The organism is Fructilactobacillus florum 8D (assembly GCF_000512295.1).
GTDB classification, from domain to species: Bacteria; Bacillota; Bacilli; order Lactobacillales; family Lactobacillaceae; genus Fructilactobacillus; species Fructilactobacillus florum.
The window spans coordinates 1-57,671 of record NZ_ALXG01000038.1; the positions used below are offsets into that span (position 1 = coordinate 1).

Below are 57,671 nucleotides of genomic sequence, written 5' to 3' on the forward strand. Positions count from 1 at the left end.
TTTACCTAATTCATCTTTGTAATAAACTCGTACCATCCACGATCCATGATGTTTTACAATCGCCACAATTTAGTTCTCAATCTGTTTTCAGGTATAAAGTGTTAATATGAAAACTTTATTGGTTTGTTTTTTATAGACTCTCATCACATTGTGGGTCTCTTTTTTATTCATCATAAAACCCTAATAACAGAATCGAACTGATGAATTGCTACCAAGCATAGGGTAGGGTAATAATGTCATTTGTTTCAAATTAATTCTATAAGATTTGTTTTATCGAATGATTCTAATTTTATTTTTGAGCTAGCAAATAATAATTCTGATGATTTTCCACGTTTTTTATTATTTGCAGAATAATTAATTAAATATCTATATTTTTTATTAGCCTTTGAATAAATATTATAAATATTTTCATTATCATCATATGTTGTAATCCAATATGCATTATCATTACTTAATATTAATTTTGCTAATTTTTCATGTTTTTCTTTTTTAAAAAAAGACATATATAAATTTTTACCTTGAGAAAAATAGGGTGGATCAAAAAAAATAAACGTATTATCTAAATTACAGTTTTTATATATAAGAGGTATCATTTTTTCTGCATCTAATCTTGTTAATTTTATTTTTGATTTTAATCTACTAATTGTTTTTATTTTTTCTATAAGTGTAGATTTATTAAATCTTGCATATAATTTAAGTTTGCCTTGACTCTTTCCACCGATAGGGCCACCATTGATTATTCCACTGATATTCATTCTATTTAGCAATAGCGTTGAAAAAGCATTATCAATCGAATTTTGATGATTTTTGTTATTTTTGTGTATTTCTTTAATTTCATTCCAATAATCTAAATTATATTCATCTGAATAGTCACTACCATTAACATAGTCAAATGGAACGCTTTCAATCATTTTTATTAATTCATTTGGATGGTTTATAATTGAATACCACACTGAATAAATTGATTTATCGTAGTCATTTATCCAAATGTTATCAACTTCATTATCAACTAATAGTTTTATAGCCAAGCCTGCTCCGCCAGCAAATGGTTCAATATATGTTCCATTTATATTGTTAATATGATATTTGCTAAAATAAAAAACAAAGGAGTTGAAAATATACTATAAGTAAGTGCGATGCAATTAACTCATATTTTAAAAATTCTGGTATAGATTGATTGATATCTCCGAATTGAAGCAAATCGATTTTATCCGGAGTAATTATGTTGATCAGTTCTAGTAAACTTTTCGAGGAAAATTTACAAGTCTATTTACTCTTTTTCTATATAACTTTTCCAGATCGCTTCTTCAGTACTATTATTTCAGTGGTTAAGCGCCTAATGATCGGATTAAAATAGTCTTTGCAAATCTTTGCACGACGTTCTTGATAATAAATTCCAACAACAGTTGACCAAGGGCAGTCAAATTAAACTATATTATCTATAAATGTAGCAATATATGTTGCCATAAGTTTTGGATGGAGCCATTGTAAAAAATGATGTCCATTTAAAATTATTTCAGATGAATTAACGTTTTTATTAAAATATGGGTTACCATATTTTTTGTATGAATTTAAATTTAAAGTAGATAAAAAAGTCAGTGTCGGAATTTTGTCACTAATAGATGACGATAACGTTTTATTTATGGTGTTATGGGCTTCTTGTAATTCATTTATTTCAAATTCATTTCCAGAAATGTTTCTATAAAGAACTATCGCTTCTGATTTTATATTTGAAGGTAGGGATGGATTTATATCTGTATCCATATGCTGATTATTATTTTTACTTTCTAGAGCTTCGGTCAGGTTTTTTTGAATTTGATCCTCATATTTTTTCATAATTTTGGGAGATGTTGGATCTATTCCGATAAAACCAGCTACGTTGATATTATTCAATATATTTAAAGAGTATATTCCACTAAAACTATGTGCGACTATGAAAATTTTTTTAAGATTAAAACATCCAATAAATTCATTCATTTCTGTTGAATAGTTTTCTAGGGTTCTTTTATTATTATTTGGATAGCCACTAAATCCGCTTCCTAATTGGTCTACGCTGATGAGATTGATTTTTTCAGTATTTATGTATTTAAATAGATTGAAATAATCAAAGTAGGAACTATTGATGCCCATTGCTGCCCAAAAGAAAATAGTTGGATTTTTACGATCGAAATTTTCATTTATGAAGTAATTAAAGGTTCCATTCTTAGTTTTCATTTTTTTGTTCAACATAAAAATAGCCTCTATATGATTGTTTTCGAAAATGATGCTGGCTTTTTTATTATAATATTTATGATGAAAACAATTCAATAAATAAAATGGAATATTATGATAATTGAAATTGAAGTCTTTGAAAATGGTGTCAAATTAGTTAAACAATGTAAAAATATTTTTGCTGATAATCCTTAATTTACGGGATATTGTAGATTAACCGGCAACCAATGTGAGCAGTTGTTCCGATCAAGGCAAACAAATTTTTTAATTATTTATATCTATATCGATCAGTTAAAAAGATCGTTTAGTTTTTATAATGCTTGCCAGTTAGAAATAACTGAAACTGAAAAATCCAATGAAACCAAGCATCAGACCTATGCCATAACTCCCTATTAAATAGATAAATAGTTGTCGATAAGCATGATTAGACCACAAATTAGCTAATTCGCTGTTAAAAGTTGAGTAAGTAGTAAAGCCGCCAATAAATCCTAACAGCAGGTTTGTACCGCCACTTACTACTGCCACTGGGGCTAGCATTCCAGCAATAAAACAGCCAATCATGTTTACCAGAAAAGTTCCGAGCCGTCCGTGATTGCTTTGTTTGAAGTGATTCGTGATTGAAAAGCGCAGAATTGCGCCGACCCCGGTTCCACCGAGAAAAAATAGAATATTTCCCATTAGTTCCACATCCTTTTGGCCAGAATATGTGAAAATTGGTCACCAACGACAGCTACCAACAGCCCTAAAATAATACTGAAAGAAAGATAAAGCGTGAAACCGCTATAATTGTGAACCTCAAGCAATTTCAAACTGTCGAGAATTATTCCAGAAAAGGTGGTAAAGGAGCCAATCAAACCGGTTCCAATCACCTGATTCCACCGTGCTGATAAGCCTAATCGCTGGCAACCATAGTTTGTCCAAATTGGTAGAAGAAATGCTCCCGTTAAGTTGATTAAGAGAGTGGCAATTGGAAATTGATGATAGTTGATCAACTGAGTGATTTCTAGTCTTGCTAGTCCTCCAAGGAGACCAGCCCCAAATACAAATCGAGTTCCCATAACAAATCCTTTCGAGGTTAGTTAAACTATAATTGGCACATTGTAGACCATATTTTCAATTGTAAACAATCTATTTCTTTTTTTACAGTAGGATGCTTGCTAATTTTTCAAGCAAAAAAAGATCTGTTCTCAATGTTTCTAGAACAGATCTTTGTGTGCGCTAGCTATCCTTGCTGGGGGCTTTTCCAACCATTAACGACTAATTCAAGAAAACCTAGTAAAAGGCCACTAGGTGGGAAAATAAAGATGCCAAGGACCATGATTATGGAAGTAATGGGGAACCATTTACTACGAAGAAAACGATAAATAAACATGTTTTTAATTTTGGCAGCTTCTTGATAATTTTCAGTTTGGAGCTGATCAGCAATCGTTTTAGATAGCAAGAAAAAGGCAAGACTCCATGAGATAAAGATGATCAGATAAAACAATTCGGGACCAGTTGAATTCATAAAACGGCCAACCCAAGCAGCAGCCACTGGAATTAGGGACATTGTAAATAGCCAAAGATTATTTACCCAGAAAATTTTTTTGTTAACTTTTTTAACTAAAGAAAACATGTAGTGATGGTTATACCAGGCAACCCCGATAAAAATCACACTAACAGCATATGCTGTTAGGTAGGGGAGGTCATGCAAAATTTCGCTTAGCCGAGGTGTATCCGGAACTTTAATTTCCAGAACCATAATGGTTAAAATAATTGCTACAATTGCATCGGTTAAATTTTCAACACGGGTTTTATTCATAATGATGCTCCTTGATATGCTTAGCGTTCATCATAAGGATTAATTCTGATTTGATCAGAGATTAATCCTAGAAAGGTCAATGCCATCCCCATGGGGGGATAAATAAAAATTACCATAAAATTAACTACTGCAGCGATAAAAAACCATTTACTGGTGAAAAATCGGTAGACAAACATCCCCTTAATTTTTTGCCCGGTAACTAATTTTTCCCGTTCAAGCTGCACAACAATTGCTCGGCTTAGGATTGCATATGAAAGACTCCAAGCGAAAAATATTAAGAAAAAGAATATTTCAGGTCCAACTGAATCGATGAACTTTCCTGCCCAGGCGGCTGCCACTGGGATCAAGGACATCCAGAAAATCCACAAATTATTAAGCCAATAAATTTTACGATTAATGGTTTTTATTTGAGCAAACATGTAATTGTGATTGTACCAAGCATCACCCATCAGGATAAAACTGACGATATAGGCGATTAGATAAGGGAAATCACTAATGATGGCAGTGAGGGAGGCAGTGTTCGGAACTTTAATTTCTAAGACCATGATGGTAATGATAATACCAACAATTGCATCAGTTAGATTTTCTACTCTTGCTTTGTTCATAACTTCTCATACTCCTTTGCTAACAATTTAATTATTTTGATCATTTATAATTAATCTTAACGTATTATTTTATAATGTTGTGACTTAAAATGAGCTATAAAGCTTAAAAAATAATGTTTTGATACTGACATTTTAAATTACTGTTATCAGGGGTTTTGCGAGAATCAAGCTCCTCTGAGATTGTGATAAATGTTACAAACTTTGGAATTTGTAACAGTATTTCACAAAAAAATAAAATATTTTTATATTACATGATAATTAATATAAACAGCCGTTAAAGTCCGATATTTCTAGTTTGAAAAATCGCGTAAATAGCAATTATTATCTTTGTTCAAAAGAAAAAGCACTTATTGAAAATAAGTGCTTGGACTGAAAATTGCTAGGGATAATTCACAACAAATGCCGTAATAGCAAGGTTCAGCGTCCGCAAAAAATGCCCCGGGCGAGATTCGAACTCGCACTCGATAAAATCAAACAGCGACCTGAACGCTGCGCGTCTGCCAGTTCCGCCACCGGGGCGTATGAGTCTAATTATATAATATTTCGTGGTTTAATTGCAAGGATAAGTTGTAGTTGAGTAACATCATCTTTATTTTCTAATCTAGCAGTGTATTTCAAAAAATTTGCCATTTGTAAAAGTCATTGGTTCATAACAAATATGATAAGATATACAAAACTCGTTGGAAGTCGAGTTTTTGATAGCTATTTTGTTGTAAGTTATGTTGGAAAGAGGGTTTTAAAATGGATGGAATCATTAAATTCGATGAGCAACTTTGTTTCGGGATTTACAATGCCAACAAAAAGTTCAATCGTTTTTACCAAGATGTGCTGTCTCAGTATGGCCTTACTTATCCACAATACTTTGTATTATTAGTATTATGGGAGCATGCACCAATTACGGTACGCGAACTTGGTTCATACGTGAACCTGGATAGTGGAACCTTAACACCACTATTAAAACGTTTGGAAAGTAAGGGCTGGATTACGAAGTCTCGTTCTAAAAAAGATGAACGAGTTGTTAACATTAGTTTGACCGAGCACGGTGAAGCGATGCATCAAGAAATTTCCGATCATGTGCAAACTTGTTTTGAAATTTTGGGTATGAGTAAAACTGAAATGATTGCCGCGTTGAAAGTGATCGATAAGGTTAGCAGCAAACTTGATGAAGTTGATACGCAAGCATTAAAAGTTGCAAAATAACTTGGAAGAACCGATGCGAATCGGTTCTTTTTTTGTGCATTATAACGCGATTTGATAGAATGAAAGAGAATTTAAAAGCGGGGTAGCGGTAAGCGTACTTCCGCAAATAAAAGCATAATGAGGATTTTATTGTGACACTTTCAATGGAGCAACTGCAAATTATCTTAAATGAACATCACATCTTACGATCAATCCAAGAAAAACAGCCCCTTGTTTTTCAGCATGTTAGCTATGATTCACGTCGAGTCCAGCCTGACACGCTGTTTTTTTGTAAGGGTGATTTTAAAAATAGTTACGTTACCATGGCGCTTGCTAGGGGAGCTACGGCGATTGTAACGGAACAACCGGTTGATCTGGAACAGCAGGCTTGTCAGATTATCGTAACGGATGTGCAAAAGGCAATGTCACTATTAGCAGCGGCTTTTTTTGACTATCCTCAAAATCATTTGAAAATTGTGGCAATTACTGGAACAAAGGGGAAAACCACGACTGCCTACTTTTTATATCAGGCACTTCAGCAACCAACGGCCAAAAAGACGGCCTTATTTTCAACAGTTAATACCGTTCTTGGGTCTGAACCACAGCAGATATTCAAATCACAGCTGACAACCCCGGAATCACTAGATTTATTTGCACAGATGCAACAGGCCGTTGCAAACGGGATGCGTTACTTAATAATGGAGGTTTCCTCGCAGGCGTATCTGAAGCAGCGCGTCTATGGTCTTAAATACGATGTTGGTTCATTTTTGAATATTTCTCCTGATCACATTGGAACGAATGAACATCCCACCTTCGCAAATTATCTTCATTGTAAAGAGCAGCTGCTAATTAATTCCAAACGGGTGATCATTAACGCAGAAACTGCACATGTGGCTGAGATATATGATGCTGCCAAAGCTACGACGGATCCTGATCAAATTTATTTGTTTGCAAGAAGTAGCGCTAAGCTTCAATTAAAGCAAATGGTTGACTTTACGTTTGACAGCACGGCTGATTCGCTTAGTGAAAATCAAATCACGCTGAATGCCCTTAGCGAAAAAGCTCAGGCTTTAGGGATTGCTGGTGCTTACACATTAGGAATCACGGGAGATTACAATGAGGCCAATGCAGTAGATGCCATTATTTCAGGTGGAATATTAGGATTTCAGCATGACCAGTTAGCCGCTGGGATTGCCACAACCAAAATTCCAGGTCGCATGGAAGCATATCAAAGCGCGACCCATGGAACAGTTTATGTGGACTATGCTCATAATTATGCGAGTACAAAGGCTGTTCTGCGCTTCTTAAAAGACCATCATCCAGCTGGGAAAGTAATTGTGGTTTTGGGAAGTCCTGGTAACAAGGGAATCGATCGCCGAGCTGGATTTGGTCAGGCACTAAGTGAGGAAGCAGACGAGGTTTATCTGACCACTGACGATCCTGCTTTTGAAGACCCGGAACAAATTGCCCATGAAATTGATCACCATATTGATCATCAGCGGGTGCAGGTTCATTTTGAAATGGATCGAATCCAGGCAATCCAGACAGCAATTGAACAAGCTGGCCCTGATGATCTAGTGGCAGTTCTTGGCAAAGGACAAGATCCCTATCAAAAAATCAAGGGGGTTGACACTCCCTATCCGACGGATTCCTCAGTAGTCAAAAAACAGCTTCAACTTGACTAACCGCGCTGCTTAAACTCAATGATGATAATTAGAAAGTGAATGATAGCTATGCAGAATACAGCCCCAAAATTTACGCCAATTCTCTTTGGCAGTGACTTCAATGTTTATGGAATGGCCCGTTCTTTTTATGAAATTAACCAGCAACCAGTACGGGCACTGGCAGAAGTTCAACTGGCTCCAACTCGTTATTCCAAAATCGTTAACGTGGAATTGATTCCTAATTTTAGTGAAGATCCGGTTTGGATTGCTGAACTTCGTAAACTAAAAGAAGAATATCGTAACCACCCAGAACCAGTTATCTTAATCGCCTGTAGTGATGGCTATTCTGAGCTGATTTCTAAACATAAAGCGGAACTAAAAGATGTCTTTGTTTGTCCAAATGTTGATTTTGACTTAGCAAATCAGCTGAATACTAAGGAAAATTTTTATCAGCTTTGTGATCAATACGAGCTACCTTATCCCAAGACGAGACTGATTTCTAAAATTGATTATCAAAACGGTACGTACACCCAACCGGATACTTATCCGGTTGCTTTGAAACCGGCCAACAGCATTGAATGGGTTGATATCCACTTTGAAGGACGCAAAAAAGTTTTCATTATTCGGAGTGCCGCTGAATTTAATGAGGTGATCAAAAAGATCTACACCAATGGCTATACTTCGGATATGATCTTGCAGGACTTCATTCCAGGTGATGATAGCAACATGCGGGTGGTGAATGCATATGTTGATAAGCAACACCATGTTAAGATGATGTGCTTGGGTCATCCGTTACTAGAAGATCCCGCTCCCGGTGCGATTGGAAACTATGTTGCAATTTTGCCAGAATACGATGAAAAGATTTATCAGCAACTGCAGAATTTTTTGGAGCAGATTAACTATACTGGTTTTGCTGATTTTGATTTAAAGTGGGATGTTCGTGACCACAGCTTTAAGCTGTTTGAGATTAATTTACGGCAGGGACGGAGCAGCTTTTATGTAACCTTAGCAGGTTATAACCTGGCTCAGTGGTTAGTTGACGACTATGTCAATGACAATTTAGCGAAACGAGAGCCGGTGTTCGGCAATCAAGATGATCAGCATCGCCAACTTTGGTTGGGCGTTCCACCAGCAACTTTCAAAAAATTTGCTAAGGCAAATGCAGATAAAGCTGTCGCAGAAAAGTTGTTAGCTACCGGTCGGTTTGGAACAACTTTTTGGTATAAAAAAGACCGCAACCCAATGCGGTGGTTATTGTTTAAATGGATGAACCATAATTATAAAAAAGATTTTGCAACATACTTTGCACGAGAAAAGGGTGACAACTGATGAAAGATTTTTTTACAATTATCGGTGGCATGGGAACGGAAGCAACGGAATCCTACCTGCATCTGTTGAATCAACGTACTCCGGCACATCGAGATCAGGATTATTTGAACTACATTTTGGTAAATCACGCTACGGTTCCTGATCGCACGGACTACATCATGGATCATACTCAGCCCAGTCCATTGCCTCCCTTGGCGACTGATATTAAACAGCAAAGCTTGCTGAATCCGGCTTTTTTTGCGCTACCTTGCAATACGGCGCATTATTTTTATCAGGATTTGCAGGAATTAACGACGGTTCCGATTCTGCACATGCCCCGATTAGCAGTTGCAAGCATTAAAACTAAGTTTCCCAGTGCTCGTCGCATTGGTTTAGTAGCAACACAAGGTACGCTGCATGATCGAATCTATGAAAAAGAGCTCGTACAAGCGGGGTATCAGTTTGTTATGCCCAGTCCTGAAGTCGCACATGATACCATGGAATTAATCTATGCTGGGGTTAAGGAACAAAATCAGGTTGATCCCAATCTATACCATAAGATTTTGCGACAAATGATCGTTACACAGCACTGTGATGTAGTTGTGTTAGGTTGTACGGAACTTTCCGTTGCTGATCAGCGGGTTGGCAATGGCGGTTATCCCGTAATCGATGCCCAAAGTGAGCTCGTAGATGAAACGCTACGGCGAGCGCTGCAATTACGAACTCAGCAAGCTTGATTTTAATGAAGTAAGAGAAGCCAGCCCCACGAAGCAATCATTAACATGATGGTAATGATTGGAATTATTCGATCGCCAGTTCCTTGAATTTTTCGTTGGTAAGCAATGTCAACAAATGAAATGGTACAGATTACTAGTAAGAAGTTGACCGTTGCCAATACGGGTTGAGTAGTGAAACAACGAATCGTGAGTATTACCTCTAGACTTAAGACCACTAAGTACGAAATTCTAGAATAGATTAGAGCTTTCACAATTTTTTTATCTTGTTGGTTTGTGATACCAACTAAAAAGGCGACTGCCAATAAAAACCAGCTCAAGCGCAGGATGTTAACTAACATAGTGATTCCTCCTGTTCAAAGTTTAGCATATTTTTTGAGAAATGATTGCTGGCTATTGAAATTCGTGGTACAATGTTATTCGTACTGCGGGTGTAGTTTAGTGGTAAAATTTAAGCTTCCCAAGCTTACGTCGCGGGTTCGATTCCCGTCACCCGCTTTGGGAAGCGCCTGATGATAAGAGAGTAGTATTATTAATGATTAACCAGTGAGTCTAGGGTGGTGTGAGCTAGGCAAATCATGATAAGAAGGCGTACTTTTTAGGGCAAACTGAATAATTCAAAGTGGGAACTAACCAATTAGAGTGGTACCGCGGGTTTGCTCGTCTCTTACATTATTTTAATGTAGGAGATTTTTTATTTAGGAGGTAATTTAACATGGATTATAAACAATTGGTGGCAACGGCGGTAGCGGATGCTACTGACGGGCAGGTTACTGCAAGTGATATTTACGAAAAAATTGAAGTACCAAAAACATCCCAAAATGGTGATTTAGCCTTTCCAACCTTTATACTAGCTAAACAGCTACATGCTGCTCCGCAACAAATTGCTAAGAAGTTGGTGGAAAAGATTGATACGACGAACTTTTCCAAAGTTGTTGTAGTCGGACCTTACTTGAACTTCTTTTTGGATCAGCAACAAGTGGCACAACAAGTTCTTGGAGAAGTGCTCGTTGAAAAAAATCATTATGGTGATAATGAAGATGGTCACGACCAAACAGTGACGATTGATATGTCGTCGCCAAACATTGCTAAGCCAATGTCAATGGGACATTTGCGTTCTACCGTTATTGGGAATTCAATTGCCAAACTGCTGAGTAAAAACGGCTATCGACCCATCAAGGACAATCATCTTGGCGACTGGGGAACGCAGTTTGGAAAGTTGATTACAGCCTACCTAAAATGGGGAAACGAAGATGATGTTAAACGAGACCCCATTCATTACTTAGTCCAGTACTATATTCGGTTTCATCATGAAGATGAACAAGATCCAACTCTGGATGAAGAGGCACGAGAATGGTTTAAAAAGTTAGAAGATGGTGATCCAGAAGCGGTTCAACTATGGAAATGGTTTCGCGAAGTTTCCTTGCAGGCCTTTAACCAGACGTATCAAAAGTTAGGTGTTAGTTTTGATACCTATAATGGAGAATCATTTTACAATGATGCTCTGCAAGGAGTAGTTGATACCTTACGAAAAGACGGTTTACTGGAAAAATCCCAGGGAGCTTCGGTGGTTGATTTAAGCAGTGATAATTTAAATCCAGCCCTAATCCTCAAGTCGGACGGAGCCTCGCTTTATATCACTCGCGACATTGCTACGGCGATTTATCGGGATCAGACTTACCATCCAGTAATGAATTTATATGTGGTCGGTTCGGAACAGACTTACTATTTCAAACAACTCAAAGCCGTTCTTAAGAAAATGGGACTAAAATCTGCTGCTGGTCTCCATCATATTCCGTTTGGATTGATTACTGTCAATGGGAAAAAATTATCAACTCGTCATGGAAACATCGTGCTACTCAATGAAGTTTTAGCAGAATCGATTAAACTAGCGCAAGCACAGATTGCTGCCAAAAACCCGGATTTAAAGAATAAGGAACAAGTAGCAGAAGAAGTCGGGGTTGGCGCCGTTATCTTTGGTGATTTAAAAAATGAACGAATTGATCCGATTGATTTTAATTTGCAAGAACAGCTAAAATTTGAGGGAGAAACTGGTCCATACGTACAATATGCCCATGCTAGGGCAGAAAGTGTTTTGAAAAAGGCTCATCAGCCACTCCCTACCAAAATCACTCAATTAACGATGACTGATGATGCGTGGACCATCATTAAAATGCTACAGAATTTTCCAGCAACAGTTCGCCGTGCTAATCGTGAATTTGAACCGTCAATGATTGCTAAATATGCGCTCCGCTTGGCAAAAGCGTTCAATAAGTACTATGCCCATACCAAGATATTGACGGATGATGACCAACTTAATGACCGGCTAGCCTTGGTTCAAGCGGTCTCCTTAGTCTTAAAAGAAGCCCTCCGTTTGTTAGGAGTTCAAGCTCCAGACGAAATGTAACTTTAACAACGATGATGGATTTTCCACCATCGTTGTTTTTGTTTTGCTGCGTTTTAACTGTTTATTATGGTACAATACGGACTAATTTCAAACAGGAGAAAAAAATATGCAAGAACAACAGTCGAGTTCATTCTTTAAAACTGCTTGGCAACGGAGCTGGCGGTTTTTTCGGAAATACTGGAAACGTTTCCAAATTACACGGTGGCTGATTGTCATGGTGTTGTTTTTCACCTTAGTATCAGTTACTTATTTGACGGTAATTGCGAAGACTTCCCATGTCCGCAGTCTACAATCCAATCTCTCACGTTCTACGGTTATTTACGATCAAAATCATGATGAAGCTGGGAAACTATATGCCCAAAAGGGTTCCTACGTTTCCATGCAGCAAATTTCACCCCACTTGCCGGCGGCAATCCTCTCGACCGAGGATCGTAATTTTTATCACGAACACGGTTTTTCCGTCAAAGGTTACGGCCGAGCAATTTTTCAAGCCATCGGTAATAAACTGATGGGAAGAAATCAAATTAGTGGTGGGGGAAGTACCATTTCACAACAACTAGCTAAAAACACCTTTTTATCGCAACAGCAGACCCTGTCGCGGAAGTTTAAAGAGTTGTTTATTTCGATTGAGATTGAAAATGTGTACTCCAAAGAGCAGATTTTAACGATGTATATGAACAATGCCTATTTTGGAAATGGGATTTATGGAGTTCAAGATGCTTCTCGGAAATATTTTGGCAAAAATGCTTCGGAACTCCCAGTACAAGATGCAGCAGTATTAGCAGGAATGTTGCAAAACCCTAGTAATAATCCGATTGATCATCCCGCAGCAGCCAAGCAACGACGAAATCTAGTGCTTGAATTGATGGGAGCAAATAAAAAATTAACGAAGGCACAGGTAAAACATTACCAATCCTTACCGTTGGGGACGAAGGATACCTTTGAAAATAAAAATGGGTATAAATATCCTTATTATTTTGATGCCGTGATTAACGAAGCGATTAATCAATACGGAATTAGTGAAAAAGCAATTATGAATAACGGCTATAAGATTTATACAAATCTAAATCAGCAGCAACAAGCTAGTTTTCAAACTGATTTTAAAAATCCTAATCTTTTCCCACAAAATGCAGCAGATGGAACAAAAGTGCAAGCTGCTAGTATCGCTTTGAATCCGAAAAATGGTGGTGTGCAAGCAGTGGTGGGGGGTCGTAACAATGATGTCTTTCGAGGCTTTAACCGAGCGACTGACATTAAACGCCAGCCAGGGTCAACAATGAAGCCGTTGGCGGTTTATACTCCGGCGCTCGAACATGGCTTTTCCTATGATTCAAAGTTAGTTGATAAAAAACAGTCTTATGGTAAAAATAATTATTCGCCAAATAATTATAATAACCAGTATGAGGGTGAGGTTCCGATGTATCGGGCGTTGGCGGAAAGTCGAAATGCCCCAGCAGTTTGGACTTTGAACAAGATTGGGGTTCAAAATGGATTTGATTCGGTTCAAAAGTTTGGGTTGCCAGTTACAAAAAAGGATGACAACTTAGCACTAGCACTAGGGGGGCTTTCAACAGGAGTTTCGCCTCAGCAAATGGCAGGAGCATACACCGCATTTGCTAACCAAGGACAAGTTTCAAAACCATTTTATATTACCAAAATCGTTGATTCGACTGGCAAAACAGTGGCAACTAATTCTGGCAATACGACGCAGATCATGTCGGCAGCGACTGCTAAAGAGATGACCAGTATGATGCTGGGGGTCTTTGACTACGGCACCGGGGCAACGGCTAAGCCAGCAGGCTATCAAGTTGCTGGTAAAACTGGTAGTACTGAAGCAGACAGTAGTCAAGATGCTGATGCGACTAGAGATAAATGGATTATCGGCTACACGCCTGACGTGGTGGTAGCTACCTGGGAGGGCTTTGATAATACTAATGCCGACCATCACTTGGAAAATCTAAGTGGGACGGGGGTAAATTCGCTGTTTAAGCAACAGATGCAGCAAATTTTACCACTGACCGATCAATCAAACTTTAATACGGAGGATGCTCAGCAACGCGCTGAACAAAAACAAAAACGACAAAAACAATCATTCTCAGGAAGTGACTTAACTCATAAAGCTGAGGATGTTACTAAGGATATAGAAAAGCGGGCTGCTGGAGTCGCTCAGGATTTTTACGAGCGGGCGCGGAGTTTTCTAGGGAAATAGCTAAAAATATGTTAAAATTGAGCCAACCTTAATCTTGGAGGATTAAAAAATGTCAGATCATAAAATTATTGAACAAGCCCAAAAAATGCAAGAAACAATTGTTAGCTCAGAACAGTTTGCGAATCTGAAAAGTGCCTTTGCAGACTTAAAAAAGGAAAAAGAAGCTTACCAAGTCTTTACGGACTTTCAAGCTAATCAAAACGAATTACGTCAAAAGCAAATGAACGGTCAGGAAATCACTCAAGATGATATGAAACATGCGCAGGGGCTGGCTGATAAAATGAATCAGTTGCCTGCCATTAAGCAGTTGATGGAACGCGAAAAAGCTATGGGTAAGTTGATTGACGAAGCCAATGCTGTTATCACCGAACCGCTACGCAAGCTTTATCAAGAATAGTTGCTGAAGAACAGGAGCGCTGCGGCGCTCCTGTTCTGTTTTATGGGAGTTTAATTATGAAATTTATTCATACGGCTGATCTTCATTTAGATACGCCTTATCAAGGCTTGCAGGGAGCAGGCACCCCGCAAGAACTATGGAAAAAACTACGGCAGGGTCCATATGACTCTTTTCATCAATTAGTAAATGATGCCCTTGAACAACAAATTGATTTTATGCTGATTGTTGGCGACATTTTCGACAGTCAGCATCAAAGTGTTACAGCTTTAAATGCCTTTACAACCGAAATGGAGCGGTTACAGGACGCTCAGATTCCGGTTTATTTATCGTTTGGTAATCATGATTTTCAAGCTGATGATGGGCGAGGACTTCATTTGCCTGCTAATGTTCATATTTTCCCCCAAGAACCGACCACACTAACCCTGACGCTGGCAGATGGTAAAACTGTTGCGATTACGGGGTTTAGTTACAGAAACCGAGCAGTTACAACTGACAAAGCTGCTGCTTTTCCCTACCGGGGTACAGCTGACTATCAGATTGGGATGATTCATGGGGCAGAAAAAACGGGCGTGAATAATAATTATGCCCCGTTTACTGTGAATGAATTGTTAGAAAAAAATTATGATTACTGGGCGTTGGGTCATATTCATAAGAGAATGGAACTATGTGCATCGCCATTAATTGAGTATCCCGGGAATATTCAAGGTCGGCATAAAAATGAAACAGGGGAAAAAGGCTACTTACAGGTTGATGATAGCGCCGGTCATCTTAGCAAAAGCTTTCACGAAACTTCCCCAATTATTTTTTCTTCGTTGTCATTTTCACTAGCAGCCGGAATGCAGGAGTCGGAGTTGCTGAATGGTTTGGAGCAGCTGCTTGCAAGTCAGCACTATCAAAAGCTACATTTAATAAATATAGTTTGTCGTGCAACAGAACCAGTTTTGAATCAAGCACTCGAGCAAAATATTTTAACGGGAATTAGTCTGGCTCATTTGCAAGATCTCCTTCAGGAACAGAATTTATCCGAGTGGGTGTATGAGCTTTCGTTAGTGGAGGAAACCAGTCTGAACTTTACTAATCTTGATCAAGAATACTGGGAAGCAACTGCCCCTGAAATTTTTAGTAGTGAGCATGTGCTTGCCCTTGGTAAAAAATTATTTGAAAAAGGCTTTTTGTTTAATGAATTTCAAAATGAGGTGGCGTACACGGCTTTGCAGCGAGATAGTGAACTACTATTAAGAGCAGCAACGCAGAGGAAGGAAGATCTTAATGAAGATTAAACAAATTGAGATTGATAACTACGGTAAATTTCACCATTTTTCGTTGGAGTTGCAAAACTTGCAGGCACTGTACGGGCGAAATGAAGCTGGTAAAAGTACAATGGTCAGTTTCATCTTGGATATGTTGTTTGGGTTTGAGAAACGTAGCACTAGTCATCCTTACGGGCCTAAAGATAAAAGTAAAATGAGTGGGGGACTCACGATTGAGCAGCAGGGACAAGTTTTTCATTTACATCGGGTAGATGCAAAAAATGGTGGAGATTTAACCATTACCGATGCAGCAGGTAAGGACCAATCGGCGGATTTACTAAAAAAATGGTTAGGTCCAATTGATCGTAAAACCTACCAAAATTTATTTTATTTCAGCTTTCCAGATTTGGGGGCAGTGGCTAACCTATCTAAGCAAAAGTTAAATCAATTGATCAATCGGGTTGGTGTAGTTGGCGTAGACGAGTGGTTGGAATTAGCCGAAAAGTTGGAGAAAGAAGCGAAACAACTTTATGCACCGCGGGGTCGAACTCGAAAATTAAACCAACTGTTACAGGAGCATGAAAAGTTAACGAAAAAGGCTCAAACTTCTCAAACGGACTATCCCAAATACTTAGAAAACCAGCAACAAGAACAGGTAATTGCAACTAAACGAGCTGAAAATCAAAAAGCATTGACAAAAGTTGCCGCTGATCTGCCTAAATTAGAAGATGAGCAACGCCTCTGGAATAAATATCAGCAGCTCCAAGCGCTACGACAACAAAAATTAACGGGAAGTGCAGGATTTGAACCAGCTGATTTAGAGGCTAGTAACAAGCTCCAAAGTTCCTTAGAAATTGCTTCTCAGAACTTAGAAGAACAACAAAAACAGGTAAACTCCTATCAAAAACAAGCACCGCAACAACCGGAGTGGTATCAATTCTATATTGAACATAAGCGCCAAATTGAGCAACTAGCTCCCCAAGTTGAGTCGGCCGCAGAACAGCAGCGCCAACTCAACCAAATTACGACCGAGCTACAGAATGATGAAGAACAATTAACGACAATTACTCAAGCAGCTGGGGGACCACAAAGTAAGCCCTTTGATCAAACTACTAATCAAAAAACCGCCGAATTGTTGCAAAAGCAACAAGCTTTACAGCAACAGGAACTCCAATTGTCACAAACTCCTTCCCAAAATCCTAACACGAAGCCGACTCCTTCATGGGAATGGTTTGGAATCGCTGGAGGGCTTTTATTGATACTTGGTGCTATTTTCTTGGGAGGGGTTGGACTGGTCATTGGAGGACTATTAGGATTAGCTCTGCTAGGAATTAGTTGTTATCAATTGTTCGGCCAGCAGCAAAAACAGGGGTCAGCATCATCGACTTTTCCAAGTGCGACGGAATTACAGACCCAATCAGCTCAGGTTGAGCAAGAGCTGACGGCGATTGGACGCCAATTTAACATTAGTCAGGTACCAATGGCACAGTGGACAAATGTATTACAGGCCAAAATTAATCAACGAGATTTACAGAAAGCAGCATTTCAAAAAAAGCAGGCGACACAGCAGCATTTGCAAACAGCGCTTACTCAGATGCTCTCTGCTTGGCAGTTTGCTGCACAACCTTTTGGCTTGCAGGCAAACGCTCCCGCCACACAAATCCAGCAATTGCAACGAATTTTGGCTGAAGCACAAGATTGTGCTCAGAAACAGTCAAATTATCAACAACGACTGCAGGAGCTTCAACAGGCTGCCACCACTGCTTTGCAGAAAGTTGAACAGCTCCAACGTAGTCAACAGCAATTTTGGCAACAACGGCAAGTAGATGGTCGGCATAGTTTTGAACAAAAATACAAGGAACAGCAACAATTGAAACAAAAAAGAATGGAACAGGCTGAGTTAGAACAAGTACTTACGCCCACAGTGCTAGCGAGCTTGAAGCAATACCAGGATGAATCAGCTTTGCAACAAAAAATTAGCAAGTTACGGCAGCAGCGCACGGAGTTGAGTACCACCGGGACTCAATTGGCGCAGGAACAGGCACAATTACAAAGAGAGTTGCAACTACAGGCGAAAGATGGAACCTTTGCTGAGATTCGTCAGCAACTAGCTAATCTTGAAACTGAAATAATTCAGCAGACTAAAATTTACTTTTTGAATCAATTGAGTCACGATTGGATTGAAGCAGTTTTAAATCAGGCTAACCATGGGCGCTTCCCGCAAGTTCAAGCACAGGCACAAAAATATTTTGCTATTTTGACTGATCAGCATTATCAAAAGATTAGTTATAAAAATAAAATGGAAGTTGTTACAAACGACGGATTCCGGTTTAAAGTGAGTGAACTATCACGAGGAACCACGCAACAACTATATCTTTCACTGGTGTTGGCTTTTACTAGCTCATTTAGCGACCAATATCCAATGCCAATTATGGTTGATGATGGCTTTGCTGAATTTGACTGCGTACGAACCAAACACGCACTGGAATTGTTGAAAGATCTAAGTAAAAGAACGCAGGTAATTTATTTCACGGCTGACGAACGTATTTTACAAGACGACTTAATGCCCGCCACGCAAACGTTATTAACGAATAATTAATAAGGAAAACAATTAAAAAAAGCTTCACTTTTCAGAATTGAAAAGTGAAGCTTTTTTAGTTGTTTAGTTTAATTTTTTTCAACGTAACCGGAGAGCACATCTTTGAGATCATTATCATTAATGTGAACATCGCCGTCTTTTAACACTTCAGAAACAACTTTGTGCATGGTATTGCTATCAGACATGCGTTTGGTTGCTAATTGTTGTTTAACTTCTTCTTTATGGTCATTTAAGCTACCTTTCTTAGGATGCTTAACCATTTTAATCACTGCATATCCTTGTTGCGTCTTAATTGGTTCAGTCGAGTAGTCGCCATCTTTCAGCTTGAAAGCTGCTTTCTTAACCGATGATTCTACGCCCTGAGTTGAGTTGTCAAAAGGAGGGGTTTTTCCACCGTTATTTTTATTTGATTCGTCTTCTGAATATTGTTTGACAACATCATTCCATTTTTTGCCATTATTTAAATCGTTGATGGCATTTTGCGCTGTATCCTTATCCTTGGTCATAATGGTTTGAACCGTTACCTTTGGCTGGAAGGATTTGAATTGCTTTTCCAATTGCTTGTTAGAAAAGTCGGTTCGTGCCATCACAGCTTGTTTCAACATTAGCTGATCTTTCAAGGATTGTTTTAAGGTTGACTCAGTCATGCCTTGTTGTTGTAAAAGCGCCTTGAACTGACTACCATATTGGGATTTGTATTGATTGAGTTGTTTATCAACATCAGAATTTTTAACTTTGTCACCGTATTGTTTTTCTAGAACTTTATGCAAAATCATTTGCTGAAGCTGCTGTTTTCCTTGTGGAGATTTCTTCAGTTTATTGTAGAAATCTTCTTGGGTAATTTTACCACCGTTAGTAGTAGCAACACTTTTGCCACCCGCACCGCAGGCTGCTAATGATAAACTCATTAAAACTCCAGCTGCTCCGAGCGCGATTTTTTTTCTAGTAATCTTCATATTTGTCCATCCTATCCTTTACTGCTTGATTTGGAAACTTTTAAATCATACTTGCTTAAATATAACACATTTAGAATTTTCAGAGAATAATTAGCACAAAATTAAGCATATTTTAAAAATTAATGCAACTGTTTTTTGATGGCCGTTTGAAGAGCTTGGTACTGTTGTGGTTGATAATCTGTACTGTGGTCTCCAAAATGAATGTTAAAGTCATCGGTTGGCTGGTAACGGGGAATCAGGTGAAAATGGGCGTGAAAAACGGACTGGTAGGCGACGACTCCGTTATCATTAACGATGTTCATTCCTTTAATTTGTGGATCACTAGCGCGAATGGCACGTGCAATCTGTGGAATGCGGCTAAAAATTGCACCCGCTTGCTCCGATGACATGGCATAGATGTCTTGTAAATGTTGTTTGGGGATAACGAGAGTGTGCCCGGGGGTAGCTTGGGAAATATCTAAAAAAGCCAGGACAACGTCGTCTTCAAAAACAGGATAACTAGGAATATCGCCAGCAATAATCTTACAAAAAACACAATCTGAATGTAAATTTGACATGGTTAAACTCCTTTCTAGCTTTGATTATAGCATGGACGCAGTCTCTGATTTGCAACAATTACATATGATATACTATTAATTGAAGAATTAAGGGGATGAAAAAATGGGTTTGCAAGTAAATAATTTAACAGGTGGCTACTCTTCCGTTCCAGTAATAAAAGATGAAACCTTTGACGTGCAGTCAGGGGAACTGGTGTCACTGATTGGTCTGAATGGGGCAGGAAAGTCAACCACGATTAACCATGTCATCGGTCTAATGACTCCCTTTTCTGGGAGCATTACGGTCGATGGAATTGAACTACAACAAAATGTACGACAATATAAGCAACAATTAGCATACATTCCAGAAATGCCAGTTCTTTATCCAGAGCTAACGCTACGCGAACATTTGGATGTCACCATGATGGCATATCAACTGGATCGAACCACCGCTTGGAAACGGGCTCATGAACTATTGCGACGGTTTCGATTAGATAATAAATTGGATTGGTTTCCAGCGAACTTTTCAAAGGGAATGCGGCAAAAAGTCATGATTGTGTGTGCGTTTGTAACTGATGCGCGCTTATTTGTGATTGATGAACCCTTTACTGGGCTTGATCCATTGGCAATTGATGATTTATTAGAATTGATTACGGAACGAAAACGACAGGGAGCAGCGATCCTAATGTCGACGCACGTGCTGGACACGGCAGAAAAATATTGTGATCGGTTTATTTTGATTAACGACGGTCACATTAATTATGAGGGTCCATTGGCAGCCATGCAAAAACGCTATGCAGATACTGGTTCGACCTTAACTGACATTTATCTAGCGATGGCAAGGGATGGGCAACATGAGTAAGATCTTCAGGCAACGATTGACGAGCCATATTACCGAACTAACCAAATATCTTAAATATGTTTTTAACGATTTCTTTGTGATTGCGCTCCTATTTTTTATTGGAGCATTGGCGTTTGCTTACGGAAATTTATTACAACATTTGAGTGGCGGGCAACCCTGGGAACAAGGGGTCATTTTGTTGGGACTAGTAGGTGGCTTGCAACTAGGGAACCTAGCGACCCTGATTCAAGCTCCCGACCAGGTTTTTTTGGCGCCCCAAGAATTTGCATTTCCGTCCTATTTAAAACGCGCTTATTGGTATAGTTATGCGCTTTCTGGCTGCATTCAACTGCTCATTTGGTTTGTCTTGTTGCCCTTTGTTAGTTTGTCATTGGGATTTCAATCGTTACAACTCACGGAGCTGTTATTGTTGATGCTGGTTTTGAAGGGGGGCTTACTTGCTTTTCAAGTTGGACAACTTTATTTAGCCCGCCCCCTCACAACAATAGCTCGAATTAGTGGCGCCTGGCTGTTACCATTTGGGATCATTGCTGTTGCAGTTTTAGGATGGCCTCTTGTATCACTATTACTAGGATGTGGTTATCTTGCGGGAGTGTTGTACTGGAGCAGGGCACGAAGCGTTGCACTCAATTGGAAGTGGCTCGTTCGAACTGAAAGTCGCCGAATGCAACGTCTCTATCAGATTTTTGCCTTGTTCACTGATGTGCCAACTTTGCCAGCTCGACCTCGCCGGCGTCGCTGGGCTGATTCCTGGTTGCGGTGGTTACAACAAGATCAAGCACATCTTTATCTGAACTTGTATTTTCGTTCATTTGTTAGAAACTCCACTGAAAGTGATTTATATGTACGAGTTATTTTCCTTGGAACGATTATCTTATTGTGCTTGTCCAACCAATTAATGGCAATAATCATTGCCTGGTTATTGATCTATATGACGGGAGTCCAATTGACTCCGTTTGCTGGATACTTTCGACAAAATTCACTGTTACAGATTTATCCGGTTACCGGTGCAGAGCAAGCTCAAAATTTCCACCAGTTTTACGGTAGCTTAATCGGGATAGAAATTATTTTATTTAGTCTAGCAACCTGGTGGGGGACTTCATCATTATGGAGTGGTGCGGTGACCTTAGCCGGTGGTTTGTTGCTACTATTTGGTTTAATTAAGACCGTTGTTCGCCACCAACTTAATAAAAATAGGAGAGAGACGTATGCGGATTAGAAAGAAGAAATGGGCGTTACCATTTTTAGCCGATCATCCCAATTTGGTTGTCGCAGCACCAGAAAAATATCGGGGGAGATGGCAAGAACGGTTCGCTCAGCCCGCCCCATTAAACATTGAGATTGGCTCGGGAAAGGGTGCTTTTATTGTTGAAATGGCGCGCCGGCATCCCGAGCAAAACTTTATCGGAATTGATATGGAAGATGCCGTGCTGGCCATGGCAGTACGCCGAGCATTGACTGCGGGAGTTTCAAATGTCCAATTTATTCTAACTAATGGTAAGGCTATTTCTGAATATTTTGCGAAAGGAGAAGTTCAACAGCTGTATCTGAACTTCTCAGATCCTTGGCCTAAAAAGCGCCATGAAAAGCGTCGCTTAACGGCCCCCCAATTTTTAAAAATTTATCAAGAAGTTTTGCCTGCAAAAGCTAAGTTAAGCTTTAAAACCGATAATCGCCCCTTATTTGAATATTCGCTGGTAAGTCTAAATAACTTCGGGTTGCATTTTGAAAGGATTGATCTTGATTTGTATCAAGCAGATCCAGAAATTTTGGCGGCTAACGTTGCAACTGAATATGAAGATAAATTCAAAGAAAAAGGCCCGATTTATCGAATCGAGGCCCGTTTTCCTGATAAAGTGGTTGATTAAACGGTTGTAACCGGCTTGATATGGTAGATTTCTTTAGTAGTTGGATTGAAAAGGAAGGTATAGGCCTCTTGAACACCAGAAGTGCGATCAGTGACTTTCACGCCTCCCTCGTATTCTAGACCGCGCTGATTTTCAAAATCAATCCAGTAGCCGTTAATCTCTTGGTTATTAAAAACCGTCTTAATGGTTGGAAGCAACGCTGCTTTAATAGCATTTTCATGAGCTTGTTGCCGTTTTTTTAAGTAAACTAGGGCAGTCGTTCCGGCCAAAGATAACAAGGTTGGAATAATAAATTTTTTACTACGCAAAAGTGAATCCCCCTTTAAAGTAATTTTTGAAGCTCATTAAATAACAATTACTAATCACTGAGTTATAATAACACAGATAGGAGTGATATATGATGGAAGAATTAGCAGTAATGGATGCAAAAACCTTAAAAAATAAGATTGCCAATGGCAACTACCTACTCTTTTTTACCGCTAGCTGGTGCCCTGATTGCAATTTTATCAAACCAGCTATGCCCGAAATTGTTCAAGATTTCTCAAACTACACCTTTCTTGAAGTTGATCGAGATGCTAATATTGAACTATGCAAAGAGTTAGATGTCTTTGGGATTCCAAGCTTCATTGCTTTTCATGATGGCAAAGAAATTGGTCGCTTAGTAAACAAAGATCGAAAAACCAAGGCGGAAATCGAAAGTTTTATTGCAGGACTAGACTAATTTAAAAGGATAGGAGTACATCAAAATGCTGATTGCTAGTTATAATCCTCGTCAGATTGGGGATGTTTTACTACTGGTGCTGGGTCCAGACCAGCCTAACCAGCGGTCGGTTCGTAAGGGGAATGTTGTCGCGCTACAAGCGGGCGGTCAGACCGTCGGGTATAATATTTTTAATGCGAGTGAACTTTTGCCAAAATTAAAGGGACAGGTCGGGCACATTGGTTTATCTAAAGCAGAAATTACGACCTTGAATGAGGTCTTGCAGAGTCAAGGTTTCTCGGATCGATTGCCATTAACTTCGCCGGCTACTTTTGTGGTGGGGCAGGTTAATGTTGTAAAACCACATCCCCAGTCGACTCATCTGCAGATTACGGAAACGGAAGTCCAAGCTGGCAAGGTTTTACAAATCGTCAGTGGTTCGCCAAATATAAAAACCGGGATTAAAGTAGTCGTAGCTGAAGTTGGAGCCATGATGCCTAACGGTCAATTGATTTGGCCTAGTAAGTTAAAGGATGTCGAAAGCGATGGTATGATTTGTTCTGGTCGTGAACTACGCATCCCGCATGCTCCTGATAAACCAGGAGCCTTGATTTTACCAGCTAATTATCAGGTAGGGGATCCGTTTGATTTTGAACAAGCAGCGACCCTGTTTAACGAATAGCTACTATTCGTTTTTTTATACATAAATTTTTAATTAGGATGAGAGATTATGAAGCACTATGACGGTCCCGCTTTTTTTCGTAAATATTTTGATGGAAAGATTCCGTTTCAAAAGCCTACTGAGTCAACCGGACACGCAACTTCAGCTTTTCAGTCACGGAGATCACCTGTGCCAACAACTAAGCCGAGTTCGTCCTTTTTAAAATCAACCGTCGCAGTACCACAAAATGATTTGGTGCAACAAACTGCAGCTTTTCAGCCTCACAATCATGCTGGCAAGCGCCACTATCAGGGGATAAAGACAACTTTGAGTCCCCGTTATCAGCGAGCAATTCAGGCATTAACCAATGATGCAAATTTAATTTGGTTGACGACCGAAGTCTCAGTTACCTCAAAAGATCAATCGGGGAACCATTTAAAGTGGTCGAAGCTACCCACCACGGTTTCTGAAAAAAAGCCAAAACTACCTGCAGATCTTCATGAAAACAAAAATGAAAACACTGTGGATAACTCTTCCAAATCAACTCCAGCTCCCACCCGAAGGGGATTGGGGCATTCACTTCAAGAAATTTTTCAAGATGAAGATTTGGGAGCCGAAAAATTAGCACTCTTTTCGGAGAGGACTCCAACCTCGAAGCAAGACGCTGTGATGCCCACAGCCGAAGCGTCGAAAAAAGCAGCACTTCCGCCTAGAACAATCGATTCAAACGAGATTTCAAAACCAGCCAAGAATCCGCAAGCGGTTGTGTCACAGGCTGGGAAGCTTCCCAGCTTGAAATTACTAAATCCACCGGTGGAGCTTCCAGAAGATGAACAGGATGACTGGATTTTACAACAGGCTGAAGTTTTAGATCGTACGCTTGAAGCTTTTCATGTGAGCGGTAAAGTTGTTTCCTGGACAAATGGTCCAACGGTGACTGAATTTCAGGTTAAATTAGCACTTGGGGTCAAGGTCAATAAAATTACGAATCTTAACGATGACTTAAAATTAGCACTGGCAGCAAAGGATATCCGAATTGAAGCACCAATTCCCGGTAAATCCACGGTTGGAATTGAGATTCCCAATCCCCAACCCCGACCAGTTATGCTGTCAGAAGTTCTTCAGGCGTCAGCCTTTCAAACTGAACAGGCACCAAATCAAATCGCCCTGGGGGTTAGCATCGCGGGCAATCCAGTTGCTAGTGATTTGACTAGTATGCCCCATGCATTGATTGCTGGAGCAACCGGCTCTGGTAAAAGCGTCTTCATCAATAGCATGTTATTATCATTGTTGTATCATGCAACACCACAAGATTTGCGAATGCTTTTGATTGATCCGAAGGCTGTAGAGTTAGCTCCTTATGAAGGAATTCCACATTTGTTGACCCCAGTTATTTCTGATCCACAGGAAGCCGCAGCTGCCTTGAAATGGGTAACAGAGGAAATGGATCAGCGTTACGAAAGACTTCGTGCTGCAGGGGTACGGAATCTGGAACAATATAATCGTCAGGTCAAGAGTACGGGACATGCGGCTGATCAGTTGCCTACAATACTAGTCGTAATTGATGAGTTAGCAGATTTAATGATGGTTGCGGCTGGTGAAGTTCAGGATTATATCGTACGCATCACGCAAAAAGCACGGGCTGCCGGGATTCATTTAGTCATTGCCACGCAACGACCAAGTGTCGATGTCGTTACTGGAACCATCAAAAATAATATTCCAACTCGGATTGCTTTTATGGTTGCTAGTCAAATTGATTCACGAACAATTATTGATCAAGCAGGAGCAGAGCGTTTGTTAGGACGTGGTGATTTACTGTACCTTGGAAACGGGGCTAGCAAGCCAGAACGGTTACAAGGAGCATTTGTGACTAATGCTGAGGTTGAAAAAGTTACGGCTGCTGTGCGCGCGGAAGGTCCGGTTCATTACGAATTTGATCCGCGATCACTCGTTAAGCAAGCCGATCAAGCCACTGCTCATGATGAACTGTGGTCTGAATGTTTGCGCTACTTGGCAGATGAGAAGACGGTTTCAACCTCTAAACTCCAGCGTGTTTTTTCGATTGGCTACAATCGAGCTGCCAGTCTGATCGATGATTTAGAGCAACATCAGCTGATTTCAGAGCAACGAGGAGCAAAACCACGTGATGTTTATCTGACGCCTGAAAAACTCCAGCAGTTAAATAATTAATAAGCCTTAGACTTTAGCTCTAGAAATTGGTATTCTTGAGGAACAGGACTGAGAAGGGATTACGCAAACAACTATGACAACAACTACAAAAATTAAATTAAATCATAATAGCACTTACTTTTTCGTTGGGATTAAGGGAACTGGGATGAGCGCCATGGCTTTGGTGGTTAAAGCGATGGGGTATCAAGTAGCGGGTTCAGACATTGAAAAATATACCTTTACACAAAAGGGACTAGAAGATGCTGGAATTCCGTTATATCAGTTTAGCCCCGATAACATTCAGCCAGGGATGACTTTGATTGTTGGCAACGCTTTTAGTGATGATCATCCAGAGGTTCAACGTGCGCGTGAGCTAGGGTTGCAAATTTATCGCTATCCAGAATTTTTGGGTGAGCTGATTCAGGGCTACACTAGCATTGCGGTGTGCGGGGCACATGGAAAAACCAGTACAACCGGGCTCTTGTCGCATGTACTCAGCGGCATCGCTCCTACTGACTTTTTGATTGGCGATGGTAGTGGGAATGCCATTCCGGATGCACGTTTTTTTGTGTATGAAGCAGACGAATACCGCCGGCATTTTATGCCGACCTATCCAGATTATGCGATTATGACGAACATTGATTTTGATCATCCTGATTATTATACGGGGATTGATGATGTGTTCGATGCTTTTGAAACCTTCGCCGGACACGTTAAAAAGGGAATTTTTGCATGGGGTGATGATCCATACTTGCGCAAAATTAAAGCAGCGGTGCCCATCTATTACTATGGTACGAAAGATGCTGATGATTTTCAGGCAGTAGACGTCAAACGAACCACTACGGGTTCGACGTTTAACGTCCATTTTCAAGGTCATGATTTTGGTCGCTTTGAAATTCCGCTCTTTGGAGAACACAACATTTTAAATGCTCTGGCGGTAATTGCGGTTGCTTACTTTGAAGAGGTCGACTTAGCTGAAATTAAGCGTGAACTCCTGACTTTTCAAGGGGTTAAACGCCGTTTTTCACAAGTTAAAATGGGTGATATGACTATTATTGACGATTATGCTCACCATCCCTCTGAGATTCGGGCAACCCTTGATGCAGCGCGACAAGAATATCCGAATAAAGAAATCGTAGTAGTTTTTCAGCCACATACTTTTAGTCGAACGATTGCCTATTTGGATGATTTTGCCGCTACGCTAAGTAAAGCTGATCACGTTTACGTTACAAAAATATACAGTTCGCCACGAGAGAAGTACGGAGACGTAACCAGTCAGGATTTGGTTGATAAGATTAACGGCAGTCAGCTAATCACTGAAGCAAACATGTCGCCGTTATTGGATTACCATGATGCCGTAGTGATTTTTATGGGGGCTGGCGATATTCAAAAATATGAACGAACCTATGAAGATTTACTTAGTCATTTAAGTAAAAAAATTAACTAAGTTTGCTATAAAAAATAATTATCCCATCTAATTCTAAGCCCCTTAATGGTCGGCATGATTAACTGCCAACTCGGGGGGCTTTTTTATTATAAAATGATGTAAAATAGAAATATCTGGAAAAACAAGCAACTAATCATAAAGGGGTTTTTCAATGGCAGCTAAGAAGTTGTTACTTTTAGATGGAAATTCATTGAGTTACAAAGCTTTTTTTGCACTTTACACATCATTAGATCGATTTACGAACGCCGACGGTCTCCATACGAATGCAATTTATGGCTTAAATCGTATGCTGGATGATCTTTTGAAAAAAATGCAACCAACAGCAGTTTTGGCGGCTTTTGATGCGGGTGAAACAACTTTTCGGACGAAAATGTATTCTGAATACAAGTCTGGTCGTGCCAAGATGCCAGAAGAATTGCGCGAACAATTCCCCTTTATTTTAGATTTATTGAAGGCTCGTGGAATTGCCACTTATGAATTGGCTGATTATGAAGCTGATGACATTATTGGCACGGTGGCACTTCGGGCGGAACAGGCGGGTTATCAAGTAGAGGTAGTTACTGGTGACCGAGACTTAACGCAACTTTGTTCTGATCACACGACCGTTTCAGTTTCAAAAAAAGGAGTCAGTGAGCTAGTGGCGTATACCCCTGCCTATGTGCAAGAAACCATGGGAATCGAGCCTCGGCAAATTATTGATGTTAAGGGGTTGCAGGGAGATCAATCGGATAATTATCCAGGAGTTCGTAAGGTAGGACCAAAAACAGCGGTCAAATTGATTCGTCAGTTTGGTACGATTGAACAACTCTATCAGCAGCTTGATCAAGTTAGTGGGAAAAAATTACGAGAAAATCTGGAGCTGGATCATGAACAAGCGCTCCTTTCGAAGCAACTAGCGACAATCAACCGGAAGGCTCCGATTACAATTGATTTGTCAGAATTAACCTATCAAGCAACGATTCTCCCTGAATTAGCGGATTTTTATCGGAAAATGAATTTCAAATCATTTTTAAAGGAATTAGGAAGTGATTATCAGGTAAGTCCGAGCTTGCCTAAACTGGATTATCAGGTTTTGACGGAGGATAATCTACAGCTGGTTAACGAGTTGGGTAATGATATTACTTTTAACTTGGAAATGTTAACTAGCAACTATCATACGGCCGATCAAATTGGATTTGTGATTGGGGACGGGCAACGCTGGTTAGTTAGTCAGAAAGTGGAGTTACTCCAAAGTGAACCACTCCGCAAGATACTGGCTGATGAGCGCATTCATAAAAACGTTTTTGATAATAAATCGCAAATTGTTGGATTACATCGGTTAGGCGTGCAGCTTGCTAACGTTGATTTTGATATGTTATTGGCTTCTTATTTGCTTAATACTTTAAACAATGCCGATGATGTTGGGGAAGTTGCTAATCGGCATGATTATCAGCAGGTTCGTCCCGATCAGGATGTTTACGGCAAAGGAAAGCAACTGGCAGTTCCGGCTTCAGATGTTTTGTTTGAGCATATGGTGCAAAAAGCGCTTGCAATTCAGACGCTCAAACCAACGATGTTGGCAGATTTAAAAAAGCACGAACAGTTAAATTTATATCGTAACCTCGAAGTACCACTTTCACGTTCTCTTAGTGATATGGAAATTACCGGTATTACCCTTAATGCTGAACGGTTAACGGAACTGAAAAGTAAGTTTAGCGAGCAATTGGCAGAAATTGAACAGTCAATTTATCAAAGTGCCGGGATGCGGTTTAATATTAGTTCACCTAAACAACTTGGTGAGGTTTTATTTGAAAAGATGCAGCTACCGGTTCTAAAGAAAACTAAAACTGGATACTCCACTTCCGTTGATGTTTTAGAAAAATTGGCGCCGGACTATCCTATCATTGAAAAAATCCTTAATTATCGACAACTGACCAAGTTGATTTCGACTTATATTGATGGGATCATTGGTGATATTTTTCCAGATGGGAAAGTGCACACCCGGTATCTCCAAACCTTAGCTCAGACGGGACGGCTCTCCTCGGTTGATCCTAATTTGCAAAATATTCCAGTTCGTACAGAGGCTGGTCGTCAGATTCGATCCGCCTTTGTTCCTAGAAGGACAGACTGGCAATTATTTTCTTCTGATTATTCGCAAATTGAGTTGCGAGTACTTGCTGCAATTTCAAAAGATCAGCAAATGCAGGCGGCCTTTGCTGACGGAGATGATATTCATGCTGCAACGGCGCGTCGAATTTTTTCTCTTCCAGCTGACCAGCCTGTTGATGCTGAACTTAGAAGGCAGGCAAAGGCGGTCAACTTTGGAATTGTCTATGGAATTAGCGCTTATGGGTTAGCTAATAACACAGGAATTAGCAAGCCGGAAGCCCAGCAATTTATCGATCGTTACTTTGCAGAATATCCAAAGGTAAAAGAGTACATGGAAAAAAGTGTTGCTTTTGCAAAGGAGCATGGTTATGTAGAAACAATTGCCAAACGGCGGCGCTATATTCCAGAAATTAATTCCAAGCGCTTCCAACAGCGACAATTTGCTGAACGAGTGGCCATGAATTCACCAATTCAAGGGAGTGCAGCTGATATCATTAAAGCAGCGATGGTAAAAATGAACCAAGTACTACGAGAACGATCTTTGCAGGCACAGATGTTGTTACAAATCCATGATGAGTTAATTTTTGAGGCCCCAAAATCAGAGATTCCCGTGTTAGAGCAGCTGGTTCCTCAAGTGATGGATTCGATCATTAAAACGGATTCAGTACTGCAAGCTGGAACCGCCTTTGACGTTCCACTTAAAGTTGAGAGTCATTTTGGTGATAACTGGTATAATATAAAAAAATAGAATGTAGGTGAAAGCATGCCGGAGTTACCTGAGGTAGAAACAGTTCGTAGTGGACTAACCGAGTTGGTGGTTGGAGCAACCATCAAAAAAGTTGAAGTTTTATATCCAAAAATGATTAACTTAGATGCTGATCAATTCATTAAAAAATTGACTAATAAAGAGATTTTAAAAATCGATCGGCGTGGAAAATATCTTTTGTTTAGACTTTCTGGAGGATTGACGTTAGTTTCACATTTACGGATGGAAGGTAAGTATGAGGTACAGTCCATTGGAACTGAACGACCTAAGCATACTAATGTTGTCTTTCAACTTAATGATGGTCGTGAACTACGATACAAAGACACCCGAATGTTTGGCAAGATGGCATTAGTTCCAAATGATCAAGTGTATAATTTATCTGGTTTAAATAAGATTGGTCCAGAACCAACCGAACATGATTTGAGTTTTACGTATTTAAAGGAAAAATTGCAGGGGTCACATCGAAAGATCAAGGCTTTTTTATTAGACCAATCTAAAGTAGCAGGGTTGGGCAATATCTATTGTGATGAGGTGTTGTGGTTAACTAAAATTCACCCCGAGCAGCCCACTAACTATTTAAATGATCAAACGATTACGGCATTGCGTGCTAATATTATTGCTGAAATTGCTAGAGCCATTCAAGGACACGGAACCACGGTTCATTCATATTCCAATGCGTATGGGGAAGCAGGAAAATTTCAGAACCAACTTCATGCGTATGGACGACAAGGAGAACCTTGTGACCGTTGCAAGACCCCGCTAGTAAAAATTAAGGTAGCACAACGAGGAACGACCTACTGTCCTAAATGTCAAGTAGTTCATGGAGATGAAAGTGACTAAGGTAATTGGCTTAACCGGTGGCATTGCGACCGGCAAATCAACGGTTGCCAGCTATCTGAAAGCGGCGGGCTGGCCGGTTTATGATTTGGATCAAATTACACATGAAATCGAGGCACATAATCAACCGGTGATTCACGAAATTGCGGCGCACTTTGGTGATGAAGTCATTGACAATCACCAAGTGAATCGCCATCGGTTAGGTGAGATTGTTTGGCAGCAACCGGCGCAATTACGCACCTTGGTTCGGATTTTGACTCCGGCATTACTGGCCGCAATGGAGGAGCGAACAAAGGGATCTTTAACGATTTTTGAAGCCGCCGCACTTTTTGAAAATGGATTTCATCCATTTTTTGACCAGATTGTTTTGTTGACTTGTGATCCAGTGTTGCGATTGAAACGGTTACAGCAAAGAAATCATATTTCATTAAGTGCCGCGAACCAGTTGATTAAAACCCAGTGGCCACAAGATTTGAAATTAGGATTGGTAGATGCAGTTTTTGATAGTAGCCATGGGACCAAGAGCTGTGCTGAGCAGCTGCAAACATGGCTTGCCAAGCTGGAGTGATCTGAAATGAAATGTCCAAAATGTCAACATAATTCAACTTCAAAAGTAATTGAAAGTCGCCCACTGGCTGATGGGGCGCAGATCAGGCGAAGACGACAGTGTGAGCACTGTGGTTATCGGTTTACAACCTTCGAAATGGTTGAAGTGACACCACTGCTGGTAGTTAAAAAGAATGGAACCCGGCAGGAATTTAATCGGGAAAAATTGCTACGAGGGATTATTCGATCTTGTGAGAAACGACCGGTTTCTTTGGAGCAGATGAATCAGATCGTTGACCAGACGCGAAAAAACATCGAAAGTCAAGACAACGGGAGTCATGAGGTTTCCAGTGCGATTATTGGCGAAAATGTTATGAATGGACTCAAAGATATCGACGAAATTGCCTATATTCGTTTTGCCAGTGTTTACCGCCAGTTTAAGGACATGAATGAGTTTTACGTTAAGATGAAAGAATTGATGGATAATGATGCCAGCCAGGATGATGAGTAGTGATGATGGAACTAGCAGGGATTAATCCCCAAAGTAAATTTAAAATAGCTGCACACACGATACTTGCCAGCGATGCTCGCCAATCATTGGATCAGTTGTATTTACCAATCATCGGCACCAAAGCTTATGCGCTGTTAAATTTATTGTGGGGTTGGTCAGCAAAGGTCAGTGAACATTTTCAACTGATGGAGCGGCTTAGTCTTGATAAGCAAGACCTTTATCGAGCTCGGCAAAAGTGTGAGGGAGCAGGGTTGTTGCGGACATTTGTTAATAATGAAAACGAGGTTTATTACCTATTAGTATCACCGCTAGTGCCCGTTGCTTTTTTTGAAAATCCTTTGCTAAGTCAGTTATTGCTAGAAATGGTTGGTGAATCGGCTTTTTTAGAGCTTAGTCGCATTTTATTGCCAGCCAAACCGGAACTTGCTGATTATCAGGAGACTACGCATGCCCTAACTTCAGTTTTTAGATTTGCAGCTACTACCCCCGCTCAGTTAGTCACGAATGTTAAGCGTAATGCAGCAGCGGTTCAAACAGCAAGAACGCCCATGCCACAGACAACTTTTGATTTTGAATTATTGCTGAGCATTTTGAAAAATTCCTTTGTTGATTTGCAAACGATTAAGAAAGCAAAACCATTGTTTTTAGCCACGAAGGAGCTGTATGGTTTAGATGAAGTTGCGCAGGCGAAATTGATTGAGCGGGCTACTAACTTGACTACTAATCGGTTTGATGCGCAACAGTTTCAGTTATTGGTCGCCCGCAAAAACAAATTACAAACGACCGCACCGGCCGCTGATGAACCAGCCAAGCACGGCAGCCAAGTTAGCTCAACCACTAAGCTCAGTCAGCAAGAGCAGCAACTAGTAGCTGTTGCAGAACGGACTGCTCCCATGATCTTTTTGCAAGGATTAAAGCACGAAAAAGGCGGATTTGTTACTAATGGAGAGGAGCGGGTTTTGCGTAGTTTAGTTGAGACCCATCAACTCGAGCCAGAGGTCATCAACCTTTTGAGTTATTTGCTCTTGGTTGATCGTGATTATCCAACCTTAAATCGCAACTTAGTAGACACCATTGCCAATGACTGGGCGCAACAGAAAATTACAACGGCAACGGGGGCTTTAGTAGCAATCAAAAACCGGCAGCCACAACGCAAGCAGCAAAAAACGTCGGTCAAAAGAGGTAACGTTCGCGAGACGCTACCGCAATGGGCTAAGCGTGATGCTACTGGTCAAACTGAAAAACCGGTTTCTAGTGCGGAAAAGAGTGAACTGGCCAAACGCCTAGCTAAAATAAATCATGCAAAGGAGGATCAGGATGGATGATATCCGGACAAATTTACGAGCAGCTATGGATCAACAAGGTCTAACAGCGCACTATCGAAAGCTAGTCGAGATGGTGCAACAAGATCATGACGTTCAGGATTTTTTGACGGCTCATCAACAAGATTTGGACGCTGCTGTTTTGCAAAAATCAGCCTCAAAATTATATGAATTCGTGACCGAAAAAGCGAAGCTTAAAAAGGGACAGCCGACTTTTGCTCCGGGTTATGAACCGGAGTTAGTCTTAAATGATCATCAAATTGAAGTTGCCTATCGTCCTACGGCCAACCAATTGGAAAAACAACAGCGTCAAGCCAGCTTGCAACGGTTTCAAACCATTGGGATGACAACCACTGTTAAACAAGCGCGACTTTCTGATTATGAGCCAACTGATCAGCGGATGGTGGCGATCAAAGCCGTTTATGATTTCCTTGAAAAGGAGCATCAAGTAGGACATGGCTTTTTGCCCGGATTGTATTTGTCAGGACCGTTTGGAGTCGGGAAGACTTACCTTATGGCAGCGATGGCGCAGCAATTAGCTGCAACCGGGACTACGGTCTGTCTGGTTCATTTTCCAAGTTTTGCCGTAACCATGAAGGGTGCAATTGGAAATAATCAGGTCACGGAGAAGCTGAATCGAGTAAAACAAGTTCCGGTTTTGATTATTGATGATATCGGAGCCGACGCAATGTCTGCTTGGATTCGTGACGAGGTGTTAGGGGTAATTCTTGAATATCGTATGCAGCATGAGCTTTCTACTTTTTTTACCTCGAACTTCACAATTCAACAGCTGGGCGATGAGCACTTAGCAACTACTAGTCGTGGCGATGTCGAGCCGTTGAAAGCTAAGCGGTTGTTGGAGCGAATTCATTTTTTAGCCCGCCCCATTGAAATTGATGGTAAGAATCGTCGCCAAGAAAGCTAGTGCTTGACAGGTAGCACCTAACTGGGTAGGATTTAGTTATAGGACATGGGTTATAATTTATTTTTCAGAGAGAGTGGCATTTGCTGTGAGCCATTTAAAATAAATTTTAACTTACCGCCTTGCTAGTATTTGTAAAAATTAAAGAAGTGGTTAACTGAGATATTCGTTATAACGAATTAATTTGGGTGGAACCGCGTCACTGACGCCCCTAGTCTGTTTGGACTGGGGGCTTTTTTCATAGGAGGAAGATACGATGGCAAAGTTAACATTTGAGTTTCCAGATGGTAGCCAGCGAGCATTTGAGACGCCGGTAACGGTTGTTCAGATCGCACAGTCAATTGCAGTTAGTTTGGGTAAAAAAGCCCTCGCTGGTAAACTTGATGAACAGCTAGTTGACCTGGAACAACCCTTAGAACAAGGGGGACACCTTCAAATTATTACAGATCAAGATCCAGAAGCACTGCAGATTTTACGAGCAACGGGAGCTCAATTGTTGGCGACGGCAGTTAAAAAACAGTTTTCTGAGATTAAACTTGGTCAATTAGCAGTTGATGAAGATGGCTTTTATGTTGATACGGACAAGGCAGATCGGCAAATTAGCGTTGATGAGTTGGCAACTATTACTAAAAAGATGCAACAGATGATCAAGCAAAATGCGGTTATTGAGCGGCACTGGCTTAGTCAAGAGGATGCCCTAGCAGAAATCGGTTCCGATCAGTACCAACGGGCATTGCTTGAAGCACGCCAGCAAACTAAATTTTTGTTTTACAAAATTAATGGGGTTTTGACATTAGCTCAAACAGTGATTGCTCCTAGTTTGAAAGCTTTGAAGCACTTTAAACTATTATCTGTGGCAGGAGCTTACTGGCAAGGGAAATCGTCTAATCCGATGTTACAGCGAGTTTATGGAACGGCTTTTTATCAAGAGGCAGATTTACAAGCTGATTTACAACAACGTCAAGAAGCACATGAGCGTGACCACCGAGTTATTGGAAATAATTTGGATCTTTTCTTTGTTGATCCTAAAGTCGGTGCGGGATTACCTTATTGGATGCCCAATGGAGCTACGATTCGGCGGACAATTGAACGCTACATTACCGATAAAGAAGTTGCAAATGGCTACCAGCACGTGTATACACCAGTATTGGCGAACCTAGATCTCTATAAACAATCTGGTCATTGGGATCATTATCGAGAAGATATGTTTCCACCAATGACGATGGATGATGATGAACAACTTGAATTACGACCAATGAACTGTCCTTCCCACATTCAAATCTATAACCATCACATTCGTTCTTACCGTGAATTACCATTACGTATTGCTGAACTTGGCATGATGCATCGATATGAAAAATCTGGTGCACTGAGTGGGTTGCAACGAGTCCGTGAGATGACACTCAATGACGGGCATACTTTTGTTGCGCCCGAACAGATTCAGGATGAATTCAAGCGGATATTAAACCTAATGGTTGATGTTTATCATGATTTTGACATTGACAATTACACGTTCCGACTAAGCTATCGTGACCCACAAAATACAGAAAAGTATTTTGATGATGACGAGATGTGGAACAAGGCACAAGCAATGCTGAAAGGTGCCATGGATGACTTGGGGCTTGAATATGTCGAGGCCGAGGGTGAAGCCGCTTTTTATGGTCCTAAGCTTGATGTTCAAACAAAGACGGCGCTTGGCAACGAGGAAACGTTATCCACAATTCAACTGGATTTCATGTTACCAGAACGATTTGATTTGAAATATGTTGGTGAGGATGGTCAAGAACATCGTCCGGTTATGATTCACCGAGGGTTAGTTTCAACCATGGAACGATTTACAGCTTATCTAATTGAAATTTATAAAGGAGCTTTCCCAACCTGGTTGGCGCCCAAACAAATTCAAATTATTCCGGTCAGTGAAGAAAAACACGGTGATTATGCGCATCATTTGAATGAACAGTTTACAGCCTTGAAACTGCGGTCATCAGTTGATCAACGTGGTGAAAAGATGGGCTATCTGATTCGAGATGCGCAAACTCACAAGATTCCATACACAATTGTGGTAGGTGATGACGAAAAGCAACAGCAGACGGTCTCGGTGCGAAAGTACGGTGAAGATGACAGCCGGTCACTTTCGGTGGCAGATTTTGAAAAAGAGATTTTGCAGGATATTGCAACCTACTCCAGAAATGAATAGCTTTAGTTGACAAGTAGTTGATTTCTTGATAAGCTTAAAAAGTTAAAAGCAGAAGTTTCCCGCTTCTCGCCTGAGTAACGCTTAGTTGCTGGGCTTTCGATGCAAAATCTATCAACTACTATGATAGAAATAGCGGGTTCTCTGTTAAGAGGATCCGCTATTTTTCTGCTAAAAATATTTGGAGGTGAAGGACCATAGCAAAACGAGATCAGACGGTGAATGATAGCATTCGTGCCCATGAGATGATGGTAATTGATGACCAGGGAAATAAGCTCGGTCTAAAATCAAAGCAAGAAGCACTTCAAATTGCTGAAGTAGCTAATCTTGACTTAGTGTTAGTGGCACCTAACGCTAAACCAGCGGTTGCCAAGATTCTAGATTATGGGAAATATCGTTTCAACCAGCAAAAAAAAGATCGTGAAGCGAGAAAAAAACAAAAAACGGTTGGCGTAAAAGAAATTCGGTTGAGTCCAACGATTGATACCAACGACTTCAATACTAAGCTTAAAAATGCACAGAAATTTTTGAGCAAGGGAGAAAAAGTTCGCGTTTCAATTCGATTTAAAGGACGTGCCATTACACATAAGGAAATTGGACGTCAGGTATTGAACCGAATGGCGGATGCCCTAAGTGACATTGCCACTGTAACGCAACGAGCTAAGATGGATGGACGTAGCATGTTTTTAATGCTGGCTCCTACCAATAAAACTAAAAATTAACATTTAACACGATGAGGAGGACTAACTAATGCCAAAAATGAAATCAAACCGGGCGGTTGCCAAACGGTTCAAGAAAACTGCTAAGGGTGGTTTAAAAAGTGCCCATGCTTTTACTAGTCACCGTTTTCACGGAAAAACTAAGAAACAACGTCGTCACTTGCGCGGAACTCGCATGATTGATCCAATCTGGGTTAAATCATACAGTGAACTTTTGAAAAAATAATTTAATTTCTAGGAGGATTTTGACATGCCACGAGTTAAAGGTGGAACTACCACACGTAATCGGCGTAAACGAGTTTTAAAGCTAGCTAAAGGATACCGCGGCGGGAAGCATCGTTTATTTAAAACTGCTAAAAATCAAGTGATGAAATCACGTGAATATGCTTTCCGTGATCGTCGGAATAATAAAGGTAATTTCCGGAAACTATGGATTACACGGATTAACGCTGCTGCCCGAATTAACGACATCAGTTACAGTCAGTTGATGCATGGTCTGAAAGAAGCTAACATTGATGTCAACCGTAAAATGTTGGCCGACTTAGCTGTCAATGATACGGATGCCTTTGCCGCTTTGGTTGATGCAGCCAAAAAAGCACTTTAAAATTCGAGTGTGCCAAAAACTTTCATCAGCAGCCGTTGGTGAAAGTTTTTTTAGCTTGAAATCTCCCATTGCAACTGTAAATGTTTTAAAATAAAAGCAAGCTATCAACAAGGAGACGTTGAATGAGGTTAGCATCATTTAAACCAACATGGATGATTCAAAGCATCTATAATATTTCCCCCGACAAATTACAGCAGCATGGAATTGATACGATTCTAACGGATTTGGACAACACGCTAATTCCTTGGAATCATGCGGGTAGCAATAGAGATATTCTTCATTGGGTTCGCTTACTCCAGCAATATGGGATTAATGTGATTGTGATTTCAAATAATAACCCCAAACGAGTGCGTCGGGCGGTAGCTGACCTGGGATTACCATTCGTAGCTCGAGCCTTTAAACCAATGAACATTGGAATTAAGCGAACGTTGAAAAGGTTTTCACTCCGTAAAGATCAGGTGGTTATGGTTGGTGATCAGCTTTTGACCGATGTTTGGGCTGCAAACAACTGTGGGATTGCTAGCATCTGGGTTCGTCCCCTAGTTAAAACTGATTTGTTGCCAACTCGGGTCAATCGTCGTTTGGAAACCATTGTCTACTGGCAACTTAAAAAACGATATCCCGAATTGGGATGGAAAGGTGATATTGATTAATGGTTGAAGAACTCGAGCAACAGGCAAGGGAGCCCTTGCAGTGTATTGGGTGTGGTGCTTTGATTCAGACGACCTCACCTAATGCAGCTGGTTATACCCCTAAATCAGCTTTAGAGAAGGGATTGGCTTCCGGCGGGGATCTATATTGTCAACGTTGTTTTCGGCTCCGTCATTATAATGAAATCCAGCCAGTAGCATTAGCCGATGATGAATTTTTACGCTTGTTAAGCCGGATTAGAGAAACCAAAGCCCTCGTGGTGTACGTTATTGATATTTTTGATGTAAATGGTAGTTTGATTTCGGGACTCCAACGGTTTGTTGGTGATAATCCGATTTTAGCAGTTGGTAATAAAGTGGATTTACTTCCGGCTTCTTTTAAACCTAAGAAAATGAAGGATTGGTTGCGGCAAATGCTTAACCAAGCCGGATTACGTCCGGTAGCAATCGAACTAGTATCTGCTAAAACTAATCAAGCAGTTGATCAGTTGCTAGCAGCGGTGAATCAAGCTGCCAACGGTCGTGACGTCTACGTTGTGGGGGTTACTAATGTTGGAAAATCGACCTTAATCAATCAAATTATTCGGGAAAGTTCCGGCATCAAGGATGTCATTACGACTTCAAAATTTCCCGGGACGACGCTTGATTTGATTAAAATCCCGCTCGATAATGGTCGAGAATTAATTGATACACCGGGGATTATTCAGGAAAGTCAAATGGCTCATTATTTGCAACCAGCTGATTTAAAATATGTTACCCCCCAAAAAAGAATTAAGCCGCGCTCATATCAGTTAAACCCGGGACAGACCTTATTTTTAGGGGCACTGGGTCGCTTTGACTTTATTCAGGGACAAAAAAGCGGTTTCACGGTTTTTGCTGATAACAATGTAATGGTTCATCGTACCAAGCTGGAAAACGCGACTGATTTTTTTGCTAAACATGCGGGCGAGTTGTTAACCCCACCGACTGGGAATACAACAGTGCAGCCATTACAGCGCCACGAATTTAAGGTAACCGACACGAGTGATTTAGTCTTTGAAGGATTGGGTTGGGTTACAGTTCCAAAGGGCTGTTTGGTGGCCGGTTATGCTCCAGCTGGAGTATCAGTTTTGTTACGAAAGGCGATGTTTTAATGGTACAAGGGCAACTGAAATTAACTGGGAAACAAAAACGTTTTTTGCGGGCACATGGGAATCGACTTCGTCCGATTTTTTCAATTGGAAAGCACGGTTTGAATCAAGCGTGGCTTTCAGAAGTGGTGCAAGCTGTTGATCGGCGTGAACTTGTCAAAATTTCCTTACAGCAAAGTGCGACCGTTACGACAACCGAAGTGGCCGCGTACATTACTAAACATAGTCAACTGACGGTGGTGCAAGAGTTAGGACGTACGTTGCTACTGTTTTGTGAATCGAGTAATCCGGCGCGTCGTACTATTTCACATGGAGTCTTTCAATTGTAGGAGTCGCTGATGGAAACAGAGAAAATTGGAATTTTGGGCGGTACTTTTAATCCGATTCATCTTGGTCATCTTATCATGGCGGAGCAGGTGTTAGATCAGCTCCACCTAGATCAAGTACGTTTTTTACCAAACTATTTGCCGCCGCACCATCAGCATAAAAGCGCAATTGCTGCTCCTGATCGAAAACGGATGGTGCAATTAGCCATTCAAGATAATCCGGATTTTCAGTTAGAAACAGCTGAACTGGAGCGGACGGGGATTAGTTACAGTTATGACACCATGAGAAAATTACAAGACGAGCATCCCACCGCTACGTATTATTTTATTATTGGGAGCGATATGGTGGCTGATCTGCCGACTTGGCATCGTAGCGACGAACTTCGACAACTGGTTCAATTTGTGGGGGTCCGGCGACCGCGCACCTCAGTGCCACAAGCACTACAGGAAGCAGTTGTGTGGGTTACGGTTCCGGAAATTGAAATTTCTTCGACAATGATTCGCAATAAAATCCGTCATCATGAGAAAATTCGCTATTTAGTCCCAGAAACGGTTAGAAAATATATCAAGGAGCATAATTTATATGAGTCTAGAACCTGATCATTATGAACAATACGCCGCTGATTCACGATCCGGAATTATTTCGAAATTGAAAAAACATCTTGATAAAAATCGTTTTGAGCACTGTGTTCGTGTGGAAGCTACCGCCCGAGAGTTAGCAGCTGCTAACGGAGCTGATCAAACGATTGCTGGGTTAGCTGGGTTAGTCCACGACTATGCTAAGCAACGGGATGTGGCTGAGTTTCAAGGCTTGATTCGGCGGTTTCAGCTTGATCCAGAATTATTAAAGTATAGTCGTGCGATTTGGCACGGTTATGTCGGCTATTTGTTAGTGCAACAGGAATTGGGAATTAATGATATTCGGATTTTAAACGCAGTGAAATATCATACAATTGCGGCACCGGTCATGAGTGTGTATGACAAAATTGTGTATATGGCTGACTATCTTGAGCCTAACCGCTCATTTGCCGGGGTTGAAATGGCCCGGGCTAAAACCCAGGCTAGTTTAGATGAGGGAGTTGTTTTTCAGAATCAGCAAACAATGACCTTTTTGATTGAGCGGGGACAAGCAATTTATCCGGCTGCGCTTGAAGCATATAATGCTTTGGTACCTAAGTCATAATCAATGGGAGAATTTATGGATAATCAAGCAATTTTAAAAACAGTAGTAACTGCCGCCGATGATCGGCGCGCGCACAACATTGAAGTTTTAAATATTGAAAAATTGAGTATCGTTGGGCGCTATTTTGTCATTATGGATGCAAGTTCAAGTCGACAGGTAAAAGCGATTTCTGACCACGTTCTTGACGAATTGGCAATTCAAAAAATTAAAGTGGAGCACTTGGAAGGAAAGGATCAGTCCAAGTGGATTTTATTAGATTTAGGCGACGTTCTGGTGCATATTTTTACAACGGAAACGCGAGAATTTTACAAGCTAGAGAAGTTATGGGCTGATGCGACTAACGAAGATATTTCAGCCTGGGTAACAGAGGATTAACTCATGATTTATGCTGAATTTGCTAGCTTCTATGATCAGTTGTTTGATGAACGGCTGTACGATCGCTGGTTAAGGTTTGTCCAACAAACAGTTCCCTTGCCAGCTTCCGTTCTAGATGTAGCATGCGGAACGGGTCAATTATTGGTTCGTTTGCAATCTGCGGGCTTTACTGTGACCGGTTGTGATCTGTCGTTTGAAATGCTATCGCTTGCTGATCAGCATTTGCAAGCTGCTGGCAGTGAAAATGTTTTGCTAGTTCAAGCAAATATGCTGGACTTAACTGATTTCCCCCAGTTTTCTGCTATAACTTGTTTCGATGATTCGCTTTGTTATCTGGCTAATCAAGCTGAGATGCAACAAGTTTTTCAACAAGTCTATCAACATCTCGAGAGTGGTGGTAAATTTTTGTTTGATGTCATTACGCCTTATCAAACAGACCAGAAGTATCCAGGCTATATGTATAATTACCATGATGAGGAGCAGGCTTTTTTGTGGAGTAGTTACGCTGGTAAACAGGAACATTCGGTTGATCACGAACTAGTTTTTTTTAAGTATGAACCGGTTAAGCAAGCCTTTGCCCGTTATGAAGAGTTGCACCATGAACGTACTTATCCGCTTACCACTTATCGGCGACTGTTACACGCTGCGGGTTTTTCACATGTGATCGTCACCAGTGATTTTGGGGAAAACGAGCCAACTCCAACCACAACCCGCTGGTTTGTGGTAGCAGAAAAGAGGAACGCATGACAGCGCTCACGGCAGTTGGGATTGTAACAGAGTACGATCCTTTTCATAATGGGCACGCTTGGCAAGTGCGGCAAGCCCGGCTGCAAACCAATGCCGACGTAACCGTTGCGGTTATGAGTAGTAACTGGATGCAGCGGGGGGAACCGGCAATTTTTGACAAATGGACGCGAGCCCGGTGGGCATTACAAGCCGGGGTTGATCTCGTAATCGAGTTGCCCGTGGGCTCTGCAGTTCAACCAGCTAGTATTTTTGCGGAACAAGCAATTCAGCGCCTGGCTGCCTTACACTGCCAGTTTTTAGCCTTTGGTTGTGAACATCCCGATTGGAATTTCACTAGGTTTTCTACTTGGAAACTGACTACTAGTTCTGTTCAGACTACTTATAATGCCCCATTTGCTGCTAATTTCCAGAAAGATTTGTTACAGCAGCACGGCTTGCAGTTGGACGAGCCTAATGATACGTTAGGTTTTTGGTATGCTCAAGCAGTAGGAAAGTTGCAGCAACCGTTGCAGTTAGTTCCACTTCCACGACTTAAAAGTCATCATAATGATGCGGCGATTACGGGTACCATTGCTAGTGGAACCGCAATTCGGCAGTCCATTTACGAAGGAGAATTACAGCAGGCGAGTCAAGCAATGCCAGTGACCGCTACCGCACTGCAATCACAACCAGCCATTAGTTGGAATGCATTTTGGCCACTCTTGCAGTATCAGCTGACGCAGAGTTCATTAGCCCAATTACGGCGGATTTACCAAATGACCGAAGGTTTGGAGCAACGGTTGCAGCAGGCGGCGCTACAGGCTGTTAGTTTTCAAGATTTTTTGAATAAAGCAAAAACTAAGCGGTATACATATGCTCGGTTACAGCGGCTGGCGGTGTACACGCTCTTACAAGTTACTGATCAGATCCTTGAGCACCAACCAGCCAGTATTCGAATCTTGGGAATGACGGCAAAGGGGCAAGCATACCTACATCAAGTTCATGGACAGACTAATTTGCCAATGATTACGCGGGTTAGTAAAAGGGCATTGCAACACCAATTGTGGTTGGAGTGGAAGGCTGGGTTATTAACTGAACAAGTCACCCATCTGCGACAGGACTTGTATCGGCAGCCAATTCGAATTGATGATACTCCATCAAGGAGTAGACCTTGACATCGAAAAAGAAAATTCGTATAATTGGCTTCGTTGGACTGGAGGGGTTAAGATGAAGTGGTCGTTTGAAAAATTACAAGGCTACGTCAAGCAACCATTTACAGAGCAAGCAACTCTGACAATCCAAAAGCAGCTACAAGCACGTTATCCGGATGAGATTATCAGTGCCACCGCCTTTGAGGTATCAGTGGTTGCACGAGCTGATCAAGGCGATGTAATTGTCGATGCTGATATTAGTGGTTCGGTAACAGTTCCTTCGAGTCGCTCGTTGATTCCAGTTACCTTGCCATTGGATTTTCATGTGACAGAAATTTATGTTGCAACCGAGGCAGCGTTACGGCGCTACGAAAATAATGAAATTGTGCTGATAGTTGATGATTCTGGCACAATTGATTTTGAAACGGCGGTTGTTGACAACGTACTTGTACAAATTCCGATGCAAGTTCTTACGCCTTCAGAACGAGCAGGTGCAGATATGCCGGCTGGTGAAGACTGGAAGGTCGTTTCTGAGGATGAATATCGAAAGCAACGAGCGCGGACTAATCAGGTTGATCCACGGCTTGCCGACTTACAGGGTTTTTATACTGACAAGCCAGACAAGCATTAATAATTCACTTGTGGAAATTAAATTTAAGGGAGGTTTTGCAAATGGCAGTTCCAAAACGAAAAACATCAAAAGCTCGGCGTGATATGCGACGGGGACACATCAAATTAAATGTACCGGGGATGTCTCCTTGTCCTAATTGTGGTGAGCTACGTAAATCACATTACGTATGTCCAAGTTGTGGTTATTACAACGGCAAAGAAGTTGTCGCACAAAAAAACAACTAATCATTTGAACAAAGAATTTCGAAAACACCATGGGTTTTCGGAATTCTTTTTTTGTTGGGTTGCAGTAGTTTGACGACCCAATTTTAAATTGCTAGACTATAAAAAACAAAATGATGGGGTTAGGAATGATGCAGAGACAACGGGGTACGAGTAGTTCCAATCCAAATTGGTTTGCCGGTAAATTTGGTTTAGAAGTTGAAGCACAACGCTATGATTTAAAGCAACAACGCCTGTCGCGCTATCCACACCCCACTAATTTGGGCGATCGCAGAACCCAGCCGTACTTTCAAAGTGATTTTACCGAAAGCATGGAGGAATTAGTGACGACTCCACAGCCATCAACGAAGGCAGCCTTATCCCAATTACATACGCTACAATCATTATTGCAACAATCATTACGATCTGATGAAATCATGTGGCCGTTATCAATGCCACCAGCAGTTACTGATCGGGATTTAGAATTAGTCAAAAGTAGTGCTAAACGGCGTCCATGGTATGCTGATTATTTGAATTATTTGTTGGAAAAGTATGGACCCTTGCAACAACTAATTGCCGGAGTTCACATTAATTACTCACCTACAGCCGCGATCATTTCCGCCTTTCAACAGCAAGGTTCCTATGCTGATCGGCAAGCAGCGCAAACGGCGTTGTTATTTTCTCTAGCCCAGCAACTAGTTGGTTATCGTTGGTTGATTACGTATTTGTTTGGAGCAACGCCGGTCAGTGAAAATGCTAACCGTCAATTCCCGTCAGAAATAATCCAGCAGTTTCCAGTTCGCTCCCTGCGTTCTAGTAGCTATGGCTATGCTAATCGATCAGAAGTTCAGATTTCTTATGCTAGTCCAACAATTTTCTTTAGAGATTTACAAGCGGCCGTAGCTACCCAAAAGTTAGCTAGTGTCAGCGAATTTTATGGTCCCGTTCGGTTGAAAGGTGGGGATTCACTTACAAAGTTACAGGCAACTGGACCACAGTACGTTGAATTTAGGCTGTTTGATGACGACCCGTTCAGCAACAATGGAATTTCAGCGGAGGCGCTAAATTTGGTTCATTTGTTGATTGTGGATGCGCTTGTAAATCGACCAGTCTGGACTGCCGCCGATTTGCAAGCTGCCATGCAAGCCAATGAAAGCGTTGCTCTTGCGCATCCAGAGACCCCGCTTGCGCCTGAATTATATCAGCAAGCCCTCCAACTTGAGCACCGGCTCTCCGGTTTAATCGCTCGAGCGCCGTTAGTGCTACGGTCATCGTTAGCAGCAAGTCAAAAATTTTTGGTTCAGACGATCGCACACCCTAACCAAACCCGGGCAGGCCAATTATTACCCTTCTTGCGGGGAAAGTCACTTACCCACTATGCACAAGTTCGTGGCTGTCAAATTAAAACTAGTTATGCCAACCAAACGGCAGACCAAGCCATGCCCGAAATTCCGACTAAGTTTCATGGAATGTATCTCCAAGCTTTACAGTTAGGTTTCCCAGTAATGGTTACGGTTGATCAGCACTTGAAAGTTACTATTAACGGACGACAACATTACTTTACGAAGCCAGTGAATCTAACTAACTGGGCAGAGGTTAATTAAGTATTGACGAACTACTGGTTTCTCGCTAGAATTACTAGCAATATTAAGGTCAGTGGGAAGTCTCAATAAAAAGGTCTGGAACACTGAAAAAGTTCAAACTAGTGCCGGTTATCGCTCTGATATTGATTTTGATCATGATCGAGTGAATAGCTGGGAAAGTATTTAAAATTTTTGGTGGTAATACTAGTGATTTTCGGCTCATACCCTTAATTTAGGTTGGGGTGGTGGGACGAAAATTTTTTATTTTGGAGGGCAGCACTCATGAAAACGCTTACGGGTTTATTTGAGGGTCACTTAGGAATTGAAATTGAGGAACACCGCGTGGATCTTAATACCAAAACGTTATCTCGTGCTCCGCATCCACAAGCGCTCGGTGATCGTCGTTCCCAGCCGTATTTTCAGACGGATTTTTCTGAAAGTATGGAAGAATTAATCACAGCTCCACAGGATTCAGTAGTAGGTGCTTTGGCAAATTTACGTAGTCTACAGGCGATCCTACAGCTGAATTTACAACCTCAAGAAATTATCTGGGGCTTGTCAATGCCACCACGGTTGCAGGAATCGGATGTTGTGTTTTTAAAGAATACTTTTCATCGGGACTGGTATTTGAAGTATCGAAACTGGTTATTAAAACATTATGGTCCGTTTCACCACATTATTTGCGGGGTTCATGTCAATTATTCACCGCTGGATGCTACGATAGCTAATTTTCAACAGCAACACCATTTGACATCAACAGTCACGGCTAAAAATCGCTTGTTGTTTTTAATTGCGCAACAAATCGTGGGCTATCGGTGGCTGGTAACTTATTTTTTTGGGGCTGCGCCGGTTAGTGAGAATCCAGCGGATGACCTACCAAAACAATTACGGTCTTTGGCACCTGTCCGATCTTTTCGGTCTAGTTCATATGGATTTGCAAATCGAGCGAATGTAAGAGCTTCATATGCCAATTTGACTAAATTTATTGCTGATTTACAGCAGCTGATTGCGACGAAACAACTAGCTGGAATGAGTGAATTTTATGGACCCGTTCGCTTGAAAGGGGCGGAACTGTCAGATTTACAAACGAAAGGGATTGAATATTTAGAGTTTAGAATTCTTGATGATGATCCTTTTGTAGCAACGGGAGTTTCTGCTAAGAGTTTGTATTTTCTTCAGTTTTTAGTGGCAGATGCACTTAGCCAACAACATGAATGGACCGTTTCGGAACTGGCGGCGGCGGAACAAAAAAACGAGGAAGTTGCTTTACAACATCCACAGCAGCCACTCACCACGGATCAGTTTCAGCAGACAATTCGACTGTTGCAGCGCTTTGAAAAATTAATTTCTTCTGCACCAGTAAAACTACAGCCTGATTTAATTGCAACGCTTCAGTGGCTGCAATCAGCCCTAGATCATCCCCACCAAACGGTTAGTGGACGTTTACTTAAAAAAATTGAGCACGGTTCATTAACTGCTTTTGCCTTGCACCAAGGTCAAGGGTATCGGAAACAATTTCAAACAAGTCCCGCATCGACTAATTTTCCCCAAGTTCCAGCTAACTTGCGGCAAAGTTATATCAAACTTCATCAAGTTGGTCTCCCAATGAAGCTGATTGAAGGTGGTTGGCTCGAGGTTCAATTACCTAGCGGAAAAAAGACGGTGTTACATTCGGATGACGATTTAAATCGTCTAGGTTACTAGTTAGGAATTATGATTGATTCATGTTATAATTGATTCCAATCTTAATAAAGATCAGAAAGGGTGTTAGCGATGAACGGAGAAATGTTTGGAAACACCGCTGAGTTAGCGCAACGGTTAGTTGCTAAAACTTATCAAAAGGTTTGTGGCGGTTTAGTAGTAACTGGAATTGTTATGTTATTGATGTCCACCTTTATGAGAAGTTTTGTAACTTCGATGGGACTTGGAAGTTCATTATTGATTTTATTGGTTGCTTTGGGACTGATGTTGGCACTGGGTCACTCAGTTAACGATGAAAAGACGAGTGCTTCGACAACCAACACGATTTACTATTTGATGACCGTCTTGTTCGGAGTATCCTTAAGCCCAATCCTGATTTATTATCGGATGGATACAATTGGACTTGCATTTTTAGGAACTGCTGTGATGTTTGGTGGGTTGACCTTCTATGCTAATCGAACGACTAAAGATTATCTACGGTTTAGTTCGTACTTGACGTGGGGGTTATTGGCAGCGATTGTGTTGAGTGTGGTAGCTGTTCTCTTGAGAATTCCCACTTTATACATCATTATTGACGTTGTAATGTTAGTTATCTTTGCCGTTTTCATTGTGATGGATACGCAAAGTGTTCGTAAATATGCTGAATACGTTGACTCTGAGACAAAATTACAAAAGTTCAGTACAATTGGGGCGCTTAACATCTATTTGGACATTTTGAATATTTTCCAGATTCTAGTTCAACTACTTGGAATGAGTAACGATAATAATTAAACGGTGCCTGCTCAGTTAGGTACACGACTACTTTTACCATTTAAAATGATTACCGTAATTAGGCGGTCGGTTGCTGATATTTTTCTAGCAATCGGCTGCCTATTTTATTACTACCAATACTTTATTTAGACATAAAAAATCCCCCAACAGTTAATTGAGATTTCATAACTATCGGGGGATTACTTGTTCAGTTGGAAATATTTTTGTTATTGCTTAGGACGGTGCTGTTTGTTTTGGTTACGAACTCGATTTTTTTCTGATTGATTATCTGCTGGCTTCGAAATTGTTTCCGCTTTGGCAGCTGCCTCGACGTTTGCTTCAATTTGTTCAATTGAATCTGGTAATACCACTTTAGGCGGATTTTTCGCCGTTTCAGCTTGAATATTTTTAATAATCCGAGGGCGATAGGCATTAACAATTAATTGTTGGACGATTGCGAACACTCCACCAATAAAAAAGTAAATTCCGAGCCCTGCCGGGGACGAAAGAGTTACGAAGAAAATCATAATGGGGCTAATCAACATCATGGCGCCCATTTGTTTTCGTTGAGATTTAGGCATGCCTTGAATAGCGAGATAGCCTTGAACGGCATAAACCACCAGGGAAAGAATCGCTAGCAGAATGCTACGTTGACCTAACTGGATCCCCAAGAAGACGGAATGGGAAAGTTCTGGTGAATACCGAATGGCTGCATAGAGTGCCGCAAAGATTGGCAACTGGATTAAGAGCGGTAAACAACCAATACCGCCCGTCATGCTGATATTATTATCCCGATAAAGTTGCATCATTTGCTGGTTAAGGGCGACTTGTTCAGCTTGATCTTTTGTTTGTCGAATCAATTTCTGAAGTTTGGTCAGCTGCGGCTTAATCAAATTCATCTTTTCTTGCTGAATGGTGGATTTCTTTAACTGACTAATCATTACTGGCAACAAACAAAGTCGAACCAGGACGGTAATGACAATCAGAGACCAGCCGTAGCCACCCACGAATTGAGCGAGCCAATCCATGATTTTTTGTCCGGGAATGGCCAGATAATCATAAACAAAACCATAAGGATGACCCTTTGCATCAGTTCGAACGCAGCCACTTAATGTAATAGCAGCTAGGAGTGCGATACTTATCAGGGTTATTTTGCGTTTTTTTTTCATAGGCAGTAGCTCCTTTGATAATTAGTCATACTGGTTTAGCTTACCTTAAATAGTTGGGGACTGCAATTGGTGAAGCGCTTATAAGGCAAATATTAATGATTTTTCAGCAATAAAACTACTATAATTTTAATGGAATTTTAGATAAATGTGGTAAAATTAACTAAGCTAAAAAGGATAGTGGGAGAGCGCTTTATGAACAGAATCGATTCCAAAAAAAATCCAACCGTAAAGGCAATCAAGAAACTAACGACTCCCGCAGGTCGAAAGAAAGCCAACCAGTATTTATTAGAAAGTTGGCATTTAGTGGGAGAAGCGCTCCAGCACCTGCCTACAACTCAGATTAATCTGATTTTAGCGACCGATCAGCAACTATTACAACATCAAGCGGCATTTCATGATAAAAATGTGACAGTAATTTCAAATGAAGTTGCAAAGGAACTCGGTGCCACGAGTACCCCTCAAGGGATTTTTGCAGTGGTAAATATTCCAAAGCAACGACAGTTTCCCCAATCGCTACAGGGTGCGTGGTTACTTTTAGATGATGTCCAAGATCCTGGTAATATTGGAACAATGGTTCGAACTGCTGATGCAGCTGGTTTTACTGGAGTTATTTTTGGAGACGGCACGGCTAGTCAATATAATGACAAGGTTTTGCGGGCAATGCAGGGGAGTCAGTTTCATCTACAACTCTTTCGGACGGATTTGCTGCCACTGGTTAAACGGTTGCACCAGCAAAATTTTCCGGTTTTCGGGACGGCGCTTGATCCTAATGCTCAGAATTATCGTGATGTTCAACCAATTTCAGATTTTGCTTTGGTAATGGGAAATGAAGGAAATGGGATGCAACCAGAGTTGTTGCGCCAGACTACTAATAATTTATATATTCCAATTACTGGTCAGGCAGAATCACTTAATGTGGCCGTTGCTGCTGCAATTCTAATGTTCCAACTACATCAAACTTAGCTGTAGAGGAGATGATGTGATGGTTTCAAAACGATGGCAGGATTGTCCAGACTATGTTGCTAATGTTTCTGATCTGTTGGAAAATCCAGCGGTTCAAAAATTAGCAAATTATACCCAACATCATCATTCAACCAGACTCAGACATTGTATCTATGTTTCATTTGAAAGTTATAAGATTGCAAAAAAATTAAACTTAGATGCACGGGCTGCTGCACGGGGTGGGTTACTACATGATCTATTTTATTATGATTGGCGAACCACTAAATTTGATGTTGGGTCACATGCCTATATTCACCCGCGGGTCGCACTACGCAATGCCCAAAAAATTACTAAATTAACGCCTAAAGAAGAAGATATCATCTTGAAACATATGTGGGGATTGACTCTAGCTCGCCCCAAATATAAAGAAAGTGTAATCGTTTCGTTGGTCGATGATTATGCGGCTGCCCATGAATTTATGGAACCGCTTGAAAATAAGTTTAAGCATGTTTTTAAAGCTTCACAAAATAAAAAGAAATGAGGATGGTAACTATGCCAGCAGTTAAAACAGCAAGTGACAATGGAGAATTTTTGTGTACTCGGTTCCAAGAAGCCTTTCAAATGTTGGGCAAAAAATGGAATGGGATGATTATTGAAGCACTGTTAATTGGTGATTCTTTACGGTTTTGCGAAATCTCAGAAAAAATTGAGAACTGTAGCGATCGGGTATTAACTGCTCGTCTGAAGGAACTACGCGAGTTGGATTTGATTGTAAGAAAAACGTTTCAGGACTCTTCCCTGATTAAATATGAATTAACTGAAAAAGGACGCGATTTAGCGCCAATTATGTCGGAAGTCCACGGGTGGGCCGATAAGTTGTGTGATGGCGATGAAGAGCTTGACCGTTAATCTAGTTTGTTTTATAGTCAGGGTAGTTACAAAAACGAGAGAGGTAGTAAGCACTGATTGGAACCACAGAGAGGTTAGAAACGCTGAAACTAACCAGAGGGGTGCTGAATTCGCTGTTCGTTAGTAGACATTCCTAACATTGTCCGATTGATGGCGTTATTCATCACAAAAGTGCATGTCAACTTGACATGAATTTGGGTGGTAACGCGAAGCTTCGTCCCTAGTCGGGATGAGGCTTTTTTAATCTAAAAAGAGGGGTTTAAAAATGAGTTTAGAGACCGATTTAGAACAAATCAAACAACAGGGGATTGAGAAAATAAAGGAAGTTACCAGCGAACAACAGCTGAATGATTTAAAAGTTAAATTTCTCGGCAAAAAAGGACAAATTACTCAGGCATTGCGAGAAATTGTTAATTTACCAGCTGCGGAACGCCCAGCAGCCGGGAAGCTTTCTAATACGGTTCGTGATCAGTTGCAAAGTCTAATTACGGCAAAGCAACAACAATTAGCCACCGCAGCACTTGATCGAAAGTTAGTGGATGAAGCAATTGATGTGACCTTACCAGGTAAAAATTATCCAGTTGGGCACCCGCATGTGATCCAAAGAATCATCGATGAAATTGAAGATATTTTCATTGGAATGGGTTATCAAGTTCTAACTGGTCCGGAGGTTGAAGAGGAACGTTATAACTTTGAAATGATGAATTTACCGAAGGATCATCCAGCGCGCGATATGCAGGATACTTTTTACATTACTTCAGAAATCTTGATGCGAACGCAAACATCGCCGATGCAAGCCCGTACGTTGGAGAAACATGATTTTTCAAAGGGGCCGCTAAAAATGATCTCTCCTGGGGTTGTCTTTCGACGTGATACCGATGATCCGACGCATTCTCACCAATTTCACCAAGTAGAGGGAATTGTGATTGACCATCACATTACCATGGCGGACCTCAAGGGAACGCTGGCTCAAATGTTAAAAGAAATGTTCGGTGATCGGCTTGAGATGCGATTGCGACCCAGCTACTTTCCTTTTACCGAACCATCAGTTGAAGTCGACATGACCTGTATGAATTGTGATGGAAAAGGTTGCCTAGTTTGTAAGGGATCCGGCTGGATTGAAGTGCTAGGGGCCGGGATGGTGCATCCTAACGTGCTAAAAATGGCCGGGGTTGATAACCAAGAATATGGTGGTTTTGCCTTTGGAGTAGGACCGGATCGACTGGCAATGCTCAAATATGGTGTTACTGATATTCGTGACTTTTATCTAAATAATCTTAAATTTTTGACCCAGTTTGACTAGGAAGGATGACTGTAAATGTTACTATCGTACGAATGGTTGACCAAATACCTTCAAATTGATCTGACCCCCACTGAATTAGGTGAAAAAATTGAGCGAACTTCTGTTGAGGTTGATAGCGTTACCCAGCGCCAAGCTGGACTGAAAAAGTTAGTGGTTGGTGAGATTGAATCAGTTGTTAAACATCCTGATGCGGGCCACTTGAATATTTGTCAGGTAGCCGTTGGTGCTGGCATCGTTCAGCAAATTGTTTGTGGAGCTCCTAATGTGACCGTCGGTAAAAAAGTAATTGTGGCTTTGCCAGGGGCTCGCGTAGCTGGAAACCAAAAAATCAAGAAGGCTAAAATGCGCGGAGTTAAATCGGATGGGATGCTCTGTGCTTTAGATGAGATTGGATTTGATGAGGAAATCGTTCCTGATGAGTGGAAGGATGGAATTTACTTTCTACCAGATGATGCCCAGCTAGGGGACGAAATTTATCATTATCTTGGAATGGATGAGTCACTGCTTGATTTAGACGTTACTCCTAACCGTGGTGACATGCTGAGTTTACGGGGAGTTGTCTATGATTTGGCAGCGGTATTAAACCAGCCGGTGATCTTTGATGAGACGCCAGCACCAGCCCTAGGGCAGCAAAGTAGTGCTACTGATATTTCAGCTGCTGCACCGGTGGAGCTCGCTACTCAATATCAGTTACAGGTGGTTAAAAATGTGACCGTTGCTTCGAGTCCTTTGTGGTTACAAATCAAGCTCTGGAATGCAGGAATTAAACCAATTAATAATGTGGTCGATGTGACTAACTATGTCATGCTAAAACTAGGTCAACCGCTCCATGCTTACGACTTAGACAAAATTACGGGGAAAAACTTACAAGTCCGTCGAGCCCAATCAACGGAACAACTAGTTACTTTGGACGGCACGCAGCGCGACTTAGATGATAACGATGTTGTGATTGCTGATCAGGCTGGTCCGGTAGCCTTAGCCGGTTTAATGGGCGGTGAAGCAACTAAAGTAAACGCTAAGACGCAACAAATCGTGCTGGAAGCAGCTGCTTTTTCAAGCGTTGCAACGCGAAAAATGGCGCAAAAAGAAGGACTGCATACCGATGCTTCCCAACGATTTGAGCGAGGAATTGATCAAGGCAATGTTACCAAGGCGTTAAACTATGCTGCCGGTTTATTACAACAAATTGCTGCTGGAACGGCGAGCCAAGGAACTGTTGTTGGACAGCAGACCCCGGTTTCTGAAACTAAGATTACTGTAACTCCACTTAAAATTAATCAGGTGTTAGGAACTAGTCTACAACCAGTGGAAATTGAACAGCTGTTCAAACGACTGGGCTTTAAAGTAACGCCAACTGCAACACAACTGGTGGTGACGGTTCCAACGCGTTGTTGGGATCTTAAGCTTCCTGCCGACTTATATGAAGAAATTGCGCGGATTTATGGTTATGATCATATTCCAACTACGCTACCGGTAACTAACACGACCCAAGGGCGCTTGACTGAGAAACAGCGGTTGTTACGACAGACCCGGCGAACGATGGAAGGTTTGGGATTTAGCCATGCCATTTCGTATTCGCTGACAACGGCAGCCAAAGCCACCATGTTTAATTGGGAACCAAGTGTCGAGACCAGCATGAAATGGCCAATGAGCAGTGATCATGCCGTGCTACGGCAAAATCTCATCGCTGGATTACTGGATGATATTTCATATAATCAAGCTCGTGGAGTTCAAAATGTATCACTATATGAACAAGGTCGTGTTTTTTTTCGGACACAAGCGCAAGTCCGTCCGATTGAAAAAGAGCACCTTGCCGGAGCTGTTTCTGGCTTCTTGGCGTCTGCCAACTGGGCGACGAACGCGGAACCGGTAGACTTTTTCCAGCTTAAGGGTCTAGTTGAACAGTATTTAGCTAGTTTAAACTTGGCGGGAACCATCCAGTACAAACCTACTAGTACGGTTAAGCAACTCCACCCCAATCAAACCGCAGAGGTGTGGTTATCAGATCAATTGGTGGGATTAATTGGGCAGGTTCATCCCCTCATCGCCCAATCATTCCACATTAAACCTACCTATGTTTTTGAGTTGGATTTAGAAAAACTAGCCCTTGCTCCTAAACAAGTGCAGCATTATCAACCAATCAGTGCTTATCCTAGTATCAAACGAGACATTGCAATGTTAGTTGGAGAGCAGGTTTCCAATGCGGCGATTGAAGCTGTAATTACCGACAAAGCGGGGGCTTATTTGCAAAGTCTGACCCTTTTTGATGTGTATGCTGGTAACCGTATTCCCAAAGATCAACGTTCACTCGCTTATTCACTGACTTTTTCTAATCCACAAGCAACTCTTCAAGATGAGATAATTAACCAAAAAATCGAAAAAATCACTACGGCCCTAAAAACTGAATTTCAGGCCACAATCCGCTAAGCTGCAAGTGAAAGGAAACAGCGATGACAATTATGAAGAAACGTCCAGTTATCATTGGAGTAACTGGTGGATCAAGTAGTGGGAAAACAACTGTTAGTCGGGCCATTTTAGAACGGCTATCAGGCCACTCCATTGCAATTATTCAGCAGGATTCTTATTATCGAGATCAAGCTGAATTATCCATGGCTGCTAGAAAACAAGTTAATTATGATCATCCGGATGCTTTTGATGATGATTTATTGATCGAACAACTACAGGACTTGTTACATTATCAAGCTATAAAAAAACCGGTGTATGACTACACTCAGTTTACTCGAAGCACCCAAACCATCTGTCAACAGCCGACCGATGTTATTATTTTAGAAGGAATCTTAACATTAAATGAACCCCGGCTTCGTGATTTGATGGATATTAAAGCTTTTGTAGATACTGATGATGATATTCGGTTGATTCGCCGAATTGAACGGGATACGAAGGAACGTGGTCGGACACTTGAAATGGTGATCCAACAATATTTAACAACCGTCCGACCAATGTATCAACAATTTGTGGAGCCATCGAAGCGCTATGCTGATATCATTATTCCGCGCGGGGGAAAAAATGTTGTTGCAATTGATCTGTTAACGACCAAAATCCAAGCAATTTTGGCAAAAACGACCACCTCAGTTGCCACTGACCGATAACTTTTGTTTGCCAGCTGCCGGTTTTCGTGATAAATTCTAAACTGAATAAAACAATTGAGGTGGAAAAATGGCTGAAGATCAAGTTTATCCAATGACTAAAGAAGGTAAGATCAAGCTGGAAGCCGAATTAGAAGATTTAAAGACCACCCAGCGTCCGCACGTCATTGAACAAATTAAAATTGCGCGAAGTTACGGTGACTTATCAGAAAATTCTGAATACAAGTCAGCAAAAAATGAACAGGCTTTACTAGAGAGCCGGATTAATACTGTGGAACATATGTTACAGTTTGCAGAAGTAGTTGACGATGAACAAACTGATCAAGATGAAGTTGGGGTTGGGAAAACCATCCAATTTCAGGAAATTCCTGACGGGGAAGTTGAAACTTACCAAATCGTCGGAGCGGCTGAGGCGGATCCACTAGCGGGGAAAGTTTCAAATGATTCGCCAATTGCCAAGGGGTTGTTGGGTCGAAAATTAGGAGAAACAGTCGACATTGAGATTCCTGATGGAGTTATGCACGTAAAAATTGTCTCCGTTAAGTAAACTTTTTAAAGCTCGTTGACCGTCTTGGTAGCGAGCTTTTTGTGTGGAGAATTAGTGACAAGCAATCATTGCGGGACAACGCCGAGAATGCAATAATAAGAGATAATTAATGGCTAAGTAAGCAGCTGACGATGCGAAGGGGAACATTGTGGGGAATTTTTTTGGCAGGTTTTTTAAAAAAAGAACACGGGCGAATCAACCAGAGCTGGCAAGTAGCAAGATTCCATTCCGACTAAACTTAATTTTTATATTAGTGGGCGTCTTATTTGCGGTCTTGATTTGGAAGCTAGCAGATTTGCAGCTAATTCAGGGAAATTATTTTAAATCGACGGTTAATCAAACCAATAACTCGACGACTTATGGGAACGTGCCCCGTGGGCAGATTTATGATGCCACCGGGAAATTGTTGGTGGGAAATAAGCCAGAACGGGCGATTACCTACACAAAGGGCCCTAAGGTGACGACAGTAGACATGTATCAAACTGCAACTCGCCTTGGGAACATAATTAAGGTGCCAACCGATCGCTTGACTAAGAAGCAAATAGCGCAGTATTACGTTGCAAATCCAAAAAATCAGGAAAAATTAAAAAATCGGATTAAAAATTATGCTCAGTTGGATCCAGATCAGCAACAAGCAGCGGCGGTCAAATTGGTCAAAACCGGAGATGTAGTTCCCTTTACGGCTGATCTAAAAAATAAAGCTGCAATTTTCAATTCTATGAGTGGGGCTTACCGTCTTTCGACTACTTACATTAAGTATGATCGGGTTTCTAACCAGGAAGTTGCAGAAGTTGGGGAACATAGTTCAGAGATGCCCGGGGTTCAAGTAGGAACCAATTGGATGCGAGAATATCCTGATGGTGATGGGATTAAAACGATCACTGGAACGGTAACCTCGAATAAAACGGGGTTACCAGATAACCGAGTTAATCAGTTATTAGCGCAAGGATACTCACAAAATGAATCGGTTGGGAATAGCAATTTGGAGGAGAGCTATGAACCGGTGTTGCGAGGGTCCAAGTCGCAAACAGACATCAAACTTAATAGTGATAACCAAATCATTAAACAGGTTCAAAAATATAAAGGCAGCCCGGGAGACAACCTGCAACTGACCATTAATGCTAAATTTCAATCAGATTTACAAAAATTGGTCAAGGGGGCACAAGCTGGTGGCAACGCAACAGGAACTTATGCGGTTGCTATGAATCCCCATACA

Annotated in this window: 58 protein-coding genes, 2 tRNA genes and 1 other annotated feature (1 of these 61 running past the window's edge); of the genes, 48 read left to right on the forward strand and 12 right to left on the reverse strand. The window is 41.1% G+C overall.

Going from position 1 to position 57,671, the window contains the following annotated elements:
* Nucleotides 1–245: 245 nt before the first annotated feature.
* From B808_RS04395 to B808_RS04425, 7 genes are all read right to left on the reverse strand, one after another.
* Nucleotides 246–1,028 (reverse strand): DNA adenine methylase, encoded by a 783-nt coding sequence (locus B808_RS04395; protein ID WP_009166720.1) that lies wholly within the window; start codon nucleotides 1,026–1,028, stop codon nucleotides 246–248.
* Nucleotides 1,029–1,425: 397 nt separating this feature from the next.
* Nucleotides 1,426–2,229, reverse strand: a complete 804-nt coding sequence (locus B808_RS06665; RefSeq protein WP_009166721.1) for an alpha/beta hydrolase — start codon at nucleotides 2,227–2,229, stop codon at nucleotides 1,426–1,428.
* Nucleotides 2,230–2,538: 309 nt separating this feature from the next.
* Nucleotides 2,539–2,889, reverse strand: a complete 351-nt coding sequence (locus tag B808_RS04405; protein WP_035422198.1) for a fluoride efflux transporter FluC — start codon at nucleotides 2,887–2,889, stop codon at nucleotides 2,539–2,541.
* Nucleotides 2,889–3,269 carry a fluoride efflux transporter FluC gene (locus B808_RS04410; protein WP_035422201.1) on the reverse strand — a complete coding sequence of 127 codons (381 nt, stop codon included), beginning with the start codon at nucleotides 3,267–3,269 and terminating at the stop codon, nucleotides 2,889–2,891. Before B808_RS04410 ends, B808_RS04405 begins: the two co-directional genes overlap by 1 nt.
* 164 nt (nucleotides 3,270–3,433) lie before the next feature.
* A complete protein-coding gene (locus B808_RS04415; RefSeq protein WP_009166722.1) occupies nucleotides 3,434–4,012 on the reverse strand; it encodes a TMEM175 family protein in 579 nt (192 codons plus the stop codon).
* Nucleotides 4,013–4,032: 20 nt separating this feature from the next.
* Nucleotides 4,033–4,617, reverse strand: coding sequence for a TMEM175 family protein (locus B808_RS04420; protein WP_009166723.1), 585 nt, complete (start codon nucleotides 4,615–4,617; stop codon nucleotides 4,033–4,035).
* A gap of 434 nt (nucleotides 4,618–5,051) precedes the next feature.
* Nucleotides 5,052–5,136 (reverse strand) — tRNA-Leu (locus tag B808_RS04425).
* Between the two features lie 222 nt (nucleotides 5,137–5,358).
* Between B808_RS04425 and B808_RS04430 the strand changes: the two genes are divergently transcribed.
* From B808_RS04430 to B808_RS04445, 4 genes are all read left to right on the forward strand, one after another.
* Entirely contained in the window at nucleotides 5,359–5,817 is a 459-nt protein-coding gene (locus B808_RS04430; RefSeq protein ID WP_009166724.1) for a MarR family winged helix-turn-helix transcriptional regulator, read from the forward strand.
* Between the two features lie 131 nt (nucleotides 5,818–5,948).
* Nucleotides 5,949–7,481, forward strand: coding sequence for a UDP-N-acetylmuramoyl-L-alanyl-D-glutamate--2,6-diaminopimelate ligase (locus tag B808_RS04435; protein WP_009166725.1), 1,533 nt, complete (start codon nucleotides 5,949–5,951; stop codon nucleotides 7,479–7,481).
* A 48-nt stretch (nucleotides 7,482–7,529) separates the two neighbouring features.
* Nucleotides 7,530–8,789 (forward strand): carboxylate--amine ligase, encoded by a 1,260-nt coding sequence (locus tag B808_RS04440; RefSeq protein WP_009166726.1) that lies wholly within the window; start codon nucleotides 7,530–7,532, stop codon nucleotides 8,787–8,789.
* Nucleotides 8,789–9,505 carry an aspartate/glutamate racemase family protein gene (locus B808_RS04445; RefSeq protein WP_009166727.1) on the forward strand — a complete coding sequence of 239 codons (717 nt, stop codon included), beginning with the start codon at nucleotides 8,789–8,791 and terminating at the stop codon, nucleotides 9,503–9,505. Before B808_RS04440 ends, B808_RS04445 begins: the two co-directional genes overlap by 1 nt.
* Nucleotides 9,506–9,507: 2 nt before the next feature.
* On the opposite strand, the gene B808_RS04450 is transcribed toward B808_RS04445, so the two are convergent.
* Complete coding sequence (locus B808_RS04450; RefSeq protein WP_009166728.1) at nucleotides 9,508–9,843, reverse strand: DUF1516 family protein; 336 nt, start codon at nucleotides 9,841–9,843, stop codon at nucleotides 9,508–9,510.
* Nucleotides 9,844–9,929: 86 nt separating this feature from the next.
* Between B808_RS04450 and B808_RS04455 the strand changes: the two genes are divergently transcribed.
* The 6 genes from B808_RS04455 to B808_RS04480 all read left to right on the forward strand — a co-directional run bounded on the left by B808_RS04455 (nucleotide 9,930) and on the right by B808_RS04480 (nucleotide 18,364).
* A tRNA-Gly gene (locus B808_RS04455) sits at nucleotides 9,930–10,000 on the forward strand.
* Between the two features lie 217 nt (nucleotides 10,001–10,217).
* Nucleotides 10,218–11,909 (forward strand): arginine--tRNA ligase, encoded by a 1,692-nt coding sequence (gene argS / locus B808_RS04460; RefSeq protein ID WP_009166729.1) that lies wholly within the window; start codon nucleotides 10,218–10,220, stop codon nucleotides 11,907–11,909.
* Between the two features lie 106 nt (nucleotides 11,910–12,015).
* The gene (locus B808_RS04465) at nucleotides 12,016–14,118 is read left to right on the forward strand and encodes a transglycosylase domain-containing protein (protein ID WP_009166730.1); all 2,103 of its coding nucleotides are present in this window, start codon (nucleotides 12,016–12,018) and stop codon (nucleotides 14,116–14,118) included.
* Between the two features lie 49 nt (nucleotides 14,119–14,167).
* Nucleotides 14,168–14,515, forward strand: coding sequence for a YlbF family regulator (locus B808_RS04470; RefSeq protein ID WP_009166731.1), 348 nt, complete (start codon nucleotides 14,168–14,170; stop codon nucleotides 14,513–14,515).
* Nucleotides 14,516–14,571: 56 nt separating this feature from the next.
* Complete coding sequence (locus tag B808_RS04475) at nucleotides 14,572–15,795, forward strand: metallophosphoesterase family protein (RefSeq protein ID WP_009166732.1); 1,224 nt, start codon at nucleotides 14,572–14,574, stop codon at nucleotides 15,793–15,795.
* A complete protein-coding gene (locus B808_RS04480) occupies nucleotides 15,785–18,364 on the forward strand; it encodes an ATP-binding protein (RefSeq protein ID WP_035422205.1) in 2,580 nt (859 codons plus the stop codon). The genes B808_RS04475 and B808_RS04480 overlap by 11 nt, the downstream gene beginning before the upstream one ends.
* Before the next feature lie 68 nt (nucleotides 18,365–18,432).
* Here the strand turns inward: B808_RS04480 and B808_RS04485 are convergent, their stop codons facing one another.
* Entirely contained in the window at nucleotides 18,433–19,320 is an 888-nt protein-coding gene (locus B808_RS04485; RefSeq protein ID WP_035422207.1) for a peptidylprolyl isomerase, read from the reverse strand.
* A 119-nt stretch (nucleotides 19,321–19,439) separates the two neighbouring features.
* Nucleotides 19,440–19,877 carry an HIT family protein gene (locus B808_RS04490; protein WP_009166734.1) on the reverse strand — a complete coding sequence of 146 codons (438 nt, stop codon included), beginning with the start codon at nucleotides 19,875–19,877 and terminating at the stop codon, nucleotides 19,440–19,442.
* Between the two features lie 103 nt (nucleotides 19,878–19,980).
* Between B808_RS04490 and B808_RS04495 the strand changes: the two genes are divergently transcribed.
* Genes B808_RS04495 through trmB form a run of 3 tightly spaced genes read left to right on the forward strand, consistent with a single transcriptional unit; the run spans nucleotide 19,981 to nucleotide 22,586 of the window.
* Complete coding sequence (locus B808_RS04495; RefSeq protein WP_009166735.1) at nucleotides 19,981–20,718, forward strand: ABC transporter ATP-binding protein; 738 nt, start codon at nucleotides 19,981–19,983, stop codon at nucleotides 20,716–20,718.
* Nucleotides 20,711–21,937 carry an ABC transporter permease gene (locus B808_RS04500; protein ID WP_009166736.1) on the forward strand — a complete coding sequence of 409 codons (1,227 nt, stop codon included), beginning with the start codon at nucleotides 20,711–20,713 and terminating at the stop codon, nucleotides 21,935–21,937. The genes B808_RS04495 and B808_RS04500 overlap by 8 nt, the downstream gene beginning before the upstream one ends.
* Nucleotides 21,927–22,586: a tRNA (guanosine(46)-N7)-methyltransferase TrmB gene (gene trmB / locus B808_RS04505; RefSeq protein WP_009166737.1), complete on the forward strand. Its 660-nt coding sequence runs from the start codon at nucleotides 21,927–21,929 to the stop codon at nucleotides 22,584–22,586. Before B808_RS04500 ends, trmB begins: the two co-directional genes overlap by 11 nt.
* Here the strand turns inward: trmB and B808_RS04510 are convergent.
* Nucleotides 22,583–22,894: a hypothetical protein gene (locus B808_RS04510; RefSeq protein WP_009166738.1), complete on the reverse strand. Its 312-nt coding sequence runs from the start codon at nucleotides 22,892–22,894 to the stop codon at nucleotides 22,583–22,585. The genes trmB and B808_RS04510 overlap by 4 nt on opposite strands.
* 92 nt (nucleotides 22,895–22,986) lie before the next feature.
* Here B808_RS04510 and B808_RS04515 point away from each other — a divergent pair, with 92 nt between their 5' ends.
* The 27 genes from B808_RS04515 to B808_RS04640 all read left to right on the forward strand — a co-directional run bounded on the left by B808_RS04515 (nucleotide 22,987) and on the right by B808_RS04640 (nucleotide 48,499).
* Nucleotides 22,987–23,307, forward strand: a complete 321-nt coding sequence (locus B808_RS04515) for a thioredoxin family protein (protein WP_035422209.1) — start codon at nucleotides 22,987–22,989, stop codon at nucleotides 23,305–23,307.
* A gap of 25 nt (nucleotides 23,308–23,332) precedes the next feature.
* Nucleotides 23,333–23,968 (forward strand): YtpR family tRNA-binding protein, encoded by a 636-nt coding sequence (ytpR, locus tag B808_RS04520; RefSeq protein ID WP_009166740.1) that lies wholly within the window; start codon nucleotides 23,333–23,335, stop codon nucleotides 23,966–23,968.
* Nucleotides 23,969–24,016: 48 nt separating this feature from the next.
* Entirely contained in the window at nucleotides 24,017–26,137 is a 2,121-nt protein-coding gene (locus B808_RS04525) for a DNA translocase FtsK (RefSeq protein ID WP_009166741.1), read from the forward strand.
* Nucleotides 26,138–26,210: 73 nt separating this feature from the next.
* Nucleotides 26,211–27,563 carry a UDP-N-acetylmuramate--L-alanine ligase gene (gene murC / locus B808_RS04530; protein WP_009166742.1) on the forward strand — a complete coding sequence of 451 codons (1,353 nt, stop codon included), beginning with the start codon at nucleotides 26,211–26,213 and terminating at the stop codon, nucleotides 27,561–27,563.
* A 151-nt stretch (nucleotides 27,564–27,714) separates the two neighbouring features.
* Nucleotides 27,715–30,399, forward strand: a complete 2,685-nt coding sequence (gene polA / locus B808_RS04535) for a DNA polymerase I (protein WP_009166743.1) — start codon at nucleotides 27,715–27,717, stop codon at nucleotides 30,397–30,399.
* A 15-nt stretch (nucleotides 30,400–30,414) separates the two neighbouring features.
* Nucleotides 30,415–31,257, forward strand: coding sequence for a DNA-formamidopyrimidine glycosylase (gene mutM / locus B808_RS04540; protein WP_009166744.1), 843 nt, complete (start codon nucleotides 30,415–30,417; stop codon nucleotides 31,255–31,257).
* Complete coding sequence (gene coaE / locus B808_RS04545) at nucleotides 31,250–31,822, forward strand: dephospho-CoA kinase (protein WP_009166745.1); 573 nt, start codon at nucleotides 31,250–31,252, stop codon at nucleotides 31,820–31,822. Before mutM ends, coaE begins: the two co-directional genes overlap by 8 nt.
* Nucleotides 31,823–31,828: 6 nt before the next feature.
* Nucleotides 31,829–32,311, forward strand: a complete 483-nt coding sequence (gene nrdR / locus B808_RS04550; RefSeq protein WP_009166746.1) for a transcriptional regulator NrdR — start codon at nucleotides 31,829–31,831, stop codon at nucleotides 32,309–32,311.
* A gap of 2 nt (nucleotides 32,312–32,313) precedes the next feature.
* Entirely contained in the window at nucleotides 32,314–33,636 is a 1,323-nt protein-coding gene (locus B808_RS04555; RefSeq protein WP_009166747.1) for a DnaD domain protein, read from the forward strand.
* Nucleotides 33,629–34,558: a primosomal protein DnaI gene (gene dnaI, locus B808_RS04560; RefSeq protein ID WP_009166748.1), complete on the forward strand. Its 930-nt coding sequence runs from the start codon at nucleotides 33,629–33,631 to the stop codon at nucleotides 34,556–34,558. Before B808_RS04555 ends, dnaI begins: the two co-directional genes overlap by 8 nt.
* Before the next feature lie 253 nt (nucleotides 34,559–34,811).
* A complete protein-coding gene (thrS, locus tag B808_RS04565; RefSeq protein ID WP_009166749.1) occupies nucleotides 34,812–36,752 on the forward strand; it encodes a threonine--tRNA ligase in 1,941 nt (646 codons plus the stop codon).
* Between the two features lie 40 nt (nucleotides 36,753–36,792).
* Nucleotides 36,793–36,924: a sequence feature (ribosomal protein L20 leader region), on the forward strand.
* A gap of 43 nt (nucleotides 36,925–36,967) precedes the next feature.
* Entirely contained in the window at nucleotides 36,968–37,471 is a 504-nt protein-coding gene (infC, locus tag B808_RS04570) for a translation initiation factor IF-3 (RefSeq protein ID WP_009166750.1), read from the forward strand.
* Between the two features lie 28 nt (nucleotides 37,472–37,499).
* The gene (rpmI, locus tag B808_RS04575; RefSeq protein ID WP_009166751.1) at nucleotides 37,500–37,694 is read left to right on the forward strand and encodes a 50S ribosomal protein L35; all 195 of its coding nucleotides are present in this window, start codon (nucleotides 37,500–37,502) and stop codon (nucleotides 37,692–37,694) included.
* Nucleotides 37,695–37,718: 24 nt separating this feature from the next.
* Nucleotides 37,719–38,072, forward strand: coding sequence for a 50S ribosomal protein L20 (gene rplT / locus B808_RS04580; RefSeq protein WP_009166752.1), 354 nt, complete (start codon nucleotides 37,719–37,721; stop codon nucleotides 38,070–38,072).
* 122 nt (nucleotides 38,073–38,194) lie between these two features.
* Nucleotides 38,195–38,725 (forward strand): YqeG family HAD IIIA-type phosphatase, encoded by a 531-nt coding sequence (locus tag B808_RS04585; RefSeq protein WP_009166753.1) that lies wholly within the window; start codon nucleotides 38,195–38,197, stop codon nucleotides 38,723–38,725.
* On the forward strand, nucleotides 38,725–39,855 hold the full coding sequence (yqeH, locus tag B808_RS04590) for a ribosome biogenesis GTPase YqeH (RefSeq protein WP_009166754.1): 1,131 nt from the start codon (nucleotides 38,725–38,727) through the stop codon (nucleotides 39,853–39,855). Before B808_RS04585 ends, yqeH begins: the two co-directional genes overlap by 1 nt.
* Nucleotides 39,855–40,181, forward strand: coding sequence for a YhbY family RNA-binding protein (locus tag B808_RS04595; protein ID WP_009166755.1), 327 nt, complete (start codon nucleotides 39,855–39,857; stop codon nucleotides 40,179–40,181). The genes yqeH and B808_RS04595 overlap by 1 nt, the downstream gene beginning before the upstream one ends.
* Before the next feature lie 9 nt (nucleotides 40,182–40,190).
* Nucleotides 40,191–40,778 carry a nicotinate-nucleotide adenylyltransferase gene (locus tag B808_RS04600; protein ID WP_009166756.1) on the forward strand — a complete coding sequence of 196 codons (588 nt, stop codon included), beginning with the start codon at nucleotides 40,191–40,193 and terminating at the stop codon, nucleotides 40,776–40,778.
* Nucleotides 40,762–41,361, forward strand: a complete 600-nt coding sequence (gene yqeK, locus B808_RS04605; RefSeq protein ID WP_009166757.1) for a bis(5'-nucleosyl)-tetraphosphatase (symmetrical) YqeK — start codon at nucleotides 40,762–40,764, stop codon at nucleotides 41,359–41,361. The genes B808_RS04600 and yqeK overlap by 17 nt, the downstream gene beginning before the upstream one ends.
* A 15-nt stretch (nucleotides 41,362–41,376) precedes the next feature.
* Nucleotides 41,377–41,736: a ribosome silencing factor gene (gene rsfS, locus B808_RS04610; protein ID WP_009166758.1), complete on the forward strand. Its 360-nt coding sequence runs from the start codon at nucleotides 41,377–41,379 to the stop codon at nucleotides 41,734–41,736.
* Between the two features lie 3 nt (nucleotides 41,737–41,739).
* Nucleotides 41,740–42,483, forward strand: a complete 744-nt coding sequence (locus B808_RS04615) for a class I SAM-dependent DNA methyltransferase (RefSeq protein WP_009166759.1) — start codon at nucleotides 41,740–41,742, stop codon at nucleotides 42,481–42,483.
* Nucleotides 42,480–43,637 (forward strand): nucleotidyltransferase, encoded by a 1,158-nt coding sequence (locus tag B808_RS04620; RefSeq protein WP_009166760.1) that lies wholly within the window; start codon nucleotides 42,480–42,482, stop codon nucleotides 43,635–43,637. Before B808_RS04615 ends, B808_RS04620 begins: the two co-directional genes overlap by 4 nt.
* A 52-nt stretch (nucleotides 43,638–43,689) precedes the next feature.
* Nucleotides 43,690–44,244: a YceD family protein gene (locus B808_RS04625; RefSeq protein WP_009166761.1), complete on the forward strand. Its 555-nt coding sequence runs from the start codon at nucleotides 43,690–43,692 to the stop codon at nucleotides 44,242–44,244.
* 41 nt (nucleotides 44,245–44,285) lie between these two features.
* Nucleotides 44,286–44,468, forward strand: a complete 183-nt coding sequence (gene rpmF, locus B808_RS06485; RefSeq protein WP_009166762.1) for a 50S ribosomal protein L32 — start codon at nucleotides 44,286–44,288, stop codon at nucleotides 44,466–44,468.
* A 125-nt stretch (nucleotides 44,469–44,593) separates the two neighbouring features.
* On the forward strand, nucleotides 44,594–46,048 hold the full coding sequence (locus B808_RS04630; protein ID WP_191975882.1) for a glutamate--cysteine ligase: 1,455 nt from the start codon (nucleotides 44,594–44,596) through the stop codon (nucleotides 46,046–46,048).
* 261 nt (nucleotides 46,049–46,309) lie between these two features.
* Nucleotides 46,310–47,731 (forward strand): glutamate--cysteine ligase, encoded by a 1,422-nt coding sequence (locus B808_RS04635; RefSeq protein ID WP_009166765.1) that lies wholly within the window; start codon nucleotides 46,310–46,312, stop codon nucleotides 47,729–47,731.
* A gap of 69 nt (nucleotides 47,732–47,800) precedes the next feature.
* Nucleotides 47,801–48,499, forward strand: a complete 699-nt coding sequence (locus B808_RS04640) for a Bax inhibitor-1/YccA family protein (protein WP_009166766.1) — start codon at nucleotides 47,801–47,803, stop codon at nucleotides 48,497–48,499.
* A gap of 206 nt (nucleotides 48,500–48,705) precedes the next feature.
* On the opposite strand, the gene yidC is transcribed toward B808_RS04640, so the two are convergent.
* Nucleotides 48,706–49,647: a membrane protein insertase YidC gene (yidC, locus tag B808_RS04645; RefSeq protein WP_009166767.1), complete on the reverse strand. Its 942-nt coding sequence runs from the start codon at nucleotides 49,645–49,647 to the stop codon at nucleotides 48,706–48,708.
* Between the two features lie 192 nt (nucleotides 49,648–49,839).
* On the opposite strand from yidC, the gene B808_RS04650 reads away from it, so the two are divergent.
* The 8 genes from B808_RS04650 to B808_RS04685 all read left to right on the forward strand — a co-directional run.
* A complete protein-coding gene (locus tag B808_RS04650) occupies nucleotides 49,840–50,610 on the forward strand; it encodes a TrmH family RNA methyltransferase (protein ID WP_009166768.1) in 771 nt (256 codons plus the stop codon).
* 19 nt (nucleotides 50,611–50,629) lie between these two features.
* The gene (locus B808_RS04655; protein WP_009166769.1) at nucleotides 50,630–51,130 is read left to right on the forward strand and encodes an HDIG domain-containing metalloprotein; all 501 of its coding nucleotides are present in this window, start codon (nucleotides 50,630–50,632) and stop codon (nucleotides 51,128–51,130) included.
* Nucleotides 51,131–51,141: 11 nt separating this feature from the next.
* On the forward strand, nucleotides 51,142–51,498 hold the full coding sequence (locus tag B808_RS04660) for a winged helix-turn-helix transcriptional regulator (RefSeq protein ID WP_081716742.1): 357 nt from the start codon (nucleotides 51,142–51,144) through the stop codon (nucleotides 51,496–51,498).
* 265 nt (nucleotides 51,499–51,763) lie between these two features.
* Nucleotides 51,764–52,801 carry a phenylalanine--tRNA ligase subunit alpha gene (pheS, locus tag B808_RS04665; RefSeq protein ID WP_009166771.1) on the forward strand — a complete coding sequence of 346 codons (1,038 nt, stop codon included), beginning with the start codon at nucleotides 51,764–51,766 and terminating at the stop codon, nucleotides 52,799–52,801.
* A gap of 15 nt (nucleotides 52,802–52,816) precedes the next feature.
* Entirely contained in the window at nucleotides 52,817–55,228 is a 2,412-nt protein-coding gene (gene pheT, locus B808_RS04670; RefSeq protein WP_035422215.1) for a phenylalanine--tRNA ligase subunit beta, read from the forward strand.
* 23 nt (nucleotides 55,229–55,251) lie between these two features.
* The gene (udk, locus tag B808_RS04675) at nucleotides 55,252–55,911 is read left to right on the forward strand and encodes a uridine kinase (RefSeq protein WP_035422217.1); all 660 of its coding nucleotides are present in this window, start codon (nucleotides 55,252–55,254) and stop codon (nucleotides 55,909–55,911) included.
* Between the two features lie 67 nt (nucleotides 55,912–55,978).
* Nucleotides 55,979–56,455, forward strand: a complete 477-nt coding sequence (gene greA / locus B808_RS04680) for a transcription elongation factor GreA (protein ID WP_009166774.1) — start codon at nucleotides 55,979–55,981, stop codon at nucleotides 56,453–56,455.
* Between the two features lie 148 nt (nucleotides 56,456–56,603).
* Nucleotides 56,604–57,671, forward strand: the 5' portion of a protein-coding gene (locus B808_RS04685) for a peptidoglycan D,D-transpeptidase FtsI family protein (RefSeq protein ID WP_035422219.1). The gene runs 996 nt beyond the window's last position; 1,068 of the gene's 2,064 nt are visible here — the first part of the coding sequence; the start codon lies at nucleotides 56,604–56,606; its stop codon lies beyond the right edge, outside the window.

Excerpts from the sequence above, each read along its gene's own strand:
- pheS (WP_009166771.1), top strand. The coding sequence starts at position 51,764 with ATGAGTTTAGAGACCGATTTAGAACAAATCAAACAACAGGGGATTGAG.
- thrS (WP_009166749.1), top strand. The coding sequence starts at position 34,812 with ATGGCAAAGTTAACATTTGAGTTTCCAGATGGTAGCCAGCGAGCATTT.
- murC (WP_009166742.1), top strand. The coding sequence starts at position 26,211 with ATGACAACAACTACAAAAATTAAATTAAATCATAATAGCACTTACTTT.
- B808_RS04630 (WP_191975882.1), top strand. The coding sequence starts at position 44,594 with ATGATGCAGAGACAACGGGGTACGAGTAGTTCCAATCCAAATTGGTTT.
- B808_RS04500 (WP_009166736.1), top strand. The coding sequence starts at position 20,711 with ATGAGTAAGATCTTCAGGCAACGATTGACGAGCCATATTACCGAACTA.
- B808_RS04595 (WP_009166755.1), top strand. The coding sequence starts at position 39,855 with ATGGTACAAGGGCAACTGAAATTAACTGGGAAACAAAAACGTTTTTTG.
- ytpR (WP_009166740.1), top strand. The coding sequence starts at position 23,333 with ATGCTGATTGCTAGTTATAATCCTCGTCAGATTGGGGATGTTTTACTA.
- rpmF (WP_009166762.1), top strand. The coding sequence starts at position 44,286 with ATGGCAGTTCCAAAACGAAAAACATCAAAAGCTCGGCGTGATATGCGA.
- B808_RS04660 (WP_081716742.1), top strand. The coding sequence starts at position 51,142 with ATGCCAGCAGTTAAAACAGCAAGTGACAATGGAGAATTTTTGTGTACT.
- B808_RS04600 (WP_009166756.1), top strand. The coding sequence starts at position 40,191 with ATGGAAACAGAGAAAATTGGAATTTTGGGCGGTACTTTTAATCCGATT.
- B808_RS04640 (WP_009166766.1), top strand. The coding sequence starts at position 47,801 with ATGAACGGAGAAATGTTTGGAAACACCGCTGAGTTAGCGCAACGGTTA.
- polA (WP_009166743.1), top strand. The coding sequence starts at position 27,715 with ATGGCAGCTAAGAAGTTGTTACTTTTAGATGGAAATTCATTGAGTTAC.
- B808_RS04420 (WP_009166723.1), bottom strand. The coding sequence starts at position 4,617 with ATGAACAAAGCAAGAGTAGAAAATCTAACTGATGCAATTGTTGGTATT.
- B808_RS04490 (WP_009166734.1), bottom strand. The coding sequence starts at position 19,877 with ATGTCAAATTTACATTCAGATTGTGTTTTTTGTAAGATTATTGCTGGC.
- B808_RS04480 (WP_035422205.1), top strand. The coding sequence starts at position 15,785 with ATGAAGATTAAACAAATTGAGATTGATAACTACGGTAAATTTCACCAT.
- argS (WP_009166729.1), top strand. The coding sequence starts at position 10,218 with ATGGATTATAAACAATTGGTGGCAACGGCGGTAGCGGATGCTACTGAC.
- dnaI (WP_009166748.1), top strand. The coding sequence starts at position 33,629 with ATGGATGATATCCGGACAAATTTACGAGCAGCTATGGATCAACAAGGT.
- yqeH (WP_009166754.1), top strand. The coding sequence starts at position 38,725 with ATGGTTGAAGAACTCGAGCAACAGGCAAGGGAGCCCTTGCAGTGTATT.
- B808_RS04525 (WP_009166741.1), top strand. The coding sequence starts at position 24,017 with ATGAAGCACTATGACGGTCCCGCTTTTTTTCGTAAATATTTTGATGGA.
- B808_RS04555 (WP_009166747.1), top strand. The coding sequence starts at position 32,314 with ATGATGGAACTAGCAGGGATTAATCCCCAAAGTAAATTTAAAATAGCT.
- B808_RS04585 (WP_009166753.1), top strand. The coding sequence starts at position 38,195 with ATGAGGTTAGCATCATTTAAACCAACATGGATGATTCAAAGCATCTAT.
- B808_RS04450 (WP_009166728.1), bottom strand. The coding sequence starts at position 9,843 with ATGTTAGTTAACATCCTGCGCTTGAGCTGGTTTTTATTGGCAGTCGCC.
- B808_RS06665 (WP_009166721.1), bottom strand. The coding sequence starts at position 2,229 with ATGTTGAACAAAAAAATGAAAACTAAGAATGGAACCTTTAATTACTTC.
- B808_RS04415 (WP_009166722.1), bottom strand. The coding sequence starts at position 4,012 with ATGAATAAAACCCGTGTTGAAAATTTAACCGATGCAATTGTAGCAATT.
- B808_RS04485 (WP_035422207.1), bottom strand. The coding sequence starts at position 19,320 with ATGAAGATTACTAGAAAAAAAATCGCGCTCGGAGCAGCTGGAGTTTTA.
- yqeK (WP_009166757.1), top strand. The coding sequence starts at position 40,762 with ATGAGTCTAGAACCTGATCATTATGAACAATACGCCGCTGATTCACGA.
- B808_RS04410 (WP_035422201.1), bottom strand. The coding sequence starts at position 3,269 with ATGGGAACTCGATTTGTATTTGGGGCTGGTCTCCTTGGAGGACTAGCA.
- B808_RS04650 (WP_009166768.1), top strand. The coding sequence starts at position 49,840 with ATGAACAGAATCGATTCCAAAAAAAATCCAACCGTAAAGGCAATCAAG.
- B808_RS04655 (WP_009166769.1), top strand. The coding sequence starts at position 50,630 with ATGGTTTCAAAACGATGGCAGGATTGTCCAGACTATGTTGCTAATGTT.
- B808_RS04470 (WP_009166731.1), top strand. The coding sequence starts at position 14,168 with ATGTCAGATCATAAAATTATTGAACAAGCCCAAAAAATGCAAGAAACA.
- yidC (WP_009166767.1), bottom strand. The coding sequence starts at position 49,647 with ATGAAAAAAAAACGCAAAATAACCCTGATAAGTATCGCACTCCTAGCT.
- B808_RS04405 (WP_035422198.1), bottom strand. The coding sequence starts at position 2,889 with ATGGGAAATATTCTATTTTTTCTCGGTGGAACCGGGGTCGGCGCAATT.
- B808_RS04615 (WP_009166759.1), top strand. The coding sequence starts at position 41,740 with ATGATTTATGCTGAATTTGCTAGCTTCTATGATCAGTTGTTTGATGAA.
- B808_RS04445 (WP_009166727.1), top strand. The coding sequence starts at position 8,789 with ATGAAAGATTTTTTTACAATTATCGGTGGCATGGGAACGGAAGCAACG.
- pheT (WP_035422215.1), top strand. The coding sequence starts at position 52,817 with ATGTTACTATCGTACGAATGGTTGACCAAATACCTTCAAATTGATCTG.
- B808_RS04625 (WP_009166761.1), top strand. The coding sequence starts at position 43,690 with ATGAAGTGGTCGTTTGAAAAATTACAAGGCTACGTCAAGCAACCATTT.
- trmB (WP_009166737.1), top strand. The coding sequence starts at position 21,927 with ATGCGGATTAGAAAGAAGAAATGGGCGTTACCATTTTTAGCCGATCAT.
- rplT (WP_009166752.1), top strand. The coding sequence starts at position 37,719 with ATGCCACGAGTTAAAGGTGGAACTACCACACGTAATCGGCGTAAACGA.
- B808_RS04430 (WP_009166724.1), top strand. The coding sequence starts at position 5,359 with ATGGATGGAATCATTAAATTCGATGAGCAACTTTGTTTCGGGATTTAC.
- mutM (WP_009166744.1), top strand. The coding sequence starts at position 30,415 with ATGCCGGAGTTACCTGAGGTAGAAACAGTTCGTAGTGGACTAACCGAG.
- rsfS (WP_009166758.1), top strand. The coding sequence starts at position 41,377 with ATGGATAATCAAGCAATTTTAAAAACAGTAGTAACTGCCGCCGATGAT.
- B808_RS04465 (WP_009166730.1), top strand. The coding sequence starts at position 12,016 with ATGCAAGAACAACAGTCGAGTTCATTCTTTAAAACTGCTTGGCAACGG.
- B808_RS04620 (WP_009166760.1), top strand. The coding sequence starts at position 42,480 with ATGACAGCGCTCACGGCAGTTGGGATTGTAACAGAGTACGATCCTTTT.
- B808_RS04475 (WP_009166732.1), top strand. The coding sequence starts at position 14,572 with ATGAAATTTATTCATACGGCTGATCTTCATTTAGATACGCCTTATCAA.
- rpmI (WP_009166751.1), top strand. The coding sequence starts at position 37,500 with ATGCCAAAAATGAAATCAAACCGGGCGGTTGCCAAACGGTTCAAGAAA.
- B808_RS04635 (WP_009166765.1), top strand. The coding sequence starts at position 46,310 with ATGAAAACGCTTACGGGTTTATTTGAGGGTCACTTAGGAATTGAAATT.
- nrdR (WP_009166746.1), top strand. The coding sequence starts at position 31,829 with ATGAAATGTCCAAAATGTCAACATAATTCAACTTCAAAAGTAATTGAA.
- B808_RS04515 (WP_035422209.1), top strand. The coding sequence starts at position 22,987 with ATGGAAGAATTAGCAGTAATGGATGCAAAAACCTTAAAAAATAAGATT.
- B808_RS04495 (WP_009166735.1), top strand. The coding sequence starts at position 19,981 with ATGGGTTTGCAAGTAAATAATTTAACAGGTGGCTACTCTTCCGTTCCA.
- udk (WP_035422217.1), top strand. The coding sequence starts at position 55,252 with ATGACAATTATGAAGAAACGTCCAGTTATCATTGGAGTAACTGGTGGA.
- B808_RS04440 (WP_009166726.1), top strand. The coding sequence starts at position 7,530 with ATGCAGAATACAGCCCCAAAATTTACGCCAATTCTCTTTGGCAGTGAC.
- greA (WP_009166774.1), top strand. The coding sequence starts at position 55,979 with ATGGCTGAAGATCAAGTTTATCCAATGACTAAAGAAGGTAAGATCAAG.